This window comes from Burkholderia sp. AU19243, assembly GCF_018148075.1.
GTDB lineage: Bacteria > Pseudomonadota > Gammaproteobacteria > Burkholderiales > Burkholderiaceae > Burkholderia > Burkholderia latens_A.
Map to the genome: position 1 here is coordinate 1 of NZ_JAGSTV010000006.1, position 57,671 is coordinate 57,671.

Here is a 57,671-nt window from a genome sequence, read left to right on the forward strand (position 1 = left end):
GTGTAAGCGCAGTAATGCGTTCAGCTAACCGATACTAATTGCCCGTAAGGCTTGATCCTATAACAAGTCTGTTTCGCGCTACAGAGCGCGTCGGACGGTTGGATTCTCGTGTGTGATACACACAACCCAAAATTACTGCTTCTTCCCAGATTGGTTCTGTTGGCCACGCCAGCAGGACAACCCTCTTTGCCTGATGACCATAGCGAGTCGGTCCCACCCCTTCCCATCCCGAACAGGACCGTGAAACGACTCTACGCCGATGATAGTGCGGATTCCCGTGTGAAAGTAGGTAATCGTCAGGCTCCCCTCAAGCCAGAAACCCCCGCCCGAACAGGCGGGGGTTTTTGCATTTGCGGCGGCGGAAATGGCAGCGTGAGAGGCGCTGGCAGCCCGCGGGCGCCTGCGGGCCGCGCCACCGCAAGATCCATCATCAGTGCGGATCGCTTTACCGTCCCGACGGCAGGTCGGTCGATCCGGCTTTCACCAATGCTTCGCCAATTCCGATTGCCGTGGCACACGTCCCCTGCGACATCCCGAAACTGACCGCACATTGGGCAATGTGTCGCGGACTACATCCTTTCATGGTGTTGTGAACGAAAACGATGGCGGGCGTAAATGCGCTGTTTGAACGGAACTCCACGTTTCATCGTCCAAACCGTCGGCAAATAACACCGATTCGGAAGGGGTTTGCGCTACGGGCTGCCGCCGCCGGAGATCGTCATAAAAATCCACGCGCACAAAATCCGTTCACGGCATGCGGGCGAAAGCGGAACGTCAACCCTTCAAGGTAATATCGCTCTTTCATTCCGATCTTCGCCGTTCGTCTGTATCTGCTGGCGGTCGGCGCATCTTGCATCCTGTCTCCCGCACCGTTCATGACCGACAGCTCTGCCCAACGTGGTCGGACGACCGACTTCCTGCCGTATCTCGTTGCCGCCACGTTCTTCATGGAATATCTCGACACGACCGTGATCGCGACCGCGCTGCCGCAAATGGCGCGCTCGTTCGGCGTCGGACCGAACGCGCTCAGTCTCGGGATGACGGCCTACATGCTCGCGCTCGCGGTCTTCATCCCGATCAGTGGCTGGGTCGCAGATCGCTATGGGTCGAGGACGGTCTTCGCGACCGCCATCGTGGTCTTCACCGGCGCGTCGGTGTTGTGCGGCCTCTCCGAAGGCGTGATGACGTTCACGGCCGCACGCCTGCTCCAAGGCGTCGGCGGGGCGATGATGGTGCCGGTCGGACGGATGATCGTCGTGCGCAGCACCGACAAGGCAAAGCTGATGCGCGCGATCGCGACGATCACGTGGCCGGGCATCGTCGCACCGGTCGTCGGACCGCCGGTCGGCGGTTTCATCACGACCTACGCGTCATGGCGATGGATCTTCCTGTTGAACGTCCCGTTCGGTATTGCCGCACTCGTCTGCACGTGGCTGATCGTGCGCAACACGCGGGCCGACGAGCGGCGGCCGCTCGACTGGGGCGGCTTCGTGCTGGCCGGTGGGGCGCTGACGTGTCTGCTGCTCGGTACCGAAGCGGCCGGCCAGCAGGACGTCGACTTCGCGCGCGCCGGCATGTTGGTCGGCGCCAGCATGCTGTTCGGCATCGCCGCGTGGATCCACGCGCGCCGCTGCGCGCATCCGCTACTCGACTTCACGACACTGAACGTGCCGACGTTCTCGGTGACCGTGATCACCGGCTCGCTCACGCGGATCGCGATTAACGCGGTGCCGTATCTGCTGCCGCTGCTGTTCCAAATCGGCTTCGGGCTGTCGCCGTTCCAGTCGGGGCTGCTGCTGCTCGCGAGTGCGTTGGGCAACCTCGGAATGAAAGCCGGGACGTCGTGGATCCTCGACCGCTTCGGCTTCCGCCGCGTGGCGCTCGTCGACGTGACTATCGTCGGGCTCTTTACGATCGCATGCGGCTGGTTGACTGCTTCGACGCCACTCGCGATCACGCTGTTCGTCGTTTTCGTGTACGGGCTCACGAGGTCGATGCAGTTCACGACGCTCGCGACGTTGGCGTATGCGGATATTCCCGCCCAGCAGACGAGCGCGGCCAGCACGTTATGGAGTGCCGCGCAGCAGATGACGATCGGGATGGGAATCGCATTCGGCGCGTTGTCGTTGCGGCTCGCGGCATTGGTGCGCGGCGACGTCGCCGGCATGCACTACGTCCTAGACGATTTCCGCTGGGCGTTCGTCGCGGCAGGCGCGCTTGCGCTGGTGACATTGCCCGGCTATGCGCGATTGGCCTCCGATGCGGGTGACCGCTTGCGGGCGAATATCGCACGAGGATAGGGCGATACGCGACGTGCATTGAATGCGCGACAGGTGAGTACCCGTGTCGTCTGTGGCGCGCTTGGGGCGCCGGTCTGCTTGCTCCGCTGCGGTGTGGGCCGGCGCGACGGCAATCGCGATTCCGGACGCAAACGAGCAGATTGCGCTGCGCGTTGGACAACGACGTGCGGCGCGGTCGGTGCGAATCAAGTTGAATGCCGGAGTCCTAGGGCCCGAGGCGCGTGGGCACGACTGCCCGACTGCCGACGCCGCAAACCGCAAACCGCAAACCGCAAACCGCAAACCGCAAACCGCAAACCGCAAACCGCAAACCGCAAACCGCAAACCGCAAACCGCAAACCGCGAACCGCGAACCGCGAACCGCGAACCGCGAACCGCGAACCGCGAACCGCGAACCGCGAACCGCGAACCGCGAACCGCAAACCGCAAACCGCAAACCGCAAACCGCAAACCGCAAACCGCAAGCCGCAAGCCGCAAGCCGCAAGCGGCAAGCGGCAAGCGGCAGGTGGCGGGTGGCGGGTGGCAGGCGGCAGGCGGGAAGCCACAGGGCCAAAGGGCCAAAGAGCCAAAGAGCCAAAGAGCCAAAGAGCCAAAGAGCCGAAAGCCGAAAGCCGAAAGCCGAAAGCCGAAAGCCGAAAGCCGAAAGCCGAAAGCCGAAAGCCGAAAGCCGAAAGCCGAGCCGGCACCGCGCTCGCCTCGATTGCTGTCACTCGGCGTCGTGGAAGATGATGCCGACCGTGTGGCGGCGGCCGCTTCGAATCCTGCTCACACCATGGCGCAAGTTGACGCGATAGACACTTCGCGTTCCGTGCACGGGCCTGCCGTGCACCGCGAAGATCACTGCGTCGCCTTGCGTCAGCGGCACCACTTCCGCACGTGACTGCATCCGTGGACGCTGTTCCGTCAGCACGAACTCGCCACCCGTGAAATCGCGGCCGGGCGCCGACAGCAGGATCGCAACCTGGAGCGGGAACACGTGTTCCCCATAGAGGTCCTGATGAAGGCAGTTGTAGTCGTCGGCACCGTATTCCATGATCAATGGCGTGGGTCGCGTCTGTCCCGCTGCATGGCACCGGTCGAGGAACGACCAATGATCTTTCGGATAGCGGACGTCGGCTCCAAGCGCCTCGTTCCAGCGATTCGCGATCGGTGCGAGACGCGGATAGATCGTCGCGCGGAGTTCAGCGATGATCGCCGGCAGCGGATACGCGAAATACTTGTACTCGCCGCGTCCGAAGCCGTGCCGGGCCATGACCACGCGTGAACGGTACAGCGTATCCCGAGCATAGAGCGACGCGAGAGACTCGCACTCGCTTGCGGACAGCAGGCCCGGTACGCGCGCGCAGCCGTATCGGTCGAGCTCGCCCTCGACGGACGGCCAATCGATCGCATCGACCCTTCGCGCGACGTCCATCGATGCGGCGGCAGGTTGCAGGTCGGCAATTTTCACAGGTGTACCTCGGTTCGTCGGCGATAGGGCATCGTGAGGCCGCATGCAGCGGTACGGACGCGTTCCGCCCGCCATTCACGCAGCGATGAGCGTCGATGGATCCAGTCTAGTCCTGTGCGTCTGCCGGCGCGCTCCAGATCTTGCGCTTCAATTCGGAGATGAAATGGCGGGAGAGCTTGCGGCTCGGTGCGAATATGCAGAACGCGGTAAGACCGCGAAACGCGCGGGACCAGGAGCGAAGAAGCGGAGAAGCGGAGAAGCGGAGAAGCGGAGAAACAACACCCGTCCCATCGACCGCGGACGACCGGATTCACCGGCCGCCCGCCGTCCGCCGGATCAAGCCACCGACCGGAACAACCAGTAAAGCCCTGCCGCCAGCGCGATCGACGCCGGCAGTGTCAGCACCCAAGCCAGCACGAGGCTGCGCACCGTGCTCCATTGCAGCCCGGACCCGTTCGCCGCCATCGTGCCTGCGACGCCCGACGACAGCACATGCGTCGTCGACACCGGCAACCCGTACGCATCTGCCGCGCCGATCGTGAGCATCGCGACGAGTTCGGCAGATGCGCCCTGGCCGTACGTCAGATGCTGCTTGCCGATTTTCTCGCCGACGGTCACGACGATCCGCTTCCACCCGACCATCGTACCGAGACCGAGCGCGATCGCGACAGCGACCTTCACCCAGGTCGGGATGAACTTCGTCGCGTGATCGAGCTGCTTGCGATAGTTGTCGATCGCGAGCTTGTCGTCGGCGGCGAACGCGGGTTGCCCCGACTTCTCGATCAGGCGAATCGCTTCGGACACCAGATACATCGTGTTGCGCACGTTGTCGACGTCGCCCTGCGGCACGGCTGCCATCGAACCCGACGAGCCGACCGCGGCCGCCAGCGACGTGGAAAGCTGTTGAACGCCCGGCAGCACTGCGGGCGTCATCTGACGGTGCTGCACGAAGTGCTCGACGTCGGCACGCGGATTCGCCGACGGTGCGACGCCATTCGAGTATTTTGCGAAGGTCGCGGCGGCCTGATTCGCGACGGCGACGAACGTCTGCGATTCGGCCGGCGTGACGGCCTTGTTCAGTGCATACGCGGTCGGCACCGTGCCGATCAGGATCAGCATGATCAGTCCCATTCCCTTCTGTCCGTCGTTCGACCCGTGCGCGAACGACACGCCGGTGCACGTGAGGATCAGCAGGCAGCGGATCCAGAACGGCGGCGGCTGATCCTTCGGCGGCTCCTGGTACAGTTCCGGAATCCGCACGGCGGCTTTCAGCAGGAGCAGCAGCAGCGACGCGCACAGGAACCCGACGATCGGCGAGAACAGCAGCGACTTGCCGACGCCGAGCGCCTGAGCCCAGTCGACGCCGCTCGTGCCCGACGGGCCGTGCATCAGCTGGTTCATCAGCCCGACACCGATGATCGAGCCGATCAACGTATGAGAACTCGACGACGGCAATCCGAAATACCAGGTTGCAAGGTTCCATACGATCGCGGCAATCAGCAGCGCGAACACCATCGCGAAACCCGATCCGCTGCCGACCTGCAGGATCAGCTCGACCGGCAGCAACTGTAGGATGCCGAACGCGACGGCACCGCTCGAAACCATCACGCCGAGGAAGTTCCACATGCCGGACCAGATTACCGCGACGTTCGGCGTCAGCGAGTGCGTATAGATCACGGTCGCGACCGCATTCGCCGTGTCGTGGAAGCCGTTGACGAACTCGAATCCGAGCGCGATCAGCAGCGCGGCGCCGAGCATCAGATACGGGAACAGCGATCCTTCGCGGACGGGCGCCAAATCGGCGATCAGATGGGTGGCGATATAGACCGCGCCGATCGCGAGTACCAGCAGGAAGGCGGCATAGCCGACCTGCCGGCTGCGTTCGGTAGAGCCGGAATTGTTTGCGGCGGACTGGGCAGACTGATTCATGACGGCATCTCGTAAGGGAATCGCGTCCGATCCTAGCTTTCGCTAGCAGTCAGTTTGATGACAGTACGGACATCGAATCGTCGTCTTACGAATGTGAAAGCCGGGAGCCGAATCGTGGCGACGCGAGATGCCGTGGCGACGCGCGCCATTCCCCACATAGTGAGCACGTGCCGCCACCGGAACCCCATCGCGGACGCAGCACGCGAGCCGCCTAGCGAAGCATGCGCGGTGCGTGCCCCGTCGATTCGCGCGCCAACGTCACGAACGCGGCCAGATAGTCGATCGACGCGTCCGCCTCGCGGATGCCGAGAAAGATCTGTTTCGCGATGCCCTTCTTGCCGAGCCTGACCGGCACCACCGGCATCCGGTCCGCGTATTCGTCGGCGAGCCAGCGCGGTAGCGCGGCCACGCCGCGTCCGCTCGCCACCATCTGCAGCATGATGTCGGTCGTCTCGATCGACTTGTGGCGCCGCGGCACGATGCCGGCCGGCGTCAGGAACTGGTTGTAGATGTCGAGCCGGTCGGTCTCGACCGGGTAGGTGATCAGAATCTCGTCGGTCAGCTGCTGGGGCGTCACGTACTCGGCGTGCGCGAACCGATGCGCGTCGGCGACGACCAGCACCTGCTCGTAATCGAACACGGGATCGAAGCGCAGCCCCGGCCGGTTCAGCGGATCTGGCGTGACGAGCACGTCGACGTCATGACCCAGGAGCGCGCCGATGCCGCCGAATTGAAAGCGCTGCTTGACGTCCACATCGACGTCGGGCCAGCGGGAGAGGTAGGGCGACACGACCTTCAGCAGCCATTGGTAGCACGGATGGCACTCCATCCCGATGCGCAGGGTGCCGCGTTCGCCCTTCGCGTACTGCTTCATCCGCTCCTCTGCCAGCTCGAATTGTGGCAGCAGCCGGTTCGCGAGCTTAAGCAGATATTGGCCGCCCTGCGTGAGCCGCAGGCCGCGGCCTTCGCGGTCCCAAATCGGTGTGCCGAGCTGCTGCTCGAGCTTGCGGACCGTATGGCTGAGCGCCGATTGGGTGAGATGCAACGCGTTGGCGGCGGCCGTCAGCGAGCCCTGACGCTCGACTTCACGGATCACGGCGAGATGGAATCGTTCCAGCATGGCATTGAGTTACCGGGAGACAGATAAACGCATGAAGAAATCTAATGGATGAATGAAATAATGCCATTTTATTTCATGGGATGAAATCCCTATGATGGCTGCCGGATCGACTATTTCTACTGGATGGCAACTTCATGGTTACGACACACAATCTCGGTTTTCCGCGGATCGGCGCGAAGCGCGAACTCAAGTTCGGTCTCGAGCGCTACTGGAAGGGCGAGTCGTCGCGCGACGCGCTGAGGGCGCTTGGCGCGGAGTTGCGCCAGCGGCACTGGGCCCAGCAACGTGATCTCGATCTCGCGCCGCTCGGCGATTTCGCGTTCTACGACCACGTGCTCGACATGAGCTTCACGCTCGGTAACCTGCCAAAGCGCGTGCAAGGCTTCCATGGTGATTCGCTCGACAACTATTTCCGCGTCGCGCGCGGCCGTTCCGCCCAATCGGACGGCGAGCATGCGGCGTGCTGCGGCGGTGTAGCCGCCGGCGAAATGACCAAGTGGTTCGACACGAACTACCACTACATCGTCCCGGAATTCCACGCGGACACGAACTTCTCGCTCGATCCGTCGCGGCTGCTGCAGCAACTCGCCGAAGCGCAGGCGCTCGGCGTGGCCGTGAAGCCGGTCATCCTCGGCCCCGTCACGTATCTGTGGCTGGGCAAGGTGAAGGACGATTCCGACCGTCTCGCGCTGCTGCCGAAACTGCTGCCGGTATACGGTGCGCTGCTCGACACGCTGACCGCGCAGGGCGTCGAATGGGTGCAGATCGACGAGCCGATCCTCGTCACAGAACTCGATGCCGAGTGGCGGCACGCGCTGCGTATCGCGTACGACACGCTGGAGACGCGTCGGATCAAAGTGCTGCTCGCCACGTATTTCGGCCAGTTGCAGGACAATCTGTCGCTGGCGGCGTCGCTGCCCGTCGACGGCCTGCATATCGACGCGGTCAACGCGCGCGACGAGGTCGATGCGCTCGTGCGCGCATTGCCTGCCGATCGCGTGCTGTCGCTGGGCGTGATCAACGGGCGCAACATCTGGAAGACGGATCTGAACGCAGCGCTCGACTGGCTCGAACCGCTCGCAAAGCAACTGGGCGAGCGGCTGTGGCTCGCCCCGTCGTGCTCGCTGCTGCACGTGCCGGTCGATCTCGCGAGCGAGGCGCAGCTCGACGCGGAGATCCGTTCGTGGCTCGCGTTCGCGCTGCAGAAGCTCGACGAGCTGAAGGTGCTCGCGACCGCGCTGAACGCGGGCCGCGACGCGGTTGCCGACGCGCTCGCCGCGAATGCGGCCGCGATCGAGTCGCGCCGCCGCTCGCCGCGCGTGAACAATCCGGCGGTGAAGGCGGCGATCGCGCGCATCGACGCGCAGCTCGGCAGCCGTGCGAGCCCGTACCCGGAGCGGGCGCCGAAGCAGTCGGCGCGGCTGAACCTGCCGCACTTCCCGACGACGACGATCGGCTCGTTCCCGCAAACCGCCGAAATCCGCCACGCACGCAGCCAGTTCAAGGCCGGCGTGCTGAATGAAGCCGACTACCGCGCGGCGATGCGGGCCGAAATCGAACGCAGCGTGCGCGAACAGGAATCGCTCGGGCTCGACGTGCTCGTGCATGGCGAAGCGGAACGCAACGACATGGTCGAATACTTCGGCGAACAGCTCGACGGCTATGCGTTCAGCCAGTTCGGCTGGGTGCAGTCATACGGGTCGCGCTGCGTGAAGCCGCCGATCCTGTTCGGCGACATCAGCCGTCCGAACGCGATGACGGTCGAATGGATCACTTACGCGCAGTCGCTGACGAGCAAACCGATGAAGGGCATGCTGACCGGGCCGGTGACGATCCTGAACTGGTCGTTCGTGCGCGACGATCAGCCGCGCTCGGTATCGTGCTACCAGCTCGCACTCGCGATTCGCGAGGAAGTGCTCGATCTCGAGAAGGCCGGCGTGCGGGTGATTCAGATCGACGAGGCCGCGCTGCGCGAAGGGCTGCCGCTGCGTCGCGCGCAATGGGGCGCGTATCTGACGTGGGCGGTCGAGTCCTTCCGCATCGCCGCGAACGGCGTGCGGGACGACACGCAGATCCATACGCACATGTGCTATTCGGAGTTCAACGACATCATCGCGTCGATCGCCGACATGGACGCGGACGTGATCACGATCGAAACGTCGCGCTCGGACATGGAGCTGCTCGACGCGTTCGACAATTTCCGTTATCCGAACGAGATCGGGCCTGGCGTGTACGACATTCACTCCCCGAACATCCCGACGCAGGATCATATCGTCGGCCTGATGCAGAAGGCGGCCGAGCGGATTCCGGCGGAACGGCTGTGGGTGAATCCGGACTGCGGGCTGAAGACGCGCCAGTGGGCCGAGGTGATGCCGGCACTGACCAACATGGTCGCCGCCGCGAAGACGCTGCGCAATCAGATGCGATAACGCGGACGAAGCGCGCAGCCCGCCGCTGTCGATGACGGGAGCGCCAAGTCGCGGCGCTGCATGCGCGAGCCGCTTGTCGAGATGTTGCTTCGCGGATACGGTCGAGCTTGAGCGCTGTGCCGCAGGCACAATGCAAACGGGCAGGCGATGTCGCCTGCCCGTTGCGTGAGTTGCGTGGAATTACGCGGTGCGCGCGCCGCGCGGCAGTGCGTCGTCCTGCTGGCCGGGTGCGCCGGCATCGTCGATGCTGACGCGCCGCGAAATCAGCCACACGCACAGCGACGACAGCAGGGCGGCGCTCGTGTACTGGATCGCGAGCGGCCACCATTGCGGCGCCACGTTCTGTGCGATCAGCGTGGCGACGAGCGGCGTGAGGCCGCCGGCGAGCGCGCCGCACACCTGGTACGCGATCGAGATCGCGGTGTAGCGGATGCGCGCGATGAAGATGCCGCTGACGAAGCCCGCGACCACCGAGTAGTAGCCCGATTCGGCGAGCGTCGCGAGGCCGACGCCGACGGTGATCGACACCGGCGTGCCCATGTGCACGAGCGGCAGCATCACGAACGGTACGATCGCGGCCCATGCGCCGGTGATCAGCAGCACGCGCGTCGTGCCGAAGCGCTGTGCGAGGAACGCTGCGGCGAGCTGCACGACGAACTGCAACACGGCCACGATCGTCATGCAGTGCAGCACCATCGAGCGGTCGAGCGACAGGAACTGCGTTGCATAGCTGATCATGAAAATGTTGCTGAAGTACACGCCGGCGATCCCGTACACGTTCGCGCCGATCGCGAGCAGAAGCAGCGGCCAGTACTGGAGCGCCTCGCGCACGGGGTTTTGCGCGGTGTTGCCGCTCTTCTTCACTTCCTCGAACTCGGGCGATTCGGACACGCTCGCACGGATCACGAAGCCGACCGCCAGCAGCACCGCGCTCGCGAGGAACGGCACGCGCCAGCCCCAGCTCATCATGTCCTCCTTCGGCAGCGTGCTGATCGCGCCGAACGCGAGCATCGACAGGATCAGGCCGCTCGCGCTGCCGAGCTGCGCGAACGACGCGAAGAACGTGCGCTTGCCTGCGGGTGCATGCTCGCCCGCAAGCAGCACCGCGCCGCCCCACTCGCCGCCGACCGCGACGCCCTGCAGCACGCGCATCAGCACGAGCAGGATCGGCGCGATCACGCCGGCCTGCGCGTGGGTCGGCAGCAGTCCGATCGCGACGGTCGACACGGCCATCAGCATGAGCGTCGCAAGCAGCGAACGCTTGCGGCCGAAGCGGTCGCCGAGATAGCCGAACATCACGCCGCCGAGCGGCCGCGCGAAGAAGCCGACCGCGAACGAGCCGAACGACGCGAGCAGGCTGATGAAGCGGTTTTCGCCGGGGAAGAACAGCGGGCCGAACACGATGGCCGCGGCGGTCGCGTAGCTATAGAAGTCGTACCACTCGATCGTGGTGCCGACGAACGATGCGAGCGCCGCCCGCTTCGGTTGTTTGACGGAAGTCCCCATCTGCTGTGTGCTCCTCTGGAATCCTCTGATTGGAATAGTCGGGTGGCGGCGCTCAGTCGCGGTACGCGACGCCCGGCAGCACGCACAGCAGCTCGTACGCGAGGTTCGCGCCGAGCAGCGCCGTGGTGCCGAACGGGTCGTACGGTGGCGCGACTTCGACGAGATCGCAGCCGACGATGTTCAACCCCTTCGCGCCCCGGATGATCTCGAGCGCCTGCGGCACCGTGAGCCCGGCGATCTCCGGCGTGCCGGTGCCCGGTGCGTACGCCGGGTCGATGCCGTCGATGTCGAAGCTGATGTAGACGGGCGTGTCGCCGATGCGCGCGCGCACTTCCTCCATCAGCGGCGCGAGCGACTTGTTCCAGCATTCCTCGGCCTGGACCACGCGGAAGCCCTGCTCGCGGCACCAGTCGAAATCTTCCGCGGCGTAGCCGGTGCCGCGCAGGCCGATCTGCGTGACCTTGTCGCCGTGCAGCAGCCCTTCTTCGACCGCGCGGCGGAACGGCGTGCCGTGCGCAATCTTTTCGCCCATCATCGTATCGTTGACGTCGGCGTGTGCATCGACGTGGATCAATGCAACCTTGCCATGCTTGCGATGAATCGCGCGCAGGATCGGGAGCGCGATCGTGTGGTCGCCGCCGAGCGTGACCGGCTTGCAGTTGTGCTCGAGGATCGCGTCGTACGCGGCTTCGATGCGCGCGATCGAATCGTGCAGGTTGTACGGATTGATCGCGACGTCGCCGATGTCGGCGACTTGCAGCGAATCGAACGGCGCGGCGCGCGTGGCCATGTTGTACGGGCGCAGCAGCACGGATTCGGTGCGGATTTGGCGCGGACCGAAGCGCGCACCGGTGCGGTTGGAGGTGCCGAGATCGAACGGCACGCCGACGAAGCACGCGTCGAGCCCGGCGGCGCTCGGCACGTGCGGCAGGCGCATCATCGTCGCGATGCCGCCGCTGCGCGGCATTTCATTGCCGCCGAGCGGCTGGAAATGGGTGTGGTCGTTCATGGGATGCCTCTTCCGATGTGGGGTTGCCGTATCATTCGACGCGGTCTGGCGCATAGTTTTACGCGTCCGGCCGGAAAGAAGAATGCGAAGATATCGACGTAAACATCGATTTTCATCGATGTATGGAAGGGGAATAGCGTGCTCGGGAATTTGTCGACCCTTGATCTGCGGTTGATCCGCGTGTTTCTCGCGGTCACGGACGCGGGCGGCGTGTCGGCCGCGCAGGCGATGCTGAACGTCGGCCAGTCGACGATCAGCGCGCAGCTGTCGTCGCTCGAGACGCGGCTCGGCTACCGGCTTTGCGAGCGCGGCCGCAGCGGTTTCCGGCTTACGCCGAAAGGCGAGCGGTTCCACGCGATGAGCCGCAAGCTGCTCGCCGCGCTCGACGAATTCGGGATGGCCGCGCGGCACATGGACCGCCAGCTGGTCGGCACGCTGAACATCGGCCTGATCGGTCATACGCCCGTCAGCCAGAACGCCCGGATCGCCGAGGCGATCGCGGCGTTCCGTACGCGCGACGAAGCCGTGCGCTTCTCGATCTCGGTGCGCGCGCCCGGCGATCTCGAGGAAAAGCTGCTGAGCAACGAGATTCAGATCGCGGTCGGCTACTTCTGGCACCGCGTGCCGACGCTGCACTACACGCCGCTGTTCATCGAGCAGCAGGTCGCGTACTGCGGGCGCGGCCATCCGCTGTTCGAGCGCGCCGGCGGGTTGACGCCGGCCGACGTCGCCGGATTCGAATGGGCGTGGCGGTCGTACCCGCTGCCGGAGGCGCAGATGTCGACGACGCCCGATCGTGTGACCGCGACCGCCGACAACATGGAAGCGGTTGCGCTGCTGATCCTGTCCGGCCATCACCTCGGTTATCTGCCACAGCACTTCGCGGCGCCTTACGTCGCGCAGGGGCTGCTTGCACCGCTCAATCCCGAGCGGCTGCACTACGAAGTCACGTTCCACATGGTCGTCGCGCGCGACGGGCGCGGGGATCCGGTCGTCGAGGCGTTTCTCGAGGATCTCGAGCGCGCGCATCAGTCGCCTGACGTGGTCTGAGCCACGCGAAGTCGTGAGGGGCCGGGCGGACGACGCAACGCCGGTCACGCGGCAACGCGAAAGAGCGCCGCGCGCCAGCCGGCACGGCCCGCATCACGGCACCGGCAAGCCCGCGTCATGCTTCACTTCCCGCAGCGACAGCGCCGATTCGATCGACGTGACGCCCGGCAACATCCGCAGCGACTCGCGCAGGAACGTGCCGTAATCGTCGAGATCGCGCGCGACCACCTGCAGCAGATAGTCGGCCGTGCCCGCGACGTTGTGGCACGCGAGAATCCGCTCGATGCCGAGCACTTCCCGCTCGAACCGGTCGGCGACCTTGCGGTCGTGGGTCGCGAACCGCACCAGCACGAATGCGACGACGCCGAACCCGAGCGCCTGCCGCGACAGTTGTGCGCGGTAGCGCTCGATATAGCCGTCGTTTTCGAGACGCTTGAGGCGCCGCGCACACGGCGTTTCGGACAGGCCGACCGACTCGGCGAGGCGCGCAATCGGCAGGCGGCCGTCGCGCTGCACAGCAGCGAGAATCGCGCGATCGGTTTTGTCTAGCTCGATCATTTTGGAGGATTCCTTGTTCCAGTGAACGTATTGTGGCGGATTCCGCTACAAGCGGGCAATCCGGAGCGAAAGATGGCCAATAATCCCTCCGCCTTCAGCGGCAACATATCGCCATTGAAGGACGGGGGCAGACCATGATTTCCACGCATTTGCTGTTGATTTATCTCGCCGCGCTCGCGGCCATTTACGCGGTGCCGGGCCCCGACATGGCGCTTGTGCTGCAGACCAGCATCGGCCGCGGCGTGCGGCCCGGGATCGCGGCGGCGGCAGGCCTGTCGCTGTCGCGCACGGTGCACGTGACGCTGTCCGCTTGCGGCGTTGCGGCATTGATCCGCAGCGCGCCGTGGCTGTACGAGGCGATCCGCTACGGCGGCGCGCTGTATCTCGCTTACGTTGCGATCCAGGTATTCCGCTCGCCCGTGTTCGCGCTCGCAGACGGCGACGCGGCTGCTGCGGCGGAACTGCGGCAGTCGTTCTTCAAGGGGTTGCTGACGAACCTGCTGAACCCGAAGGCGCTGCTGTTCTGCTCGGTGTTGCTGCCGCAATTCGTGCGGCCCGAGGCCGGGCCGGTCGTATGGCAGATGTTCGAGCTCGGTGCGATGCTGATCGCGGCCGGCGTGTGTTTCGACATTGCATGCGTATTCGGCGCGTCGCGCATCGCGGCATGGATGCGCGCGCATCCGCTCGCGCAGACGGTGCAGCGCTGGACGTTCTCGGCGGCGCTGATCGGCTTCGCGCTGCGCCTGTCGATGGACTGAGCCGCTGCGTCGTCGCATCGCTACCGTGCGTTCCGCGGCCGGCTGCCCCACGCGGTGCGCCGCCAAGCTTTGCGCTTGCGCAATGCCGGTATGTGCGCACTTCGCGGTACCGCCCTGCACGGGCGCAAATCGTCTGACTGTTCTAAACTTCCTTTAACTTCGCGCCGTCGCAACGCGCCGTCGCAACGCGCCGTCGCAACGCGCCGTCGCGAACCGACTGACCGAACGGAACCGTCTTCCACCGCCCCTGTCCGATTTCCTGGCTGTTCCGTGCAACGCGGTACCAAGGAGGGTCTGAACATGGCAAGGCATCTTCAAGCCGACCGTGAACCCCGAATCGTCGCCGAGTCCAAGTGTCTCGGTCAGTGCGATCCGGCAGAACGCATCCACGTCACGATCATGTTGCGGCGGCAGGAAGAAGGGCAACTCGATGCATTGGTCCACCAGCTCGCGAGCGGCGATGCGAATGCGAAGCCGCTGTCGCGAGACGCATTCGCGCAGCGTTTCTCCGCCAATCCCGACGACATTCGCAAGACCGAGGACTTCGCGCGCCGGCACCGGCTGACCGTCGATCGCGTCGACCCGGTCGAGAGCGTCGTCGTGCTGTCGGGCACGATCGCGCAGTTCGAGGCCGCGTTCAGCGTGAAGCTCGAGCGTTTCGAGCATCGCGCGATCGGTCAGTATCGCGGCCGTTCGGGCCCGATCGCGCTGCCGGACGAACTCGGCGATGCGGTTACGGCCGTGCTCGGTCTCGACAGCCGGCCTCAGGCAAGGCCGCACTTCCGCCTGCGTCCGCCGTTCAAACCTGCGCGCGGTGCGTCCGCCGTCACGTTCACGCCGCCGCAGCTTGCATCGCTGTACGGGTTTCCTGCTGGCGACGGCGCCGGGCAATGCATCGCGATCGTCGAGCTTGGCGGCGGCTATCGCGCGGCCGATATCGACCAGTATTTCCGCGGGCTCGGCATCGCCAGCCCGCCGACGCTCGTCGACGTGAACGTCGGCACCGGCCGCAATGCACCGACCGGCGAACCGAACGGCCCGGACGGCGAAGTCGCGCTCGACATCGAGATCGCCGGCGCGATCGCGCCGGCCGCGAAGATCGCGGTGTACTTCGCTCCAAACAGCGACGCGGGCTTCATCCAGGCCGTCAACGCCGCCGTCACCGACAAGACCAACCGGCCTTCCGTGATCTCCATCAGCTGGGGCGGCCCGGAAGCGATCTGGCAGGCACAGTCGGCCCACGCATTCAATCGCGTGCTGCAGGCGGCCGCCGCGCAGGGCATCACGGTGTGTGCGGCGTCGGGCGACAGCGGCTCGGGCGACGGGCTGCAGGACGGCGCGGATCACGTCGATTTTCCTGCGTCGAGCCCGTACGTGCTCGGCTGCGGCGGCACGCAGCTCGACGCGCTGCCGGGGCAGGGCATCCGCAGCGAAGTCACGTGGAACGACGAGGCGGGCGGCGGCGGCGCGGGCGGCGGCGGCGTCAGTTCGCTGTTCGACGTACCGGCGTGGCAGCAAGGGCTGAAGGTCACGCTCGCCGACGGTACCACCACGCCGCTCGCGAAGCGTGGCGTGCCCGACGTTGCCGGCGATGCATCGCCGCAAACGGGCTATGAGGTGTCGGTCGCCGGCACGCCGACGGTGATGGGCGGTACGAGCGCGGTTGCACCGTTGTGGGCCGCGCTGATCGCGCGAATCAATGCATCGGCAGGTGTATCGGCGGGCTGGATCAACCCGGTGCTGTACAAGAATCCCGGCGCGCTGCGCGACATCACGAAAGGCTCGAACGGCACCTATGCGGCCGCGGCCGGCTGGGACGCGTGCACGGGCCTCGGCAGCCCCGACGGCGCGAAACTCGCGGCGCTCTTCGCGCGCAAGCCGTCGAGCTGACGCGCCGGTATTCACCTTCACTTTCGACGCGGGTGTCCTGCCCGCGTCTTTTTTCACATCCAGGAGCAGCACGATGGGCATCGATTCCGCATCTTCCGGCGGCGTGTATCCGCTGCATCACGGCGACCACAATTCGCATGGCGTGCCGCCGACCATCAATCCGGTCGCGCTGAGCCACGGCCGCGACGTGCCGTTCTTCGATCCGGTCGCGTACGGCAACGGCCCCGACGACTCGGTCACCGATACGACGGAGGCGGCTGCGATCACGCACCACACGATCCTGATCGACGGCAAGCGCATCGCGTACACGGCGACGGTCGGCCATCTCGTGACGGTCGATCCGAGCAGTTCGCAACCGTCCGCGAAGATCTTCTACGTCGCGTTTACGGCCGACGGCGCGCGGGAGGAAACGCGGCCCGTCACGTTCTTCTACAACGGCGGGCCCGGATCGTCGTCGGTGTTCGTGCTGCTCGGCTCATTCGCGCCGAAGCGCATCAAGACGTCGATGCCGGGATTCACGCCGCCCGCGCCGTACCAGATTGAAGACAACCCGGACAGCATGATCGATCACAGCGACCTGGTGTTCATCAATCCGGTCGGCACCGGCTATTCCGCGGCCGTCGCGCCGAACAAGAACCGCGATTTCTGGGGCGTCGACCAGGATGCGAATTCGCTGAAGCAGTTCATCAAGCGCTACCTGACGAAGAACAACCGCTGGAATTCGCCGAAATACCTGTTCGGCGAATCGTACGGCACCGCGCGCAGCTGCGTGCTCGCGTACAAGCTGCACGAAGACGGCGTCGACCTGAACGGCGTCACGCTGCAGTCGTCGATCCTCGACTACCGGCAGGCCGGCAATCCGGTCGGCGCGCTGCCGACGGCGGCAGCCGACGCGTGGTATCACAAGAAGCTCGGCATCAAGCCGGCGCCGGCCAATCTCGGCGCGTTCGTCGAGGAAGTCGCGCAGTTCGCGCGCACCGACTACCTGAGCGCGTTGCGCAACGTCCCGCATGCGGACCCGGCCGTCGTGCAGAAGCTGTCCGACTATACGGGCATCGATACGGCGACGCTGCAGACGTGGGGGCTCGACATCGCAGGCTACGACGCGCGCGGCAATTCGCTGTTCCTGACGACGCTGCTGCATGCGCAGGGGCTCGCGCTCGGCTCGTACGACGGCCGCGTGACCGGGATTTCGTCCGGCATCGCCGGCAAGATCGATCCGAATTCCGGCGGCAACGACCCAACGATGACCGCGGTGACGGGCGTCTATACGGCAATGTGGAACAGCTATCTGAACGAGCAGCTGAAGTTCACGTCGAACTCCGCGTTCACGGACCTGAACGACCAGGCGTTCCAGAATTGGGACTTCAGCCACATCGATCCGACCGGCGAGCAGCAGGGCATCGATGCGAAGGGGAACGTAATCCTCTATACCGCTGGCGATCTCGCCGCGGTGATGGCGCTGAACGTCGATCTGAAGGTGTTGTCGGCGAACGGGCTGTACGATTTCGTCACGCCGTTCTACCAGACCGTGATCGACTTGCAGCAGATGCCGCTCGAGGACCGGAAGGTGCGGCAGAACCTGTCCGCGCGCTTCTATCCGTCGGGGCACATGGTGTATCTGGACGGGGGGTCGCGCACCGCGCTCAAGCGCGATCTTGCGGCGATGTACGACGCGACGGTCAGCGACACGGGCGCGCGGATGCGGATCCGCGCGCTGCAGGCGAAGAAAACGGGCGGGCACGCGTAGCGCCGCCCGTCGGGCACGCGCCGCGCGCAACCGTTCCGGCTCGCGCGGCGCCGCCGGTGCCGTCGGCGCGATTCTCGCGCTGCGGCGGCCGGGTTACGCGGCCGGCCAGTCGAACGGCGTGTACGGCAGCGCGCGCTTGTGGCGCGAGCCGTCGTAGAAGCGCAGCACCGTTTCGTACACGTTGTCGGCGACCGTCTTGCCTTCGAGGAAATCGTCGATCTCGTCGTAGGTGACGCCGTACGCGTGCTCGTCGGGGCGCAGCGGACGCAACTCCTCGAGGTCGGCCGTCGGCACCTTCATCACGATCAGTTCGTCGCCGCCGAGCGCGCGGGCGATCGCACGCACGCGGCGCTTGCTCAAGCCGGCGAGCGGCAGCACGTCGGCGCCGCCGTCGCCGAACTTGGTGAAAAAGCCCATCAGCGATTCGGCTGCGTGATCGGTGCCGATCACGATGCCGCGCCGTGCACCGGCTACCGCGTACTGCGCGATCATGCGCTCGCGCGCCTTGATGTTGCCGTGCACGAAGTCCTGTTGCGCCGGGTTCTCGAATGCGTGACCGGACGCGATCAGCGACGCGAGCATCGCGTCGGCGGCGGGCTTCACGTCGACCGTGAACGTCTCGTCGGCGCGCACGAACGCGAGCGCACGCTGCGCGTCGGCTTCATCGTTCTGCACGCCGTTCGGCAAACGCATTGCAATGAAGCGTGCGTCATAGCCCTCGGCACGCAGTTGCTCGACCGCGAGTTGCGCGAGCCGGCCGGCCGTCGACGAATCGACGCCGCCGCTGATGCCGAGCACGTAGGTCCGCAGGCCGGTCGAACGAAGATACTGCGCGAGGAAATCGACGCGGCGCTTGATTTCGGCGTCGACGTCGAATTGCGGGGCGACGTGCAGTTCGGCAATGATCGCGCGTTGGCGGCTGGCGTAATCGGCGGATGTCATGGGGGTGGTTCCGGAACGAAATGCGAGGCGCCCATCATAAGCGCAATCGCGGCCGGGCACCGCGCCCCGCATGCGATCCGGCGGCCGCGCGTTGCATCGGCGACACGCAGTGCATCGTCATGGTGCAACGGCGGCGGCGCGATCGCGGTCGCGGGCGGCGAACTCACCGCCGTGCGAGCACGACCCCTGCCAGCGCGAGCGCGAAGCCGGCCAGTTGGATGGTCGCGAGCGTCTCGCCGAACAGCCAGTAACCCTGCAGCGCGGCGAGCGGCGGCGCGAGAAACAGCAACGACGTCGCGCGCGCGGCGTTGCCGCGCCGAAGCATCCACATCAGCATCGTGACCGCGCCGCCGGACAGGAACACGACGCCCCACACGAGCGAAATCCACAGTGCCGGCGCGCCGATCCAGCGCGCTTCGTGCAGCAGTGCGACGAACACGGCCGCGACGATCGCCGCGCCGAGATTCTGCACGGCGACGGCCGTGCGCAGGTCGTTCTGCGCGAGCCTGCCCTTCTGGTACAGCGAGCCTGCGGTGATCGACCCGACCGACAGCACCGATACGGTCACGACGAACCACGCAGGCGCGGCGCCCGGAGGCGGCGCGACGCCGCCCGAGACCTTCGGCGCAAGCACGAGCGCGACGCCGGCCAGCCCGAGCGCCATGCCGAGCCAGCCGCGTGCGGGCAGCCGCTCGTTGAACAGCGGAACGGCGAGCACGGCGGTCGCGAGCGGCTGCAGCGCGCCGAGCAGCGCCATCACGCCGGCGTTCAGCCCCTGCGCGACCGCCCAGTAGCTCGCGCCGAGATAAATGCCTTGCAGCAGCGCGCCGGCGATCAGATGGCGCGGCCATTCTCGGCGGGCCGGCCACGGTGCGCGCGCGGCGAGTGCCACCACGCCGAACAGCGCGGCCGTACCCGCGAAACGCGCAAGCAGGAAGAGGTTGGGATCGGCGTAGGGCTTGATGGCCCGCGCGACAATGAAGCCGGTGGACCACAGCGCGACGAAAGCCGCGGCGACGAGCGAGTTGAGCATGCAGAGCGGGCCGCGATGCGACCGGACGAATCGTGGAGTCGATCAGTATCGGGCGAAGCGGTGCCGCCGTCTTGTCGGATTCTGCACTCGCGCGCGGCGCAGGGCGGCGGTACGCATCTGCTCCACGCGCGGTGTGTGCTTTTGCTGCTATCGCAGAGGTCGAACGCGATGCGCGGCAGGTGCGCGACGTGCCGGCCGAGCGAGCCGGCTGCGGGCTCCAGCGCGGCGCGCTTGACGAACGCAGATCAGTCGAGCGAGAACGTGTCGAGCGGCTGGTTCGCGCGCGCATCGGTCGCGAAGCGTGCGGCGAGTCGCTCGTACAACCGGCGCGCCTCGTCGAGCGTCAGGTCGATCCAGTACGGATCGCCGGCGCCGTCGTTGAGCCGTTCCGGCGAAAACTGGATTTCGATCACACTGCCTTTGCGATACATTGCGCGTCCCTTGATGGTCTGTCGTTCGGCGAAACGCAAAGTGTAGCAATCGCTGCCGCACCGATTCGCGCGCATCGGGCAATACTGAATTTCGCTTTCGGAAGCGCGCGGGCCGCCGGCCGCGCCGCGTCAAATGGCGGTCAAACGGCCGTAATACAATGACCGGCTTACCCATAACAGTCACCTCGGGCGCATCGCGATGCTGGCGGAACAACGTCATCAATACATTCTGTCGGAGCTCGGCCGATCGGGCGCGCTGTCCGTGGCCGAACTCGTGCGCTCGCTCGACGTGTCGCGCGAGACCGTGCGGCGCGACCTGAACGCGCTCGCGGCGCGCGGCCTGCTCGTGATGACGCACGGCGGTGCGCTCGCGGCGGACCGGCGCGAGCCGAGCCTGTCCGAGCGTGAAGCGGCGCACGCCGACGCGAAGCGCGTAATTGGCCGGCGCGCGGCCGAATTCGTTCCCGACGACGCGTCGGTGCTGATCGACTCCGGCAGCACGCCGCATGCGGTCGCGCTCGCACTGACCGACCGGCACCGGCTGTCGGTCTACACGAACGACTGGCGCACCGCGTTCGTGCTCGCGCGGCGCAATGGCAATCGCGTGACGCTGCTCGGCGGCGAACTGTCCGACGACGAGGACGCGACGTTCGGGCTCGATACGATCCAGCAGCTCGCGCAATATCACGTCGATTTCGCGTTCGTCGGTGCGGGCGGCATTACCGGCGACGGCGACTGCACCGACTATTCGCGGCTTGCCGCCGAAGTGCGCAGCCGGATGATCGCGGCGGCCGGCACGGCGGTCATCGTCGCCGATCATTCGAAATTCGGCCGCGTCACGCCCGTGCGGATCAACGGCACGTCGGCCGCCCGCTACCTCGTCACCGAGCGCACGCCGGACAAGGCCGTGCGCCGCGCGCTGAGCGGCCGCGGCATCGAGCTGGTGGTGTGCGACTGACGCGCAGGCGACACACAAGGTTCATCGAACGGTCATCGCGCTGGAAAAACCGCTGTCGACACTGACCCATTCACGTCGATCGGCCACGCGCCAGGAGCACTGAATGACCGTCAGCGTACGCAGCTATCTTTCCCCGACCCTCGTGCTGCTTGCCTTCGACTGGGCAGCCGCGCGCTCGCGCGACGACTTCCTCGGCTTTGCGATCCGCCGCACGCCCGGTTTCTGGTCGGCGGACGGCAAGACCCGCGCGCCGAACAGCTGGCTGCCGAACCGGCTCACGTTCGACGGCCCGGCCGCCGGCACGCAGGGCGACGCGCCGACCGACCAGGCGCCGATTCAGAAATTCATGTGGTGGGACGCGCGCATCGATCCGCAGGACCGCGGTGCGTCGTTCCGCTATCACGTCTTCCCCGTCGTCGGTACGCCGGAGCGTCTGCAGCTGCTCGATGCGCAAGCCGGCGTATGCGACGTCGTGCTGCCCGCGCACGTCGTCGACGGCATCGGCACGTGGTTCAACCGCGCGGTGGTGAGCTCGCAGGCGTTCGCGAAGCAGGTCGCGGTGCTGGGTCTCGCGCCGGACGCGGCGCCGAGCGCGGACGAGGCGCTGAAGCTGCGCACGTGGCTCGCGAACGACATGGAGCAGGTGTTCTCCGAAATGCTCGATCCGGCGTCGCGCGCGGTATCGGCCGTCTATCACCTCACGGACACGCTGTGGGCGCTTCCGGCGTTCGAAGCGTTCGGGCGCACGCACGGCGCGGCGGCGCTCGCGATCGTCTACGACGCGCATACGACCGGGCGCAAGGGCAAGCCGCTGCTGCCTTCGCCGAACCAGCCGGCGGTCGACGCGCTGCAAGGCCTCGCGACGCTGGCGCCGCGCGATCGGACGCACATCATGCACGACAAGTTCATCGTGACCGACGCGCGCGCGAGCGGCGCGTCCGCGCCGACGCCCGCGCGCGTGCTGACCGGCTCCGCGAACTTCACGACCGAAGGGCTGACGGAGCAGGCCAACGTGCTGCACGCGTTCGATTCGCCGGCGCTTGCCGCGCTGTACAACGCGCGCGCCCGGGCGCTGGCCGCGAATCCGCCGATCGCGGCGACGGCGAAGTTGTCGCCGGGATGGTCCGAGCCGCTGACGATCGGCAGCGCGCAGGTGCGCGTCGCGTTTTCGCCGGAGCCGGCCGGGCAGCGCACGGAGATTGATACGATCGTCGCCGCGATCGAGGCCGCTCGGCATTCGGTGTCGTTCTGCCTGTTCATGCCGACCGATGCGGCGCTGCGCGACGCGTGCTTCGCCGCGGGCGACCGCGGGTTGATGATGTTCGGGCTGGTGAACCGCATCAACGTCGGCAGTGCGACGAAGGCCGATGCCGAGCGCCGCGACGGCGAGCCGCTCGATGCGGCGACGCTCGCGAACCTGGAGCTTTACCATCGCCGCCGCGACCGACGCGACGTGATCGATGCCGCGTATTTTTCGCCGGCGACGGTGCCGCAGGGCTTCGAGCCGGAGCTGCGCCTGTTTCCGGGCGAACCGGCGCCGGCCTATCCGCCGGTCGTGATCCATCACAAGTTCATCGTGATCGATGCGGAAGGCGCAAATCCGATCGTCTATACGGGCTCGGCGAACATGAGCCGCAACTCCGAGCAATACAACGACGAAAACCTGCTCGAGATCCGCGATGCGCGGATCGCGGCGATCTATCTCGCCGAATTCCTGCGGCTTTACGAACATTACCGTGCGCGGGCGCTGTCGATCGAAACCAGGCGGCGCGGCGGCGGTGCATCGCGGCAACTCGCGCTTGCACCGGATTCGAGCTGGGCGAAGAAGTACTACGTGGCGGGAAGCCCGGAGGAGAAGGCGCGGATCGCACTGGCGTCGAGCGTGCCGGCGGAGCCGACTGCCGAGCCGGTCCGGCGTCGCGTGGCCTGAACGAGTGCGGCACGCGCGCACCGCCCATGCCGGGTGCACGCGGTGCGCTGCCGCTGGAAACGTGTGCCGGACCGCGAGTGCGCCGCTCGCCCGCCGGCCTTTCGCTGCAGCGGTCCGGGGCGCTTACGCGCAGACGTAGCGCAGCACGGTATCGGCGATCGTCTCGCGATGCCGCGCACGCAGCCGCGGCGCCGACGGATCGCGACCGAATGCGGCGCCGAACGTGTAGCGGTTCGACACGCGATGGAAGCAGAACGAGCTGATCAGCAGGTGCAGGTCGAACGCGTCGATGTCCTTGCGGAACACGCCGCTCGCCGCGCCGCGCTCGAGGAGTTCCTCGAGCGTCTTGATGATGCTGACGTTGCGGTTCTTGAACGACTTCAGCTGTTCGAGATACTTCGCGCCGTGGATGTTCTCGATCGACACGAGGCGCACGAAGTCGCGGTGCTTGTCGTGGTAGTCGAACGTGAATTCGACGAGCCGGCGCATGCCTTCGCGCGGCTCCATGTCGCCGACGTGCAGCTCCTGCTCGAGCTCGCGGATGTCGCCGTACACCTTCTCCAGCACGGCCTCGTACAAGCCTTCCTTGCTTTCGAAGTAGTAGTAGAGCATCCGCTTCGTCGTGTTGGTGCGCTCGGCGATTGCGTCGACGCGCGCGCCGGCGAGGCCCATCGCGGAAAATTCCTGCGTGGCGACGTCGAGGATGTTGCGCTTCGTTTGCTCGGGATCGTATTTGCGCCGCGCATCGGTCGCAAGCGCGCGGCTTTCGGACGTGGCAGCCTTGCTTCCAGCTTTCATGTGACTTTGTTGTGGGTTGGCGGCGGCATGGAGAAACCATTCTAGCATGCGGGAAATCCACGCCCGGCCGACCTGCCGCTCTAATCGGCCGCGCGATTTGCGCCGTTGCCGCCGTCGTTCAGCGCCGATACGACGCGAGCGCGTCGCGGGCCTGGTACGCGGTGTAAGTGAGCTGCGCGGCGGCGAGGCCGGCAAGCCCGAACGTGCGTGTGAGCCCGAACGCGGCGAAGCCTTGCGGCACGGGTTGCTCGCCGGCCAGCGCGGCGGCGAGCGCTTCGCCGGCTACGGTGGTCGGTGCCATCCCGTGACCGCCGAACGCGATAGCATGCCATACGCCGTCGGCATCGCGGCCGATCTGCGGCATCTTGTGCCGCGCATAGCTCATCAGTCCGCCCCACGCGTAGTCGACCTTCACGCCGTCGAGCTGCGGGTACACGCGCAGCAGGTCGCGCCGCAGCAGCCGCGCGATCGCGTCGGGGCCGCGGTCGAGCACCGAGATCCGGCCGCCCCAAAGAATGCGCGTGTCCTTCAGCGGACGGTAATAGTCGAACGCGAAGCGCGTGTCGTAGATCGCATACGGCGCGTCGATCGCATCGGGCAGGCGCGTGCCGAGCGGCTCGGTCGCGATCACGTAGGTCGCGATCGGCAGCACCGCGCGCTCGATGCGCGGCGACACGCCGCGCGCATAGCCGCCGCCGGCGAACACGACGTCCTTCGCGCGTACCGTGCCGTGCGCGGTGCGCACGTCGTAGCCGGCGCCTTTGCGCGCGATGCCGAGCGCGGCCGAGCTTTCGTACACGCGGGCACCGCCGCGCGATGCGGCGGCCGCGACGCCAAGCACGTATTTGAGCGGATGAAAGTGGAAAGCGTTCGGCTCGAACAGGCCGCCGTAGTAACGCTGCGTCTTCAGCCGCGCGCGCAGCGCGTCGGTCGCGACCGGCTCCCAGTCGACGTCGAATTCCTGCTTCATCAGCGTGCGCACGCCGTCGAGTCGCGACGAATCGTCGAACCAGTTCGCGAGCATCACGCCTTCGTCGACGATGTCGCAGTCGATTCCGTAGCGGGCGATCCGCGCACGGATCAGGTCGACCGCATCGACCGTCAAGCGGTACAGCCGCCGGCCTTCGTCGCGGCCGAGCGTGCGCAGCAGGTCGGCGTTGTCGAGGCTGTAGCCGCCGAACACGAAGCCGCCGTTGCGGCCGGACGCGCCGAAGCCGACCCGCTCGCCGTCGAGCACGACGACGTCGCGCACGCCGCGCTCGACGAGGCCCAGCGCCGTGCACAGGCCGGCGAGGCCGCCGCCGACGATGCAGACCTGCGTGTCGACGGCGCCGGCTAGCTGCGGATACGGCTGACGGGTAACGGTGGCTTCGTAGAAGTTCTGCATGCGGGTTCGGTGGCTCGTAACGGCGCGAAAAACGGACGGCGCGCGTCGATCTTGCCTGAACGCGCGCGCCGCGTCGAATCGGGTTTCAGCGCAGCGGCCGCCGCGCTCGAGCGGCGGCCCGCGTCCTGCCGGGCTCAGGCCCCCGGCGTCGGGTTGACCGGGGCGGCGACGTAGGCCGGATAGCCTGCGGCGGTCTTGCCTGTGGCGTCGTGCGTCGCATTGCGGTCGATCCACGGCGCGATCTCCATGTCTTCGTAACGCACCAGCCGGCATTTGCGCACCAGCGCGTAGCCAAGCCAGATCACCAGGAAGAACGGCAGGCCGATGTAGGTGGCGGCGATGCCGGCCCAGTCGATTTTGTCGGCGAGGAACGCCTGGTAGTCCTGGCCGAGCGCGACGATCGCGCACAGCACGAACGCGAACAACGGGCCGAACGGGAACCACTTCGAGCGGTACGGCAGCTGGTCGAGCCGGTAACCCTGTTTCAGGAAGCCCTTGCGGAAGCGATAGTGGCTGACCGCAATGCCGAGCCACGTGATGAACCCGGCCATCCCCGACGTATTCAGCAGCCACAGGTACACCGTCTTGTCGCCGTACAGCGACGTGAGGAAGCACAGCGCGCCGACGGCAGTCGTCGCGTAGAGCGCGTTGCGCGGCACGCCGCCGGGCGACAGCTTCGCGAACACTTTCGGCGCGCGACCCTCGACCGCGAGGTTGTAGAGCATCCGCGTGGACGCATACATGCCCGAGTTGCCGGCCGACAGTACGGCCGTCAGGATCACCGCGTTCATCACGCCGGCCGCAAACGCGAAGCCCGCGTGGCGGAACACAAGCGTGAACGGACTCACGCCGATGTCGGTGACGTCGCTTTTCAGCAGACTCGGGTCGGTGTACGGAATCAGCACGCCGATCACGAAGATCGCGAACACGTAGAACAGCAGGATCCGCCAGAAGATCTGGCTGACCGCGCGGGGGATCGTCGTGCGCGGATTCTCCGATTCGCCGGCCGCGACGCCGATCATTTCGGTGCCCTGGAACGAGAAGCCGGCGATCATCGCGACGCCGAGCATGGTTGCCCAGCCGCCCGCGAACGGCGCGTCGCCGATCGTGAAGTTGCCCCAGCCCGCGCTCGGGCCGCCCTGCATGATCCCGAAGATCATCAGCAGGCCGACACCGACGAACGCGAGCACCGTCAGCACCTTGATCAGCGCGAACCAGTATTCGGCCTCGCCGAAGCCGCGCACCGACAGCGCGTTGAGCGCAAAGATCATCACGAGGAAGAGCGCGCTCCACCAGACGCCCGGCACATGCGGAAACCAGTAGTTCATCACCAGCTGCGCGGCGACGAGTTCGACTGCGAGCGTCACCGCCCAGTTGTACCAGTAGTTCCAGCCGAGCGCGAAGCCGAAGCCTTCGTCGACGAATTTTGCGCCGTAGGTCGCGAACGATCCCGACACCGGCATGAACGCGGCCATTTCACCGAGGCTCGTCATCAGGAAGTAGACCATCAGGCCGATCAGCATGTACGCGAGCATCGCGCCGCCGGGGCCTGCCTGCGAGATCGACGCGCCGGACGCGACGAACAGGCCCGTGCCGATCGAGCCGCCGATCGCGATCATCCGCAGATGGCGCGCCTGCAGGCTGCGGTGGAGAGACGGCTTCGCGGGCGGCGAGCCGGACGGATGGGGCGAGTCGGGGCGGGCATCTGAATGCATGGCGGGTGCTGGGCGCTGTCTCCGGAATTGTTCTTTGGCTGCGAAGGGCGACGCAGGGCCGGCCGCCGGCCTGGCAGCGACGCTGCTTCGCGCGCTTCGATCCGGCTCTCGCCGGGCCGCGGCGCGCGTTGCCTTCGCCTGTCGTCCGGCCGCCGTTCGGCAGCCGTCGGCGCGCCGGGTGCGCTGCACCTCGACGCCGCCCCGATTGTGGGTTCCGGCCGCGCGTGCGGCAACCGATATTTCTGCACAGGGTGATGCAGGTTTGTCATCAACCGGCGGTTCGCCACGGACGGCTGAGCGGCCCCTTCGCGTGCTTTGGACGGGTCCAGCGGCCGCGCCGAAACCGGCGGTGTCGCGATGCCCGGTTGTTGCGTTTTAGGAATGAAGTCGTGAGTTAATATCAATAGCGGCCGGACTTGTGGGCACCGACAATGTGTCTCATGGATCGTGCCTCGCGAGGCTGGGGCGCGCCGGCCGGCTGCGGTTCCGGCGGCGCCGCGCGGTGCGCCGGCCTGCGTCGCGGACGCATCCGCTTGCACAGGGCGCGCGAACGCGCTCCAATCGAATCACGCGGGCGGCGCTGCCGCCGCACCGATCAATCTGTCCCTGAAGAGGAAGTGATGCAATTCAACGACATTCTTGCTGCGCTCGACATCGATCTCGCCCAGTGGAAAGGCAATGCGCTGACCGCGCGTTCGCCGCTCGACGGCGCGACGCTCGCGACGCTGGCGGTCGATTCGCCCGCCGACGCCGAGCGCAAGATCGACGCCGCGCACGACGCATTCCTCAAGTGGCGCACGGTGCCGGCGCCGGTGCGCGGCGAACTCGTGCGCGTGTTCGGCAACGTGCTGCGCGAGCACAAGGCGGAGCTTGGCCGCCTCGTCACGCTCGAAGCGGGCAAGATCACGTCGGAAGGCCTTGGCGAAGTGCAGGAAATGATCGACATCTGCGATTTCGCGGTTGGCCTGTCGCGCCAGCTGTACGGCCTGACGATCGCGTCCGAGCGCCCTGGCCACCGGATGATGGAGACGTGGCACCCGATCGGCGTGTGCGGCGTGATCTCGGCGTTCAACTTCCCGGTCGCGGTGTGGGCGTGGAACGCGGCGCTCGCGTTCGTGTGCGGCGACCCGGTCGTGTGGAAGCCGTCGGAAAAGACTCCGCTCACGGCAATCGCGTGCCATCAGCTGCTCGCCAAGGCGTTGCGCGAATTCGACAAGACGCATCCGGGCGTCGCGCCGGAAGGCCTGCATCAGCTGGTGCTCGGCATGCGCGACGTCGGCGAGGTGCTGACGTCGTCGAAGAAGGTGCCGGTCATCAGCGCGACCGGCAGCGTGCGGATGGGCCAGGAAGTCGCGAAGGTGCTGAGCCAGCGTCTCGCGCGCGGCATCCTCGAGCTCGGCGGTAACAACGGGATGATCGTCGCTCCGAGCGCCGACCTCGATCTCGTCGTGCGCGCCGTCACGTTTGCGGCAGTCGGCACGGCAGGCCAACGCTGCACGACGTTGCGCCGCCTGATCGTTCATCGCAGCATCGTCGATCAATTGCTGCCGCGCATCGAGAAGGCCTATGCGTCGGTGAAGGTCGGCAGCCCGCTCGAGGAAGGCACGCTCGTCGGCCCGCTGGTCGACCGCGCGTCGTTCGACGCGATGCAGAAGGCGCTCGCCGACGCGCGCGAGCAGGGCGGCGAAGTGAAGGGCGGCGAACGCGTCGATGTCGGTCATGCGGATGCTTACTACGTGCGTCCGGCCATCGTGCGGATGCCGAAGCAGTCGGCGGTGGTCGAGCGCGAGACGTTTGCGCCGATCCTCTACGTGATGGTGTACGACGACTTCGAAGACGCGATTGCCGTGCACAACGCGGTGCCGCAAGGGTTGTCGTCGGCGATTTTCACGAACGACATGCGCGAGGCCGAGCAGTTCATGTCGGCGGCGGGCAGCGACTGCGGGATCGTCAACGTGAACATCGGCACGAGCGGCGCGGAAATCGGCGGTGCATTCGGCGGCGAGAAGGAAACGGGCGGCGGCCGCGAGTCCGGTTCGGACGCGTGGAAGGCGTATATGCGCCGTGCGACGAATACGATCAACTACAGCCGGCAGTTGCCGCTGGCGCAGGGGGTGAAGTTCGACGTGTGATGGTGCGCGCCCTGCCGGGCGCGTCGCGCGTCGAATGACACGGGCCGGTTGCCGCGATGCGGTAACCGGCCCGTGTCGTTTCAGGCAATGAGCGGCGCGATGCGACGCCGGATCGCAAGCGCGCTCGCCCGGTCACGCGCTCACGATTCCTGCCGTGGGGCGCCGTCGCCCGACGGCATGTTCTGCACAACCAGCATCTGCGGCGTCGACAACGTGATCTTCGCCGCGCGCAACTGCTTCAGGATTTCGAACAGCAGGTCGCTCTTCGTCGAGCTGGCGATCCGCGGGCTCGACACGTAGCCGGTCACGCTGAGCGTGATGCCGTCCGGCGCGAGCTGGCTGAACGTGACCGACGGCGCCGGCTTGTCGAGAATCGCCGGATGTTCGCGGTACGCGTCGAGCAGCAGGTCGCGCACCTGCTCCGGGTCGGTGTTCAGCGGGAACGTCAGCATCAGCGTCGCGACGCCCTGCGTGCTGTTGCCCATCGTCACGTTGCGCACGTTCTGCGAGATCAGCTGCGAGTTCGGCACGATCACGGTCGAGCGGTCGCTGAGCTGGATCTCGGTCGCGCGCACGTTGATCCGGCGAATGTCGCCTTCGACGCCCGCGATGCTGACCATGTCGCCGACCTTCACCGGCCGCTCGGTCAGCAGGATCAATCCCGATACGAAGTTCTTCACGATCTCCTGCAGGCCGAAGCCGATACCGACCGACAGCGCACTGACGATCCACGCGAGATTGCTCCACTTGACGCCAAGCAGGCCCAGCGTCATCAGCACGAGCAGCACGTACCCGACGTTGGTGAACAGCGTGATGAGCGACACGCGCATGCCGGCGTCCATGCCGAGCGCCGGCATGAACTCGCCGTCGAGCCAGCGGCGCACCGAGCGCAGCAGGTAGAAGCCGATCGCGAAGCCGATTACGGCGTTCATGATCCGGTCGGGCATGATGTTCAGGCTCTGCAGCCGCTGCCCGCCGACCATCGCGACCGCGCTGTCGAGCAGGTCGCTCGGCGTCGTGCCGAAGCCGCCCGTCAGCAGCGCAATGGCCGCGACCAGCATGAGCAGGCTCGTGCCGAGGCCGGACACGACCGTGTGCGCCTGGTCCAGATGCCGGTCGTCAAGCGCGAACAGGTGCTTGATCTGCTTGCCCGTCGACAGGTTCACGGAGAACAGGCTTTCGCTCGCGTCGCGCGTCAGCTGCGTCAGGATGTAGACGCTGCACAGCACGATCTCGAACCATACGAGCTCGTACGTGATGAAGCGCGCGACCGTGATGTAGCCGATCAGCAGCGCGACCAGCGACACGACGATCGCGACCGTGACGCCGGCGTGGATCAGCCCCGCGAGCGTCGAACGGTCCTCGGGCGCCTCGCCGGACGCGGCAAGCGCGCTGCGCACGCGATTCGCGCGCAGGATCGACGCACCGACGGTCAGCGCGACGACCAGCGATACGATGCCGCGGCCAAACAGCGTGACGGACAGGCTCGTGTCGACGATCCGGTTGATCGATTCGATCGTGCCCGATATCAGCAGCAGCGCGGCCAGCACGCCCGGGAACGGCTTCATCGCGAGCGCGACGGGATCGGCGAGCGCGGGCAGCCGCCATGACGGATGTTTCGTGCAGAGCAGCGCACGGCCGAGGCCGGCGATCAGCGCGCACGTCACCGCGAGCTTCGCGAATTGGTCCCACAGATCCGTCATCGACGGCGTGAGCTCGTAGTGGCGCGCCAGCGCGAGGTAGAGGATCTGGACGGCGACCGCGGTGGCCAGCAGTGTCGCCAGCGCGGTCGACAGCGCGAGCGCGCTGCGTCGCAGCCGCGTTGGCGGCAGCCGGTTCAGGCACACCCACGCGAGCCCGCGTTCGACGATGCGGCGTCCGCCGAGCCACGCGGCGAGCGCGGCGATCAGCAGCAGCGTCGTGATCGCGCGCTGGCCCGGCGTCCACGACGAACGCAGCATGTCGCGCAGTTCGTCGTTGAAGTCCTCGAGCCGCCGGACGTCGTCAGGCGACAGATGGAACAGCGGCAGCCAGAACTGTGCGCCGAAGATGCTGCCCGAGCGGAACGCGAGCTGGTTCCTCAGCAAGCTGCGGTGCAGCTTCGCGAACTGATCGTTCAGGTTCGACAGGTTCGTCTTCTGGTCGGCTACCTGTTTCAGCGCGGCATCGATCTGCGCCTTGCGCGCGTTCAGCGCCGCCCGCTGCTGCGCGACCGCAGGCGTTTCGGGCGACGCCCCCGGCGCCGGCGGCGGCCCGAGCACGTCGAGCTGCGCCTGCACCTGCGTGCGCTGCGGAACGAGCTGGCTCTGCAGCTTGTCGACGTCGGCGCTCAGTTCCTGCGTCGCGTCGCCGAGCTCGTCGAGCTCCTTGCTGTTGGTCGCGGTCGACGTCTGCTGCTTGATGCGGTCCTGTTGCACCTGCATCTGCTTGAGCTGCGCGAGTGCGTCGCTCAGCGAAATGGCCGGCACGGGGACGCCGACGCCGCTCGCGCCCGGCGCGGACGCGGGAGAGGGGAACGCGGACGCGGTCGCAATCGCCGCGAACTGCAGCAGTGCGATCAACGCGATCCGTCGTGCGTACGTGGAGAGTCGTTGCATGGACATGGAATGCTTACGTTTTGCCGACGATGCCGGATGCCGAAAGGCATCCGGAAGCCGGGAGTTGGCCCGGTAGCATGTTACCGGGGTGCGGCGGCGCGAGGCGTGCCAATTCGGGCTCGGGCGGGGCGCGAGCGGGACGTGCGGATGGTGGTCGGCACGCGGCCCGCGAGCCCATGCAGAGGCCGCCGCGGCGGTTGGCCGGGCGGTCGCGCGACCTCAATTCCCGACGCCGGCATGAACGACGAGCCCGACAGACAGTTACGCAATTTACATCTCGTTCCGCGCGAAAACGCGGTGCCGGAACCGGTTCACGTCGCGACGCTGCCCGTGCGGCGTGCCGGTACAATGCAGCGAATCATCCGACGGCGGCCTGCCGGCGCGCTGTACAACAACACACGACACGATCAGGAGACACGACCAAGATGGTCTCAACGGACAGCATTCCCGAGGCAGCTGCCTCGTCTTCCTCCATCGACCCCGGCTCGATCTCGGCACGCCTCGACCGCCTGCCGCCCACCCGCAGCGTCTGGAAGCTCGTCGTGCTGCTGAGCCTCGGCTTCTTCTTCGAACTGTACGATCTGCTGTATAGCGGCTACGTCGCGCCCGGGCTCGTGAAAAGCGGGATCCTGTCTGCGACCACGCACGGGTTGTTCGGCACCACGGGCGTCGCGAGCTTCATCGCCGCGCTGTTCTCCGGCCTCTTCATCGGCACGATCGCATGCGGCTTCCTCGCGGACCGCTTCGGCCGCCGCGCGATCTTCACGTGGTCGCTGCTGTGGTACACGGCCGCCAACGTCGTGATGGCGTTCCAGGACACGGCGGGCGGTCTGAACTTCTGGCGTTTCGTCGTCGGCCTCGGGCTCGGGGTCGAGATGGTCACGATCGGCACGTACATCTCCGAACTCGTGCCGAAGCAGATACGCGGCCGCGCGTTCGCGTGCGAGCAGGCGGTCGGCTTCGTCGCGGTGCCGGTGGTCGCGTTCCTCGCGTACCTGCTCGTGCCGCACGCGCCGTTCGGCGTCGACGGCTGGCGCTGGGTCGTGCTGATCGGCGCGCACGGCGCGCTGTTCGTGTGGTGGATTCGCCGCGAACTGCCGGAGAGCCCGCGCTGGCTCGCGCAACAGGGCCGCGTCGATGAAGCCGACCGCATCATGCGCGCGCTCGAGGCGAAGGTCGAAGCCGAATACGGCCGGCCGCTACCGCCGCCCGCGCCGGCGGAACCGGTGCCGCCGCGCGGCAGTTTCCGCGACATGTGGGTGCCGCCGTATCGCAGCCGCACGATCATGATGACGATCTTCAACGTGTTCCAGACGGTCGGCTTCTACGGCTTCGCGAACTGGGTGCCGACGCTGCTGATCAAACAGGGCATCACGATCACGTCGAGCCTCATGTATTCGAGCGTGATTGCGCTCGCCGCGCCGCTCGGCCCGCTAATCGGCCTCGTGATCGCCGACCGCTTCGAGCGCAAGTCGGTGATCGTCGCGATGGCGGCGGCGATCGTGGTGTGCGGGCTGTTGTTCAGCCAGACGACGATCGGCGCGTTCCTGATCGTGCTCGGCATCGGTCTCACGCTTGCGAGCAACATCATGTCGTACAGCTTCCACGCGTACCAGGCCGAACTTTTCCCCACTTCGATCCGCGCGCGCGCGGTGGGCTTCGTCTACTCGTGGAGCCGGTTCTCGGCGATCTTCTCGTCGTTCGTCATCGCGGCCGTGCTGAAAGGCTTCGGCACGTTTGGCGTGTTTGCGTTCATCGCGGGCGCGATGGTCATCGTGATGGCAGCGATCGGGTTCATGGGGCCGCGCACGAAAGGCATCGCGCTCGAAACCATTTCGAAGTAGGCAACGGAGGGGGCGCGCATCTCGAGTGCGCGCGCACACGTGGCCGGAAATCGCGAACACGTCAGCCTGCGCTGCACCCGCGACGCAACCCGCAACGAGTTGAAACAAAGCGTGACCAAGCGCAAAATCCCCGCAAAACCGGGGGTTCGGCCCTGCGGATCCGTGTTCGCCCGAGTAGAATGAAAGACCTGACGACTCATTAGCCGCCATCGTGCCGGACGCGTTCATGCGCGCACGGCCCCACCGCGAAGAGGCGTCGGCGCCGGATGCCCAGCGTGTGTCCGGCGTGTCGATGGCTTGCGCGGAAGACGTGCCGCCGCCGCGTGCGGCGGCCGGTTCGGCCGATGGCCTCGATCGCATGACACTTTCCGACCTCGCGCGGCGTTTGTCCACACCGCGCCGCCGTACCCTCGCAGCCGCATCGATGTGGCTCGCTGCCGCTGTCCCGATTTCCATGCTCGTCGAGCAGCCGGCGTCGGCCGCGTCCGACGCGCCGGCGTCAGTTGCTACGCCATCCTCAGCAATGGCTTCGTCCGCCCATCCCGGTTCCGCCGCGCATTCGGCTTCGTCCGCGCATGCGTCGCCGGCAGCGACACCATCGTCAACCGCCTCCGCCGCACCTCACCACGCCGCGCCCGCGAGCGACGCATCGGCGCTCGCCGCGTCCGCTGCATCGCCGGCTTCTGCGGCATCGCCCGCATCGGCCGCGTCCGGCATGCCCGCGAGCGAATCCGAGGCCGCCGCACCGACGCCGCCGCGCCTGCATCCGCCGTTGTCGGCCGACGAGGCGAAAGACGCGACCGCACGCGCGATCGACATGCGCAAGCGCTTCCCGCAGGAAGTCACACGGCGCCTGAACGTGCCCGCGAGCGAACAACGTGCGTACGGCGAGCGGCTTCAGAAGGCGCTCGACGATGCGAACCTCGGCGACCTCGCAGGCGAATACGTCGCGATGGTCGATCGCGCGCCGAACGTGCAGGCACTGTTCATCTACTTCCGTGCGACGCCGAAGAATGAATGGCTGATGATCGGCGCGTCGCCGGTCGGCACCGGCTGGCCCGGACAGTACGATCACTTCCTGACGCCGCTGGGCGTGTTCCATCATTCGCCCGATCACATGGACTTTCGTGCGGAAGGCACGACCAACGACAACGGCATTCGCGGCTACGGGCAGCGCGACATGCGGATCTACGACTTCGGCTGGGTGGACGGCGAGCGTGGCTGGGGCAAGGGCGGCAAGTCGCCGATGCGCTTCCAGATGCATGCCACCGATCCGGACCGCCTCGAGCCGCTGCTAGGCATCCGGCACTCGAAGGGGTGCGTGCGGATTCCCGCATCTCTGAACACGTTCCTCGACCGTCACGGCATCCTCGACGACGACTACCAGGCGCGCGTCGAGGCGGGCAAGTCGCTGTGGGTGCTGCGCCATGATCGCGACATCACGCCGATTGCCGGCCGCTATCTGGTCGTCATCGACAGCGAACGCAAGACGCGGCCCGCATGGTCGCCGGCGCCGGGCCGCCACGCATGGTCGAAATTGCCGAAGAACGGCGACACGGCGGACTGACGAATGGCCGGCATTGCTGCCGGCCCGATTCAAGCGTGTCGGCGAGGCCGTTCATTCAGTGTGCGTAGCCGTGGGCCCTCTAGCGTGCGATGCACCGCCCGTGCGCGTTGCGATTCCTTCGGATCGGCCGCATGAAGCGCCATCGCGCTGCCGCGATCAGCGGAAAATCTTCAGCCAGTCGAACAGCCCGACATGCGGCCGCCGCCTCGGCACCGGCGCGGGCGCGCTGCGCGGCCGGAAGTCCGGCGAGAACTGCGCATGCGGATCGATTGCGCGTGCACGCAGCGCCGCATCGTAGAACGACCCGACGATCGGCAGCGCGCTGTGCGCGCCCGCGCCCCAGTAGTCGCTGCGCAGCGTCACGCTGCCGTCGTCGAAGCCGACCCACGCGCCGGCCACCAGTTGCGGATGCATCAGGATGAACCAGCCGTCCGTGTTGTCCTGGGTCGTGCCGGTCTTGCCTGCCACGTCGATGCGGATCCCGTAGCGCGACCGAATGTCGGCACCGGTCCCGTAGTCGACGACGCTGCGCATCGTGTCGACGAGCGTCTGCGCCGCCGTCTCCGGCAGCGCGCGTTCTGGCGGCGCGCTGCCGAACGCGGCGAGCACCTTGCCATCGCGATCCTCGATGCGCGTGATCATCTGCGGCGCGACGTACACGCCGCGGTTCGCGATCGTCCCGTACGCGGACACCATTTCCTTCAGCGTGACCGGGCTCGTGCCGAGCGCGAGCGACGGCACCGCGTCGAGCGGGCTGTCGCGCACGCCCATCGCGCGCGCGAGCTGCGCGACCTTCGCCGCGCCTTCGCGCTGCATCACCTGTGCGGTGATGCGGTTGCGTGACAGCGCGAGTCCGTCGCGCAGCGTCATCGGCGCGTCCGTCGGCGGCTCGGCGTCGGTCGGGCGCCACACCGCATGCGTGCCGATCGGGATCGCGACCGGGCGATCGACGAACGTATCGCCCGGACGCATGCCGTCCGCGAACGCGGCGCCGTAGACGAACGGCTTGAACGTCGAGCCGGGCTGGCGCCGCGCCTGCACGACATGGTCGAACGGCTCGCTGCCGAAGTCGGGGCTGCCGACCCACGCGCGGATCGCGCCGTTGCGCGGATCGATCGCGACGAAGCCGGCCTGGACCTGCGTCTTGCGCTCGCACAGCGCACGCATGAACGCGCGATTCGCGCCGAGCTGCTTCAGCGCTGCCGTATCGGCGAGCCCCGCGTCGCGCGCGGCGCGATAATCGGGCGTCTGCCGAATGAAGCCGCGGAACAGGTCGTTGCGCAGCCCGCAGCCGGACGGGCCGCGCCACGCGCTGTCGGCGATCGCCTGCAGGCGGTCGGTCTGCTGCACGAGCGCTTGCGTCGCCATGTCCTGCAAGCGCGCATCGAGCGTCGTGCGCACGACGAGGCCGTCGGAATAGAGATCGTAGTTGTTGCGGTCGGCCCACGCGATCAGCCACTTGCGCAGCTGTACCGCGAAATGCGGCGCGGGGCCGGGCTGCGCTGTCTGCGGTTCGAAGTCGACGCGCAGCGGCCGCCGCTGCAGTTGCGCGAGTTGCCGCGGCGACAGCATGCCCATTGCGGCCATCCGGCCGAGCACGATGTTGCGGCGCTGAACCGCGCGTTCCGGATTCAGCACCGGGTTGTAGTAGCTGTTGCCCTTCAGCATCCCGACGAGCGTCGCGCTTTCGACGACGTCGAGATCGTCGGCCGATTTGCCGAAATAGGTGCGCGCGGCCATTTCGACGCCGTACGCGTTGTAGAGGAACGGGACGGTGTTCAGGTAGGTCTCGAGAATTTCGTCCTTGCTGTAGACGATCTCGATCTTGAATGCGGTGATCAGCTCCTTCAGCTTGCGCGTGAGCGTGGGCGCGCGCCCGACTTCGTCCGGGTACAGGTTGCGCGCGAGCTGCTGCGTGATCGTCGAGCCGCCCTGACGGCTGCCAGAAAACGTATGCAGCCCCGCCGCGAGGGTGCGGCGCCAGTCGATCCCGTGGTGTGCGTAGAAGCGATGATCCTCGGTCGCGATCAGCGCGTCGACCATGTGCGGCGAGATCTGCTTGAGCGGCACCCATTCGCGGTTCACCGGTCGGAACTCGGCGATCAGCTGGCCGTCGGCCGACAGCACGCGCGCCGGGCGGTCGATGCGCGCCTTGCGGATGTCGCCGATGCTCGGCGTGAACGGAACGAACGCGAGCAGCACGAGCACGCCCAGCAGCGGGATCGCGCCGGCGGTCAGCGCGATCCCGCGGCGTGTCGGGTGGCGCACGCGCTGCCACGCGCCGGCACCCAGCGCGCGAGCGCCGTCACGGCAGCGAACCGACAGATTGCGAAGAAACGGCACGAAGCGAGTCACGGCGGCGGGAGCCCGAGCGGAAAAGGCGCGATCCTAGCAAACCGGCCGGCAGCGGCTGTGACGAAAAGGCCGGTTTTCTTGCAAGATTTACAGACGATTACGTTTGTTGCCTGCGGCCAATCTTTGCGTGTACGTGCGCGCGGCGATTCGCCGGATCAGCGGCCCGCAGCCGCTTCGCCGATCACGTGTGCGAGCCGCTGCGCGGCCGCCTCCATCAGCGCGCGCTCGAACCCGCCGAAACCGAGCACGAGGCCGCTGCGTTCGGTGCCCGGTGCGAACATCGGCGATACGGCCCGCACCGCGACACCGGCCAGCGCCGCGCGCGCGACCACGTCGACATCGTCGAGCCGTTGCGCGAGCCACAGTACGACGTGCATGCCCTGGTTGCCCGGCTGGAGCCACGCGAGCTCGCGCGGCAGTCGCGCGTGCAGCGTGTCGATCAGCAGCGCGCGCTGTTCCGCGTAGACGCCTCGCACGCGGCGGATGTGGCGGTCGAGGTGACCTTCGGCGATGAACGCGGCGAGCACGTGCTGATCGGCCGTCGGCGCGTGGCGATCCATCAGCACGCGCGCGCCGCAAAACGCCGGAACGAGGCTGTCGGGCGTGATCACGTAGCCGAGCCGAAGCGACGGGAACAGGATCTTGCTGAAGGTGCCGAGATAGACGACGCGATCCGGATCGAGCCCTTGCAGCGACGGAAACGGATGGCCTTCGTAACGCAGCTCGCTGTCGTAATCGTCTTCGACGACCCAGGCGCGATGCGTGCGCGCCCACCCGAGCAGCGCATTGCGCCGCGCCATGCTCATCGGCATGCCGAGCGGGTACTGGTGCGACGGCGTGACGAATGCCGCGCGTGCGTCGGGTGCGGCGCGGATGCCGGCTTCGACGTCGATGCCGTCCGCGTCGACCGGCACGCGCACCATCGCATCGCACCGCCCGGTGCTGTCGAGCAGCGCGGTGATGCCGCGATACGCGGGATTCTCGACCCACGCGCGATCGCCCGCGCCGAGCAGCACCTGAGTCGCGAGATGCAGCCCCTGCTGCGTGCCGCTCGTGATCACGACCTGAGCGGCACTGCAGCGAACCGAACGCGACCGGCGCACGTGGTCGGCGATCGCTTCGCGCAGCGGCAATGCGCCCTGGGGATCCGAATAGCCGGACGGCGCGCCGTCGCCGCGGGCGCGCAAGCGGTTGCCGAGGCGGCGCCAGATGTCGTCGGGCGCGGTGGGGCCGGCCGGCACCGAGACCGCGAACGGCGCGGCCGGCAATGGGCGAAATTCGCGGGCGATCCGCGCGAACGTCGCGGCCGGCTCGGGCAAGCCGGTGGGCGCGCCGTGAGCGGTGCGCAGATGCGCCGCAGACGGCTCGCCGGGGGGCGCAGGCTTCGCCAGCGCGTTCGCGACCCGCGTGCCGGCGCCGCCGCGCGATTCGAGAAACCCTTCGGCGACAAGCTGCGCATACGCATCGACGACGGTTCCGCGCGCGACTTGCAGCGACGCCGCGAGCAGCCGCGTGGACGGCAGCAGGTCGCCGGGCCTCACGTCGCCGCGGCGCACCGCGTTGCGCAACGCCTGCGCGAGTTGACGGCTCAGATCGCCGGCCGCGCGGTCGAGCGTGCCGAGCGACGGGATTTCGACGATCCGGGCGGTTCTGGCCATGATTCTGGTCTGCTGAAATTGTTCGAGACTGGCTCTACAGAATAAACCAGATAACGCTCACAATCGGCGCATGCCGTGCCCGTTTCCGCCAGAACCCTGTCCGACCGTGGAGCCGCCATGTATGTCCCCGCCGATTTCGCCGAATCCCGTCCCGACGCGCTGCGCGAGCTGATCGTGCAGCACCCGTTCGGCAGCCTGGTCACGCATGGGAAGAGCGGCCTCGACGCGAACCATCTTCCGTTCGAGCTGGTGTCCGGCGATGGCGGCGCCGGCGAGTTGCATGCGCACGTCGCGCGGGCGAATCCGGTGTGGCAGGAGGTCGCGAACGGCGACGAGGTGCTTGTCATTTTCCGCGGTGGCGACGCCTACGTTTCGCCGAACTGGTATCCGAGCAAACACGTCACGCATCGGCACGTGCCGACCTGGAACTACATGGTCGTGCACGCGCACGGCCGCATCACGGTGCGCGACGACGAGAAGTTCGTGCGGGGCGTGGTTGCGCGGCTGACGCGCACGCACGAGGCGTCGCAACCGTTGCCGTGGAAGATGGCCGACGCGCCGAAGGACTATCTCGATGCGATGCTGCAGTCGATCGTCGGGCTGCAGATCGAGATCACGCGGCTCGTCGGCAAGCGCAAGCTCGGGCAGAACAGGACGGTCGACGATATGCGCGGTGCGGCCGATGCGCTGATCGCGGAGGGGCATCTCGCGATCGGTGAAGCGATGCTGGCGGAGGCCGACGCAAAGCGCTAGCGAGCGACGCACGGCGTGGGGGCGGCGAGGTCAAGCGACGGCGCGGAGCCGGGCGGGGCCGTAACGCGGAATTCGCCGCGCGTTGACGCGTCGCGGCGAAATTGCCCGTGTCGGGGTGGGTGTGTATCGTGCAGTGGCGTACTTGCCGTGACGGAACACGCGCAGGCGATGCGCGCCGCTTGAACCCCCTTTTCATCCCGCACTATGACCCTGCTCAAGCCTCTATTCGAGAAATGGAAGGCGCAATCGCCTTCCGGGAAACTTTACACATCGGGCAATGCCGCGTTGACGCTCGTCATGGGCGCCCTCGTCGCGATTCCGTGGACGGAGCAACGCACGCTGACGTTGGTGATGGCGGTTCCGTTGGTACTGTTCATGGCCGGATTCTTGATCTGGTTCGTGCCGAAACTGCTTGCATTCAGCCGGTCGCAGATCGGGACGATGCCGATCGTCGTTGTGAGCACGCTGCTTGCACCAATCTGCTTGGGAGTCTCAAGGCAGTTCGTCGGCATGGTTGTGCGACTGCCCCCGCAGTCATTCGACGTGACGGTGGCACTGTTCGCGGTTCTTTTCATTCCCATCGGATGGGGCGTCGTTGTCAGTGCCATTCTGCTGTTCGTGTGCTCCGTGTCGATTCTGGGCGTGATGACGACGTCATCTTTTCGTCCATTCCTGCGCATCTTCGCAGTGAATCCGACCGGCTGGCTTGCATGTACGCTCGGACGCGTGGCAGCGGCCGAACGCGCGATCGGCAACCACGCGGCGGGTGCATTCGTGTTCGGCATCGTCATCCTGCTGTTGTCCGCCGGTTATGCCTCTGCTGTAGCGAATCCCGCTGTCGGCCGACTGGCCGCGTACGCGCTCGACTTCTCTTATGCGGACGAGTACCCGGGCATTCGATCCGGTGAGCGCATTCGTCTGCTCGACAACGGCCTTGTCGCGCACGCGGAGCGGCGAGGACTCGAGGTGACATTCGACGTGAACGAGTACGCGTCGCGCCCAAAGGCGAAGTGAGCCGCACCGAACAGCACGTGCCGACCTGCTACTGCGTCCGCGTCGTCCCCGCCTGCGCCAGCGCGCCGCGAATCGCCGCCTCGGTCTTGTCATACCCGCCTTCGCCATACCGCGTGTAGACGACTTTCCCGTTCGCGTCGATCAGATACAGCGTGGGCCAGTACTGATTCCCGTACGCGCGCCACGTGTCGTAGCGGTTATCCTGCGCGACCGGATACCGGATGTCGAAACGCTTGATCGCGTCGGCAACGTTCTTCGCATCGCGCTCGAACGGATACTCGGGCGTATGCACGCCGACCACGACGAGCCCCTGGTCGCGATACTTCCGGTACCAGTCGTTCACGTACGGAATCGTATGAATGCAGTTGATGCACGAGTACGTCCAGAAATCGACCAGCACGACCTTGCCGCGCAACTGGTCCAGCTTGAGCGGCGCGCTGTTGTGCCAGCGCTCGATGCCGGTGAAATCGGGCGCCTGCGTGCCGGCGAGCGACGCGGTCATGCCGGGGTCGTCGCGGGTGCCGGCGAACGCGGCGAGCCCCGCCGTGGCGGCGAGGGCGATCACGAAGGCGGCGGTCTTGAATCGGGGCAGCATGGCGGTTCTCCGGGTAGGGCGGCCGTCGCGCGGGTGCGTCGGCCGGACAGGTTTCGACAGCCCCCATTGGGCCGCGCCGACGTATCTGCGATGTGTCCGGCCGGTCGCGCATGTGCAATGTTGTGTGTCGTCGTGGCGGCGCGATACATTGCGATACAAATGCGCGCCCGCGGTGCGGTATAACAGCGGACATCGCCAGGCGAACCCTCACGACACCGACACCGATTCATGGACAAAATCGACCACGTACTGATCGTCGACGACGATCGCGCGATCCGCGAACTGATCGCGGATTACCTCGAGAAGAACGGCATGCGCGTGTCGGTCGCCGCGAACGGCCGCGAGATGCGCAACGTGCTCGACGACGGCGCGCCCGACCTGATCGTGCTCGACCTGATGCTGCCCGGCGAGGACGGGCTCACGCTGTGCCGGGATCTGCGCGCCGGCAAGTTCCGCACGGTGCCGGTGCTGATGCTGACCGCGCGCGGCGAGGAAACCGACCGCATCATCGGCCTCGAAATGGGCGCCGACGACTATCTCGCGAAGCCGTTCGCGGTGCGAGAGCTGCTCGCGCGGATCCGCTCGGTGCTGCGGCGCGCGCGGATGCTGCCGCCCGGCATGCAGGTGACGGAGACGGCCGCGATGCTCGCGTTCGGCGAATGGCGTCTCGACACGACGGGGCGCCATCTGCTCGACGCCGAAGGCACGCTGGTCGCGCTGAGCGGCGCCGAATACCGGCTGCTGCGCGTGTTCGTCGACAACCCGCAACGCGTACTGACCCGCGATCAGCTGCTCAACCTTACGCAGGGCCGGCAGTCCGATCCGTTCGACCGGTCGATCGACCTGCTCGTGAGCCGGCTGCGCCAGCGGCTGCGCGACGGCGCGCGCGAGCCGCGCTACATCAAGACGCTGCGAAACGAGGGTTACGTGTTCTCGTCGGCGGTGACGTCGGTGGAAGGCGACGCATGAACGCGCGCACGCTGTGGCACTGGCCGCGCTCGCTGTTCACCCGGCTCGCGCTGATCCTGTGCGTCGGCCTCGTGCTCGCGCAGACGCTCTCGTTCTGGCTCACCGTGATGGAGCGCGACCAGGCAACGACCAACCTGATGATGGGCTACATCGAGCGCGAGGTCGCGAGCTCGGTCGCGCTGCTCGACCATCTTCCGCCGGACCAGCGCGCCGCATGGCTGCCGCGTCTCGCGCGGCGCAGCTACGCATTCATCCTCGGCCCCGGCGAGACGGGAACGCCGCCGGAGGCAAGACTGTCGGCGCGCGTCGAGCGCTCGATTTCGGACGGCATCGGTGGCGACTATCCGCTGACCGCGAACGCGATGCCGGGCGATAGCGAGCATCTGCAAGTACATCTGCGCCTGACCGACGGCTCGCCGCTGACGATCGACATCCATCCGATGTCGACGGTGCCGCTGTCGGGGTGGCTGCCTTACGTGCTCGCGCTGCAACTGGCGGTGCTGGCCGCGTGCTGCTGGATCGCGGTGCGGCTCGCGACGCGGCCGCTGAACCAGCTCGCGCAGGCGGCCGACGCGCTCGGCCCCGACCTGAAGGGCGAACGCCTGCGCGAGGACGGGCCGTCCGAAGTCGCGCGCGCCGCGCGGGCGTTCAATGCGATGCAGGACCGCATCGCGCAGTACATGGCGGAACGCATGCAGATCCTTGCGTCGATCTCGCACGACTTGCAGACGCCGATCACGCGGATGCGGTTGCGCGTCGACGTGATGGACGACGACGCGCAGGGGGCGAAGCTGCGCCAGGACCTGATCGAGATGGAGCATCTGGTGAAGGAAGGCGTCGCATATGCGCGCACGCTGCACGGCACGGAAGAGGCCGCGCGTCGCATCGACCTCGATGCGCTGCTCGACAGCATCGTGTGCGACTACACGGATGCGGGGCAGGATGTCGCGCTGCACGGCGGCGGCCCGCTCGCGCTCGTCACGCGGCCGAAGGCGCTGCGCCGGATCGTCGGCAATCTCGTCGACAACGCGCTGAAGTTCGCGGGCGCGGCCGAGATCGACGTGCAGCCGGCGCCCGGCGGCGGCGCCGTCATCGCGGTGCTCGACCGCGGGCCCGGCATTCCGGACGATCAACTCGACGCGGTGTTCGAGCCGTTCCGGCGCGTCGAGACGTCACGCAATCGCGAGACGGGCGGCACCGGGCTCGGCCTCGCGATCGCACGACAACTTGCGCTCGCGATGGGCGGCACGCTCACGCTGCGCAACCGGCCGGATGGCGGCGGCCTGGAAGCGCGGTTGACGCTCGCGAATGCGGCGTGATGCGGTGGCGCGGCGCAGCGGGGTGACGCGGCAGGCTGGCGCCGCGTGATGCCGCGCGACGCTGCGGTGCGCGGCGAGATCGTGCATGTCGACGCCGCCGGGCGCGATCGTCAATGCCGGATATCTGACCAGAGCCGTGCGTGGGACGCGGTGTGGAGAAGGCGGCGATGCGTCAGCACCGCCCGGTGCGCAGCGCGACGGCCCAGTCGTCGCGCCCGCGCGATGCCGCGGTGGCGGCGGCCGTGTGCCAGTCGTACTCGACCGCGTGAAACGCCGCGTGCCACCCGGCCCGCGTGCGCGACACCATCGCATAGCGCGCATGCGGCGAACCGGTTTCGATCCGGTGCGGATGCGGCTGATCGTCGGCGTACGCCTGCAGCCCGACGCTGCCCGGGTTGACGATGAGCCGGCCGTCGTCGAGCTTCGCGATGCGGGGCACGTGCGTGTGCCCGCACAGGATCAGCGATGCCGGCACGTCGCCGGCGCGCTGCGCGATTTCATCGGGCGTCGCCGCGCGGCAGCCTTCCGGTGTGACCGTTTCGAGGAAATAGACGAGGTCGCTCGCGGGCGTGCCGTGCACGAGCAGCACGTCGTCGCCGAGCGTCACGCGCTCGGGCAGCGCGGCGATCCATGCGCGATGCTCGTCGCGCAGCGTGTCGTGCGCCCAGCGATCGGACGGACCCATCGTGTCGCGATCCCCGGTCAGCAGTTGTCGCTCGTGATTGCCCTTGATGGTTGGCAGGTCGAGCGCAATCAGGCGCTCGGCCGTTTCGGCCGGCTGGAGCGCCCCCGACACGATGTCGCCGAGATTGACGATCACGTCGGCGCCGCGGCGGCGCACGTCGTCGAGCACCGCGTCGAGCGCGGCGAGGTTGCCGTGGATGTCGGATAGCGCGGCGATTTTCATGACGAAGCAGTCGATGCGGGGAACGGCGATTGTCGCCAATTCGGCGTGGATCGTCCAATCGCGTCGACGGCGGCGTGCACGCATCGCACGGCCACCCGCGTCCGTTTGCCGGCCGGCGCGTCAGTCGGTCGCGATGCGCGCGTACATCGCGAAATCGCGCGGCACGCCGCGCACCATCCTGTATGCACGCAGCAAGCCTTCGTACCGGTAGCCGCATTTCTCGAGTACGCGCGCGGAGCCGGCATTGGTCGTCAGCACGACGCCTTGCACGCGCACGAAGCCTTCGGCTGCGAATGCCCACGCTGTGACGCTCGCGCAGAGCGCGCTTGCGATGCCGCACCCCCAGTACGGCGGCGCGAGATCGTATGCAATTTCGGCGGAGCGATTAATCGTCGATATCGTATGCAGCCCGATCGTGCCGGCCAGCGCGCCGGATGCGTCGTCGACGATCGCGAGACGGCGGATCGAGTCCGGATGAGGCGATTCGATGTTGGCGAACAACGGCAGCAGATCGCGGCGGGAACGCAGGTTCCAGCTCGTGTGGCGCACGACGTCCGGATTCGACAGATACGCGAACCACTTGTCGAGATCCGCGCGGTCGAGCTGGCGGAGCGACAGGCCGGGGAAGCCGGAGCGGGGCGGCGCATCGACTTTCATCGCGTGTCAGTCGCGAACGATGTGTTGTGCGTGCCGATCCGGCCTACGCCGCATGGCGTCGATACAGCGCGAGCGAACCGGCCAGCACGAGCAGCATCGCGCCGCAGGTGCGCTCGAGCCACAGCGCGCCCGCGCGCTTCAGCACCCGCACCGCGCGTGCGCCGAGCAGCGCGTAGCCGAACATCACCGCACCGTCGAGCAGCGCGAACGTCACGGCGAGCGCGACGTATTGCGGTGCGAGCGCCGCAGCCGGATCGAGGAACTGCGGCAGGAACGCGGAGAAAAACAGGTAGCCCTTCGGATTCGTCGCCGCGGTCAGGAAGCTCTTGGCGAAGATGGACGCGTTGCGCTCCGGCGCCTCGGTGCCGTGCGCGGTGGCGACGTCGAGCGTGCCCTTCGACGTGAGCAGCCGGACGCCGACGTACGCGAGATAGGCGGCGCCGAGCCACTTCACGACCGAGAACCAGAACGCCGATGCGATCAGCAGCGCGCCGAGGCCGAGCGCGACCGCGACGATCAGCACGAAGTCGGACAGCATCGCGCCGGCGAAGCCGTAGGCCGCGCGGCGAACGCCGTAGCGCGAGCCATTGGTCAGCGCGAGCAATACGGTCGGGCCGGGCGTTGCGATTCCGACGAACGCGACGGCGGCGAAAATCAGCAAGGTTGTGTGATGCATGCCGGCGGCTCCCGTGCAAGGCGGTGCTCGATTATCTGGCGCGCGTCGCCGCGCTGTACAGCGTCTTGCGCGACGCGACGAATTGTCTCGAAATCAGCAAGAAGCTGTTTTCATTATTACGCTATCGAACGGAACCGGTTCCATCTACCATGGCGGCCACGGCGGGCATGCTCGCCGCGACGTCGCGCGCGTATCGCACGTGCGCGTTCCCGCGTGCGGCCGCCGCCGGCCCGGCAACATCGAACACCGAAACGCCGGCGGATCTCGCCGACCGCACGTGCTACTCGCATAGAACAACGGGCTCGTCGCCCGGAGACGCTAAAAAACCATGAACAAGCAACTGATCGCAGCACCGCTGCTGCTCTCGCTCGCGGGTCTCGCATCCGCGCAAAGCTCCGTCACGCTGTACGGGATCGTCGACGCGGGCGTGACCTACCGCAGCAACGAACGGGTCGGCTCGACGGGCGCGTACACCGGCCATTCGAACGTCGGCCTGACTACCGGCAACCTGTCCGGCAGCCGCTGGGGCATCAAGGGTTCGGAAGATCTCGGTGGCGGAATGCGCGCGCTGTTCGTGCTCGAGAACGGCTTCGACATCACCAACGGCACGTCGGGCCAGGGCGGCCGCCAGTTCGGCCGCCAGGCGTTCGTCGGCGTCGGCAGCAATCGCTACGGGACAGTCACGCTCGGCCGCCAGTACACGTCGCTCGACGACTTCGTAAGCCCGGTCGGGCCGTCGTCGTTCATCGGCGGCTTCGGCGCGCATCCCGGCGACATCGACGATCTCGACCAGACCGCACGCGTCGACAGCTCGATCAAGTTCACGAGCGCGAACTATGCGGGCTTCACGTTCGGCGCGCTGTACGGCTTCGGCGGCCAACCAGGCAGCATGAAGCGGCGCAATACGTGGAGCGTCGGCGCGGCGTACGCGTCCGGGCCGCTGCGCGTCGGCGTCGGCTACGAGCGCTCGGACAACAGCAAGACGGGCGCGGCCGATCCGGCGGCGGGCAAGTGGCAAAGCACCGACGACGGCCTGTTCAACTCGTCGATCAACGAAGGCTATGCGAGCGCGCAGTCGCAGCAAATCGTCGCGACCGGCGCGACTTACGACTTCGGTGCGGCAGTGGTCGGCGTGAACTACAGCAACGTGCAGTACCGCGGCGGCCCGCAGTCGCTGTTCAACGGCCATGCGACCTTCAACGTCGCGGGCGTGTTCACGCGCTGGAACGTGCGGCCGCAGACGCAACTGTTCGCCGGCTACAGCTACACGCGCGGCAGTGACGTCGACGGCATCGACAACCGCGCGCAGTATCACAACGTCACGCTGGGCGCGGCCTACGACCTGTCGAAGCGCACCAGCGTGTACCTGCTCGGGGCGTACCAGCACGCGTCGGGCACGACGCTCGACGCGCTCGGCCGGCCGGTGGCCGCGACCGCGTCGGTGTCGGACAAGGCGAACGGCCATTCGTCCGATTCGCGCTCGCAGGCGATCGTGAGCGTCGGGATGCGTCAGAAGTTCTGACGCGCGCGATCGGTCGCAGGTGCGCACGGCGGGCAGCGTACCGACGACCCGCAGCCGACGGATGCATCTGGCGTGCGGGCAGCGCGCGAGGGCTGTCGCGATGCGCGGCCCGACTCCGTCGACAGCCGGTGCGGTACGGCGCTCGATCGCGCACGCCCGCCTGACATGGCCGCACGCGCAGCCCGCATGCGGCCTTCTCGTTCTATCGTCGGCTATTCGGTGCTTCGCCGGTCGGCCCGCGGCTTCGTCGTTCTTGGCCGTTGCTCTGTTGACGGCATTCCGCCGCGCATCGCTCTATTTCACTTCTTCATGATCGTGCGGCAATGCGGCATGCATCGTGCGCGTCGCATCGGGCCATGCCTCTGCGCCGGATTATTTTTTCTCTTTCATTTTAATTTCGATTTGTAATCATTGGCCTCGATTTGGATGCGCTGGAAATTCGATATGTGCGCATCAGCAATAATTACCAACGCCAATTCGATAATTCGCAAAAAATTCCTGTTTTTATGAGTCGCATCGGCCTCGTGCGACGGCGATAGATGCTCGTAGAAGCGGAGTGATGGACCGCCGGTTGGCCCGTGCCGGGCGGTAAAGCAATGTAATGTGAATTTCACCGCGCAATTGAACACGACTTTGCAGAAATCACCAATATTTCATGCGCGGCGAATTAAAGTGTCGAGAAACGATCGTCCGGGAGCATCATTCATGGTATCGAAACAAATGCGCGCGGCATTGCTTGGAATGTGCATGGCAATGCTGGCGGCGCTGACTCCCGCGCAAGCGCAGTACACGACGGACTGGCTCGCGAACACGTTCGGCACGCTCGCTGCGCACGTCGGCAACGGTGCGCGCTCGTTGTGGGTGGCGCCCGAAGGCGTGATCTACACGTCGTCGCGCTGGGACGAAAACGCGGGCGGCGTCGCGATCTACCAGAACGGGCAGACGCTCGGCACGATCGGCATCCACGACGAATTCCAGGGCGGCGCGATCACCGGCAACGCGAACTCGCTGTTCGTCGCGCTCGGCTACAACCGCACGTTCGGCAGCGGCTCGGTCGGCCGCTACAACCGCAGCACGAACCAGCGCGATCTGCGCATCCCCGTCAGCACATGGACGGGCATCCAGTACGCGGACGTGATCACCGGCCTCGCGACGGCCGGCAACCTGCTGTACGCGAGCGACTTCTACGGCAACCGCGTGCGCGTGTACACGACGGACGGCGTGTGGCAGCGAGACATCAGCGTATCGGGGCCGGGCGCGCTCGCGCTGGATGCGGCCGGCAACCTGTGGGTTGCGCGCAAGAGCGCGGGCGTCGTCGCGCAGTTCAGCCCGACCGGCGCGGCGATGAGCACGATCCAGATGGCGGCTCGCGCGCGGCCCGCGTCGCTGTATTTCGACGCGCCGACGGGGCAGCTGCTGGTAGGCGACGAAGGCCCCGACATGAACATCAAGATCTACGCGCTCATCGGCGTGCCGCTGCAGGTCGGGACGTTCGGCGTGCAAGGCGGATATCTCGACACGACGACGGGGATCAAGGGGCAGGTCGGCGACAAGCGCTTCACCCGCGTCGCGGGCATCGGCAAGGATGCGGCCGGCAACCTGTACGTGCTGAACAATGCGTGGGGCGGCGGCTGGGATCTCGGGCGCAACGGCAGCACCGATCTTCATTCGTACAGCCCGACGGGGGTGCTGCAATGGAAGCTGCAGGCGCTGAACTTCGAGGCGGCCGCCGCGCCCGATCCGGTCACCGACGGCGCGTTCTTCTACAGCGGCAACACCGTGTATACCGGCACCGCGGGCGGCACGTTCGTCGCGAACACGGTCGATCCGTTCACCTATCCGAAGGACCCGCGCCTCGACATGAACGATTACCAGCGCGGCCAGCATTTCGGCCAGCTCGCGCTGGTGAACGGTACGCGGATGCTTGTCGCGACCGGACAGAACCCCGGCAACTACAACATCTACCACTTCAACAGCGCGAGCGGTTACATCGCGATTCCGGACGGCTCGATCCCCGGCAAGCCGTTCAACACGACGCTGCAGGTGACGGCCGGCTTCTCGCTCGACGACAACGGCGACGTATGGGCCGGACTTGATCGCACCAACAACATCTCGCATTATCCGATGACGGGTTTCGACGCGACCGGGAAACCGACGTGGGGCAAGCCGGTGCAGATTCAGATTCCGCGCAGCGTGCTGCCGCTCACGCGAATCATCTACCAGGCCGACAGCGACACGATGATCCTCGCGCAGGGCATCTCGGGCAGTTGGGACTGGACCGCGATGAACGGACACATCGAGGTGTATCGCGGCTGGAAAGCCGGCAACACGACCACGCCGAACGTCGCGATCGATTTGACGAGCGCGAACCCGAAATCGATGGCGGCGGCCGGCCACTATCTGTTCGTCGGCTACGTGCACACGGTGCCGAACGTCGACGTGTTCGATCTGAATACCGGCAGCCTCGTGACCACGCTGACGAACTCGAACACGTCGGCGATGGACGTCGGCAACGACGTCGATTCGATGTACGGCATTCGTGCCTATCGACGCTCGACCGGCGAATACGTGATCACGAAAGACAATTACAACGGGTCGAGCCTCGTCGTGTATCGCTGGCGTCCGTGATCGCGTATGCGCGCGTCGCAACCGCCGGTCAGAACGACACGGTCGTCGTCAGCGTGACGAGCCGCGGCTCGCCGACCGCGACGATCAGGTTGCTGTTGCTCGACGGATAGTAGGTCTTGTCGAGCAGGTTCTTCACGTTGAGCTGGATGCGCGTCGGGAACTTGCCGATCGTCGTCTCGTAGGCCGCGAACGCATCGACGGTCACGTAGCCGGGCAGCGTGAAGCTGTTCGCGGTGTCGCCGGGCCGCGCGCCGACGAGCCGCGCGCCGCCGCCGAAACGCCAGTGGCCGGGCAGGTTCGCGATCGCGGTGTCGAACACCGCGAACAGGCTGCCGGTGTGACGCGCGACGTTGACGAGCGATGTGTTGCTGTCTCGATCGTTCGCGTTCGTGTATGCATAGCTGCCGATCAGGCTCAGGTGCCGCGTGATCTGTCCGGCGACATCGAGTTCGATCCCGCGCGAGCGTGCGGTGCCGATCGTCGACGTGACGTCGCCGACGGTGACGGCCACGTTGCGCTTGTCGATCTGGTAGGCCGCAAGCGTGCCGGTGATGCCGGGCTTCACGCTGAACTTCAGACCGGCCTCGAGCACGCGGCCGAATTCCGGCGCGAGCGGCGCCGCGACATTCGATGCGACGTTCGGCTTGAACGAGCGGCTCACGTTCGCATACGCGGTCAGCGACGGCGTGAGCGCATACGCGAGCCCGAACTGCGGCAGCCATACGTTTCCGTGCGAGCGGTCGGCGAACACGAACGGGCGGCCCATTCCCGATTCCTGCTGCCAGTCCTCCCAGCGCAGCCCGCCGACCGCGGTGAGCCGGTCGGTGATCTTCACCGAATCCTGCACGATCATCGAATACGCATGGACCTTCGAAAGCGAATCGCTTTGCTTCGCGCTCACCGTGCCGCCGGGCGCGAGCAGGCCGTACACGGGATCGTACAGATTGAAGCCTTTCGTCGCCGCGCCGCGGATCGTGTCGCCGCGATAACTGCGCTGCCGCTCGTATTCGCCGCCGATGTACAGCGCGTGGCTCATTCCCGCGAGGGTCACGTTGCCAAGCAGGCCGAGCGTCGCGATCTGGTCTGAATCGTTGCGCCCGAGGTTGGCATCGGATGAGCGCGACAGCGCGCCGGTCGTGCTGTTGAATGCGGTGGCGCGCGTGATGTACTGGTCGTACCGGTCGCGGCCCCAGCCATAGGTCGCGCGCACGCGCCACGCGTCGGAGAAGCGGTGCTCGACGCGGGCCCGCAGCGTTTCCTGGATTCCGCTGCTTTGCGCCCACGCTTCCTCGTAGCGGCGATAGCGCAGCGCATCGTCGGGACGGCCGCCTGCGAGCACGGTGCCGCGATCGAACGGTGTGGTGTAGTCGACGTATTGGTAACTGACGTCGATCGACGTGTTCGCGTCGTGCCACGACAGCGCGGGCGCGATCAGCGCGTTGCGCTCGCGGCCGAAGCTGCGCCAGTAGCGGCTCGTGTCGTAATCGCCGGTGAGCCGGAATGCGAGCGTGCCGCCCGCGACCTGCCCGGGCTTGCCGAGCGGGCCGGTCAGGTCGAACTGCGCGCCGCTGCCGCCGTGGCTCGTGCGTGAGGCCGAAATCGAGCCGCCGAACGTATCCTCCGGCTTGCGCGTGACGAGATTGATCACGCCGCCCGGATCCTGCATCCCGTACAGCAGCGACGCGGGGCCCTTCAGCACCTCGACGCGGTCGATCGTCGCCAGATAGCTGTGCAGAACCGGCGTGCGTACGCCATCGACGAGCACGGAGCCGTCGTTGTTCGAACCGAAACCGCGCTTGATGAACGCGTCGCGTGTGCCGCCGAGCGTATTGGTCTGCGTGACGCCGCTGATGTTGCCGAGCACGTCGTCGAGCGAGCGCGCCTGCTGGTCCTGCATCACGCTGCTGCTGACCACGGCGACCGATTGCGGAATCTCCTTCAGCGGGCGATCGTCGCCGCCGGCGATGCTGCTGGTGCGAGGTTGGTAGCCGACGGTCGGATCGGCGAGAGCCGCTGCGCTGACGCTGATCGCCGGCAATTCGCGTTCGGGCGGCACGGGCGCCGACGAAGGGGCGGCCGCTGCCGCGGCGGGAGGTTCGGTATCCGCATGCGCGCCGGTCGCGACGCAAAGGGTGATCAGGGCAGGCAGGCTCGCGCGCCACGGGCGCAAGGTCCGCGCATGGCGGGACGGTCGACGGGATGACATGAATCGATGGATGAAGGCGTGCCAAGGACGAGGGCGCGGGCCGCAGCACTCGACTGCGTCACCACGACAGGGTGCGCATGATATAGGTAATGAGAATCGTTTGCAATTGTAAAGATGAGCGTTCCGGCCGGAGCAGCAATCGCGCGGGAGCGATGACGTCGAATCGGGGGGCAACCGGTGATTTGACGCATGCCATCGCACGGTCTTCAACGTCGCGTGGACGTGATGCGACGGCATGTCCGCTGAGGCCGGAAAGGGTGCGCGCGGCCGACGAGCAGTCTGGCGTTCGTGCCGGCGTTGCGGCTAGCGTGTGCGTTCCACGCCGGGCGGGGGATAGAGCGGCGCGTAGCAGCTGCCGCCCGTGAACACCATCACGTGACGAATGGGGTGCGCCGCTGCCCGCCGCGCGAGCCGCCTACAGATCGAGCACCAGCAGGCCGGTTCGCGACCGAGAGCAACACGGCATGAACTGGTCGCCGACCGCCCGTTCCGCTTCCGTCAGATACGAATCGCGATGATCGGGCTCGCCTTCGAGCACGCGGGTCACGCAAGTGCCGCACACGCCTTGCTCGCACGACGTCAGCACGTCGATCCCGTTGGCTGCGAGCGCCGTGATGACCGTGCAGTCGGCCGGGACGTCGATCACCTTGCCGCTGCTCGCGATCTTGACCTGGAACGCGCGGTCGGCGCTAGTCGATGCCGCCGCGCCGCCGAAGAATTCGTAGTGCAGGCGCGCTTCGGGCCAGTCGCGCTCGCGCGCGGCGTTCAGTACTGCATCCATGAAGCCGCGTGGCCCGCACACGTACAGATGCGTGCCCGCAGGCACGCCGGCAAGCACGGCAGCCAGATCGAAGCGTTGCGCGGGATCGCCGTCGTCGACGTGGAGGCGCGCGCGATCGCGAAACCCGGCCGCTTCGAGCCGCTCGACGAAGGCCATGCGCGCCATCGAACGCGCGCAGTAGTGCATGTCGAACGGCATGCCCGATGAAAACAGCCGTTCCGCCATGCTCAGTATCGGCGTGACGCCGATCCCGCCCGCAAGCAATAGATGGTGCGGTGCGTCGGGCGCGAGCGGAAACTGATTGCGCGGCATGCCGATCCGCACGATGTCGCCTTGCCGGACCGCGTCGTGAATCGCGCGCGATCCGCCGCGGCCGTCGGCCTCGCGCAGCACGGCGATCTGGTAGCGATCGCATTGATCGGGGTGATTGCACAGCGAGTACTGGCGCACGAAGCCGCCCGGCAGATGCACGTCGATATGGGCGCCGGCGTCGAAGCGCGGCAACGGCGAGCCGTCGTCGCTGACGAATTCGAAGCCGCAGATATCGTGCGCTTCCTGCCACTTGCGGGCGACGCGCACCGTCAATGTCGCGTCGTTCATCACGCCTCCCCGACCTGTGCGACCGGAATCACGGGACGTTGCTGGCGCGCAGTGTTTTCGGCGGCGAGCAGCCGGTCGATTACCTTGCGCGACAGCACGCCGCCGGCGTCGATGTTCAGCTTCAGCAACTGGCGGTCCGGCCATTGTTCGAGGTTCCGTTGCTGGCGCTCGAGCATCTCGAGATCCTCCGCGAAGATCTTGCCCTGGCCTGCGCGGATCTCGGCGGTCAGCGCGTGATCGTCGGGCCGGAAGTTGCGCGCCATCCCCCAGAAATACCAGATCGACGTGTCGGTCTCGGGCGTGATGAAGTCGACGACGATCGACGACGCTTTCTTGTTCGCGGGCGCATCGTAGCCGCCGTGGCCCGCGTGCGCGACACCGACTTCGATCATCACGTGGCTCGGCGGCGTGAAGCGGCAGATCTGCCAGCGATCGACCGGCACGTCGTCGGCGAGGCCGTTGCCGCGCAGCGCCATCCGCCAGAACGGCGGCGGCATCACGTTTTGCATGAAGCGACTCGTGACGACTTCGTCGCCGTGGCTCGTCGTCTTCGGCGGCGCTTCGTCGATTTCCTTCTGGCCGATGCTCGTCGCATGCACGTACGTCTCGTGCGTGAGGTCCATCAGGTTGTCGATCATCAGCCGGTAGTCGCAGCGGATGTGATACAGGCCGCCGCCGTGCGCCCAGGCCGGATCCTCCGCCCACGCGAGCGGCGGCAGTTTGGCCGGATCGGCTTCAGATGCGTCGCCCGGCCACACCCAGACGAAGCCGTACCGCTCGACCGCCGGAAAGCTGCGGATCGCCGGAAAACCGCCGACGCGCTGGCCCGGCATGCCGGCCGTCTTGCCGTTGCAACCCATTTCGAGCCCGTGATAGCCGCACACGAGCACGCCGTCGCGCACGAACCCGAGCGACAGCGGCGCGCCGCGGTGCGGGCAGAAATCCTCGAGCGCGGCAACCTGGCCGTCCGCCGCCCGGTAGAACACGATCGATTCGTTGCAGATCTTGCGGCCCAGCGGCTTGCCTTCGATTTCGTCGGGTGTGCACGCCACATACCAAGCGTTCTTGAGAAACACGTGTCGTCTCCTTTGGGGCGGTACCGCCGGGGCGCGGCCCGTTCTTCATTCCGTGTACTGAATGTGATTCAGTGTACTTACCGAGGGCGGCCCGGGCAAGGCGGGCGGTATACTGGTTTTCCCGGGAACTGGCGCGACGCAGCGCCATGCCGCCGGCGCCCCGCCCGCCTATCTGATCGACTCATTCATGGAAAAAACGAATCCCGCCAACCTGCCGGCTTTCCCGATCGATCTGTACGACGAGCCCGGACATCTGATCCGCCGTGCGCACCAGATCGCGGTCGCGATGTTCTACGAGAAGTTCGGCCGGGACGTGACGCCGGTGCAGTATGCGGTGCTGCGGATGCTTTACGAGTCTCCGGGGCTTGACCAGGTGACGCTCGCGCAACGCGTGGCGCTCGACACGTCGACGACCGCCGATCTCGCGGTGCGGCTGGAGGCGAAAGGGCTGATCGTCCGCGAGGTGCTGCCGCGGCGGCAGCGGCGCCTGCTGCTGACGCCGGCGGGCGCCGAATTGCTCGCGCACCTGATGCCGTCGGTGGCGGAACTGCGCGCGGGGCTGTTCGACGGGATGGGCGAGGACGATTCGCAGGAATTGATGCGCCTGTTGCGCAAGTTCGTCCATTTGAACAACGAGCAGAGCCGCGCGCCGCTGCGCGTCGCCGAGGATTCGTAGCGGTCGAACTGTCCTGCGACCCGGCGACCCGGCGACCCGGCGACCCGGCGACCCCGCGACCCCGCGCGCGGCGGCGGCAGCGAGGCCGAGAGCGGCGCGCTGCGGCTGCCGCCGCCGTTACCTGTGTGACGCTTCGCCTTCGAGCCGCCGCACCGCTTCGGTCACTTCGTTCCTGAAGCGCACCAGCGCCGCCTGCTCCGGCGCGGGCGGCTGCACGGCCGCCCACAGCATGTCGATCAGCTGCGTGGCCGTCGTTTCCGTATCGAGCTTGCGGTGCCCGAGAATCGCATCCCACAGCACGTGCTCGATCGGCCCGAACACCATCGAGCGAAGCAGGCTCAGTGGCATGTCGCGGCGCACCTGCCCCGCGGCCTGGCCACGTGCGAGCACGTCCATCAGCGGCGCCGTGTAGCGGCGCTGCAGCGCGGTGAGTTCGTCGCTCAACGCGTGCTGCTTCGCGCGGCCCTCCGACAGGACCAGCGCACACAGCCCCGTGCCGTTCACCAGCATCAGCCGCAGGTGCGTGCGCACGATGAACGCGAACTGCTGCTGCACCGGCGCGTCCACCGGCATCCCGTGTTCGAACGCGGCGATGATTTCGTCGTACCAGTCGGCGATCACACGCGCGCACAGCTCGCGCTTGCCGCGGAAATAGCTGAACACCGTCGCCTCCGATACACCGACGCGCTGCGCGATCTCGGCGGCCGTCGCATGCTCGTAGCCCTTTTCGGCGAACACTTCACGACCGGCGCGCAGGATGTCCTGCACGCGCTGCTGGGACTTGCGCCCGGCGGGTGCGCGCGACGGGTCGGCGCGGTCGGCTTTGGCGGTGGCGGTCATGGTGTCGGCGGTAGCGGCTGTCATGTCGCCATGATATCTGAGTGTCACTCAAAAAACTATTGACGCCGAACCGGGCGAGGCGCGAAACTGTGCAAAATTTCCGCTGCATTGGCTTAATGAATCGACGCATTGATCCGATTTGAGCGAAACTCAGAAATCGGTGCGTGCAACCCACTTTCCGAAGACGGAGGAGACATGATCAACCTGCCCGGCGTGCAATTCATGCTCGGTGAAGACATCGAGATGCTGCGCGACGCCGTCGCGACGTTTGCGGCGAAGGAAATCACGCCGCGCGCGGCGGAGGTCGACCGCACCGACCAGTTCCCGATGGATCTGTGGAAGAAGTTCGGCGACCTCGGCGTGCTCGGGATGACCGTCTCGGAGGAATACGGCGGCGCGAACATGGGCTACACGGCCCACATGGTCGCGATGGAGGAGATTTCGCGCGCGTCGGCATCGATCGGCCTGTCGTACGGCGCGCACTCGAACCTGTGCGTGAACCAGATCCACCGCAACGGCACCGACGCGCAAAAGCGGAAATACCTGCCGAAGCTCGTGTCGGGCGAACACATCGGCGCGCTCGCGATGAGCGAGCCGAACGCGGGCTCCGACGTCGTCAGCATGAAGTTGCGCGCGGACAAGCGCGGCGACCGCTACGTGCTCAACGGCACGAAGATGTGGATCACCAACGGCCCTGACTGCGACACGCTCGTCGTCTACGCGAAGACGGATCTCGACGCGGGCCCGCGCGGCATCACCGCGTTCATCGTCGAGAAGGGGATGAAGGGCTTCTCGGTCGCGCAAAAGCTCGACAAGCTGGGCATGCGCGGATCGCACACGGGCGAACTCGTGTTCCAGGACGTCGAGGTGCCGGAAGAGAATATCCTCGGCCAGCTCAACGGCGGCGTGAAGGTGCTGATGAGCGGGCTCGACTACGAACGCGCGGTGCTGTCCGGCGGCCCGACGGGCATCATGGCCGCGTGTCTCGACGCGGTGGTCCCGTATATCCACGACCGCAAGCAGTTCGGCCAGGCGATCGGCGAATTCCAGCTGATCCAGGGCAAGGTCGCCGACATGTACACCACGTTCCAGGCATGCCGCGCGTATCTGTACGCGGTCGGCCGCCATCTGGACTCCGCGGGCAGCGACCATATTCGCCAGGTGCGCAAGGACTGCGCGGGCGTGATCCTCTACACGGCCGAGAAGGCGACGTGGATGGCCGGCGAGGCGATCCAGATCCTCGGCGGCAACGGCTACATCAACGAATACCCGGTCGGACGTCTGTGGCGCGATGCGAAGCTGTACGAGATCGGCGCGGGCACGAGCGAGATTCGCCGGATGCTGATCGGCCGCGA

General features: G+C 66.9%; 42 protein-coding genes, 1 rRNA gene and 1 pseudogene (1 of these 44 running past the window's edge). 21 read left to right on the top strand and 23 right to left on the bottom strand.

Annotated elements, in window-relative coordinates; all coding sequences use genetic code 11:
• Positions 1–189: 189 nt before the first annotated feature.
• Together rrf and KDW55_RS13215 are read left to right on the top strand one after the other, a co-directional pair.
• Positions 190–302, top strand: a 5S ribosomal RNA gene (gene rrf, locus KDW55_RS13210).
• Between the two features lie 573 nt (positions 303–875).
• On the top strand, positions 876–2,300 hold the full coding sequence (locus KDW55_RS13215) for an MFS transporter (RefSeq protein ID WP_212160445.1): 1,425 nt from the start codon (positions 876–878) through the stop codon (positions 2,298–2,300).
• A 707-nt stretch (positions 2,301–3,007) separates the two neighbouring features.
• Here KDW55_RS13215 and KDW55_RS13220 read toward each other — a convergent pair.
• The 3 genes from KDW55_RS13220 to KDW55_RS13230 all read right to left on the bottom strand — a co-directional run bounded on the left by KDW55_RS13220 (position 3,008) and on the right by KDW55_RS13230 (position 6,800).
• Positions 3,008–3,751 carry a 2OG-Fe(II) oxygenase gene (locus tag KDW55_RS13220; protein ID WP_349252600.1) on the bottom strand — a complete coding sequence of 248 codons (744 nt, stop codon included), beginning with the start codon at positions 3,749–3,751 and terminating at the stop codon, positions 3,008–3,010.
• Positions 3,752–4,087: 336 nt separating this feature from the next.
• Positions 4,088–5,680 (bottom strand): inorganic phosphate transporter, encoded by a 1,593-nt coding sequence (locus KDW55_RS13225; RefSeq protein WP_040138717.1) that lies wholly within the window; start codon positions 5,678–5,680, stop codon positions 4,088–4,090.
• A gap of 211 nt (positions 5,681–5,891) precedes the next feature.
• Positions 5,892–6,800: a LysR family transcriptional regulator gene (locus KDW55_RS13230; RefSeq protein WP_059548544.1), complete on the bottom strand. Its 909-nt coding sequence runs from the start codon at positions 6,798–6,800 to the stop codon at positions 5,892–5,894.
• 134 nt (positions 6,801–6,934) lie between these two features.
• Here KDW55_RS13230 and metE point away from each other — a divergent pair, with 134 nt between their 5' ends.
• Positions 6,935–9,229: a 5-methyltetrahydropteroyltriglutamate--homocysteine S-methyltransferase gene (metE, locus tag KDW55_RS13235; protein WP_069243346.1), complete on the top strand. Its 2,295-nt coding sequence runs from the start codon at positions 6,935–6,937 to the stop codon at positions 9,227–9,229.
• Between the two features lie 180 nt (positions 9,230–9,409).
• On the opposite strand, the gene KDW55_RS13240 is transcribed toward metE, so the two are convergent.
• A complete protein-coding gene (locus tag KDW55_RS13240) occupies positions 9,410–10,735 on the bottom strand; it encodes an MFS transporter (RefSeq protein ID WP_069243345.1) in 1,326 nt (441 codons plus the stop codon).
• Positions 10,736–10,787: 52 nt separating this feature from the next.
• Positions 10,788–11,744, bottom strand: coding sequence for an agmatinase (gene speB, locus KDW55_RS13245; RefSeq protein WP_059548546.1), 957 nt, complete (start codon positions 11,742–11,744; stop codon positions 10,788–10,790).
• Positions 11,745–11,882: 138 nt separating this feature from the next.
• Between speB and KDW55_RS13250 the strand changes: the two genes are divergently transcribed.
• Positions 11,883–12,794, top strand: a complete 912-nt coding sequence (locus tag KDW55_RS13250; RefSeq protein WP_040138712.1) for a LysR family transcriptional regulator — start codon at positions 11,883–11,885, stop codon at positions 12,792–12,794.
• A 93-nt stretch (positions 12,795–12,887) separates the two neighbouring features.
• Here KDW55_RS13250 and KDW55_RS13255 read toward each other — a convergent pair whose 3' ends face one another.
• Positions 12,888–13,352 carry an Lrp/AsnC family transcriptional regulator gene (locus KDW55_RS13255; protein WP_040138711.1) on the bottom strand — a complete coding sequence of 155 codons (465 nt, stop codon included), beginning with the start codon at positions 13,350–13,352 and terminating at the stop codon, positions 12,888–12,890.
• A 134-nt stretch (positions 13,353–13,486) separates the two neighbouring features.
• Here KDW55_RS13255 and KDW55_RS13260 point away from each other — a divergent pair, with 134 nt between their 5' ends.
• The 3 genes from KDW55_RS13260 to KDW55_RS13270 all read left to right on the top strand — a co-directional run bounded on the left by KDW55_RS13260 (position 13,487) and on the right by KDW55_RS13270 (position 17,750).
• The gene (locus tag KDW55_RS13260; protein ID WP_059548550.1) at positions 13,487–14,110 is read left to right on the top strand and encodes a LysE family translocator; all 624 of its coding nucleotides are present in this window, start codon (positions 13,487–13,489) and stop codon (positions 14,108–14,110) included.
• Between the two features lie 300 nt (positions 14,111–14,410).
• Positions 14,411–16,000, top strand: coding sequence for a S53 family peptidase (locus KDW55_RS13265; RefSeq protein ID WP_212160439.1), 1,590 nt, complete (start codon positions 14,411–14,413; stop codon positions 15,998–16,000).
• Between the two features lie 73 nt (positions 16,001–16,073).
• On the top strand, positions 16,074–17,750 hold the full coding sequence (locus tag KDW55_RS13270; RefSeq protein WP_040138708.1) for a peptidase S1: 1,677 nt from the start codon (positions 16,074–16,076) through the stop codon (positions 17,748–17,750).
• Between the two features lie 93 nt (positions 17,751–17,843).
• Here KDW55_RS13270 and nadE read toward each other — a convergent pair whose 3' ends face one another.
• The 3 genes from nadE to KDW55_RS13285 all read right to left on the bottom strand — a co-directional run bounded on the left by nadE (position 17,844) and on the right by KDW55_RS13285 (position 20,156).
• Positions 17,844–18,692 (bottom strand): ammonia-dependent NAD(+) synthetase, encoded by an 849-nt coding sequence (nadE, locus tag KDW55_RS13275; protein ID WP_040138707.1) that lies wholly within the window; start codon positions 18,690–18,692, stop codon positions 17,844–17,846.
• A 163-nt stretch (positions 18,693–18,855) separates the two neighbouring features.
• A complete protein-coding gene (locus KDW55_RS13280) occupies positions 18,856–19,725 on the bottom strand; it encodes a DMT family transporter (RefSeq protein ID WP_040138706.1) in 870 nt (289 codons plus the stop codon).
• Positions 19,726–19,970: 245 nt separating this feature from the next.
• The gene (locus KDW55_RS13285) at positions 19,971–20,156 is read right to left on the bottom strand and encodes a hypothetical protein (protein WP_040140824.1); all 186 of its coding nucleotides are present in this window, start codon (positions 20,154–20,156) and stop codon (positions 19,971–19,973) included.
• A gap of 199 nt (positions 20,157–20,355) precedes the next feature.
• On the opposite strand from KDW55_RS13285, the gene KDW55_RS13290 reads away from it, so the two are divergent.
• A complete protein-coding gene (locus tag KDW55_RS13290; RefSeq protein ID WP_209825361.1) occupies positions 20,356–21,114 on the top strand; it encodes a DeoR/GlpR family DNA-binding transcription regulator in 759 nt (252 codons plus the stop codon).
• Positions 21,115–21,217: 103 nt separating this feature from the next.
• A complete protein-coding gene (locus tag KDW55_RS13295) occupies positions 21,218–23,044 on the top strand; it encodes a phospholipase D-like domain-containing protein (RefSeq protein ID WP_212160438.1) in 1,827 nt (608 codons plus the stop codon).
• Positions 23,045–23,167: 123 nt separating this feature from the next.
• Here KDW55_RS13295 and KDW55_RS13300 read toward each other — a convergent pair whose 3' ends face one another.
• The 3 genes from KDW55_RS13300 to KDW55_RS13310 all read right to left on the bottom strand — a co-directional run bounded on the left by KDW55_RS13300 (position 23,168) and on the right by KDW55_RS13310 (position 26,944).
• The gene (locus KDW55_RS13300; RefSeq protein WP_040138704.1) at positions 23,168–23,842 is read right to left on the bottom strand and encodes a TetR family transcriptional regulator; all 675 of its coding nucleotides are present in this window, start codon (positions 23,840–23,842) and stop codon (positions 23,168–23,170) included.
• A 118-nt stretch (positions 23,843–23,960) separates the two neighbouring features.
• Positions 23,961–25,229: an FAD-binding oxidoreductase gene (locus KDW55_RS13305; RefSeq protein WP_040138703.1), complete on the bottom strand. Its 1,269-nt coding sequence runs from the start codon at positions 25,227–25,229 to the stop codon at positions 23,961–23,963.
• Between the two features lie 134 nt (positions 25,230–25,363).
• Complete coding sequence (locus tag KDW55_RS13310) at positions 25,364–26,944, bottom strand: amino acid permease (RefSeq protein ID WP_212160437.1); 1,581 nt, start codon at positions 26,942–26,944, stop codon at positions 25,364–25,366.
• 620 nt (positions 26,945–27,564) lie between these two features.
• Between KDW55_RS13310 and KDW55_RS13315 the strand changes: the two genes are divergently transcribed.
• Positions 27,565–29,076 (top strand): aldehyde dehydrogenase family protein, encoded by a 1,512-nt coding sequence (locus KDW55_RS13315; RefSeq protein WP_040138701.1) that lies wholly within the window; start codon positions 27,565–27,567, stop codon positions 29,074–29,076.
• A 140-nt stretch (positions 29,077–29,216) separates the two neighbouring features.
• Here the strand turns inward: KDW55_RS13315 and KDW55_RS13320 are convergent, their stop codons facing one another.
• Complete coding sequence (locus KDW55_RS13320) at positions 29,217–31,679, bottom strand: DUF3772 domain-containing protein (RefSeq protein WP_040138700.1); 2,463 nt, start codon at positions 31,677–31,679, stop codon at positions 29,217–29,219.
• Between the two features lie 419 nt (positions 31,680–32,098).
• On the opposite strand from KDW55_RS13320, the gene KDW55_RS13325 reads away from it, so the two are divergent.
• Together KDW55_RS13325 and KDW55_RS13330 are read left to right on the top strand one after the other, a co-directional pair.
• A complete protein-coding gene (locus KDW55_RS13325; RefSeq protein ID WP_040138699.1) occupies positions 32,099–33,517 on the top strand; it encodes an MFS transporter in 1,419 nt (472 codons plus the stop codon).
• A 275-nt stretch (positions 33,518–33,792) separates the two neighbouring features.
• Positions 33,793–35,084 (top strand): annotated as a pseudogene (locus KDW55_RS13330) (hypothetical protein).
• Positions 35,085–35,240: 156 nt separating this feature from the next.
• On the opposite strand, the gene KDW55_RS13335 reads toward KDW55_RS13330, so the two are convergent.
• On the bottom strand, positions 35,241–37,439 hold the full coding sequence (locus tag KDW55_RS13335; protein WP_212160435.1) for a transglycosylase domain-containing protein: 2,199 nt from the start codon (positions 37,437–37,439) through the stop codon (positions 35,241–35,243).
• 155 nt (positions 37,440–37,594) lie between these two features.
• Positions 37,595–39,097 (bottom strand): PLP-dependent aminotransferase family protein, encoded by a 1,503-nt coding sequence (locus KDW55_RS13340; RefSeq protein ID WP_212160434.1) that lies wholly within the window; start codon positions 39,095–39,097, stop codon positions 37,595–37,597.
• 117 nt (positions 39,098–39,214) lie between these two features.
• Here KDW55_RS13340 and KDW55_RS13345 point away from each other — a divergent pair, with 117 nt between their 5' ends.
• Both KDW55_RS13345 and KDW55_RS13350 read left to right on the top strand, forming a co-directional pair.
• Positions 39,215–39,850: an FMN-binding negative transcriptional regulator gene (locus tag KDW55_RS13345; protein ID WP_212160433.1), complete on the top strand. Its 636-nt coding sequence runs from the start codon at positions 39,215–39,217 to the stop codon at positions 39,848–39,850.
• A 204-nt stretch (positions 39,851–40,054) separates the two neighbouring features.
• On the top strand, positions 40,055–40,864 hold the full coding sequence (locus KDW55_RS13350; protein ID WP_212160432.1) for a hypothetical protein: 810 nt from the start codon (positions 40,055–40,057) through the stop codon (positions 40,862–40,864).
• 28 nt (positions 40,865–40,892) lie between these two features.
• On the opposite strand, the gene KDW55_RS13355 is transcribed toward KDW55_RS13350, so the two are convergent.
• Complete coding sequence (locus KDW55_RS13355) at positions 40,893–41,459, bottom strand: thioredoxin family protein (RefSeq protein WP_212197972.1); 567 nt, start codon at positions 41,457–41,459, stop codon at positions 40,893–40,895.
• Positions 41,460–41,687: 228 nt separating this feature from the next.
• Here KDW55_RS13355 and KDW55_RS13360 point away from each other — a divergent pair, with 228 nt between their 5' ends.
• Together KDW55_RS13360 and KDW55_RS13365 are read left to right on the top strand one after the other, a co-directional pair.
• Positions 41,688–42,428 carry a response regulator gene (locus tag KDW55_RS13360; protein ID WP_059548575.1) on the top strand — a complete coding sequence of 247 codons (741 nt, stop codon included), beginning with the start codon at positions 41,688–41,690 and terminating at the stop codon, positions 42,426–42,428.
• Entirely contained in the window at positions 42,425–43,747 is a 1,323-nt protein-coding gene (locus KDW55_RS13365; protein ID WP_209821967.1) for an ATP-binding protein, read from the top strand. Before KDW55_RS13360 ends, KDW55_RS13365 begins: the two co-directional genes overlap by 4 nt.
• 172 nt (positions 43,748–43,919) lie before the next feature.
• Here KDW55_RS13365 and KDW55_RS13370 read toward each other — a convergent pair whose 3' ends face one another.
• From KDW55_RS13370 to KDW55_RS13380, 3 genes are all read right to left on the bottom strand, one after another.
• Positions 43,920–44,654 carry a metallophosphoesterase family protein gene (locus KDW55_RS13370; protein WP_212160430.1) on the bottom strand — a complete coding sequence of 245 codons (735 nt, stop codon included), beginning with the start codon at positions 44,652–44,654 and terminating at the stop codon, positions 43,920–43,922.
• 120 nt (positions 44,655–44,774) lie between these two features.
• Complete coding sequence (locus KDW55_RS13375) at positions 44,775–45,311, bottom strand: GNAT family N-acetyltransferase (RefSeq protein WP_040138690.1); 537 nt, start codon at positions 45,309–45,311, stop codon at positions 44,775–44,777.
• Between the two features lie 43 nt (positions 45,312–45,354).
• Positions 45,355–45,987 (bottom strand): LysE family translocator, encoded by a 633-nt coding sequence (locus tag KDW55_RS13380; RefSeq protein ID WP_040138689.1) that lies wholly within the window; start codon positions 45,985–45,987, stop codon positions 45,355–45,357.
• Between the two features lie 23 nt (positions 45,988–46,010).
• Between KDW55_RS13380 and KDW55_RS13385 the strand changes: the two genes are divergently transcribed.
• The 3 genes from KDW55_RS13385 to KDW55_RS13395 all read left to right on the top strand — a co-directional run bounded on the left by KDW55_RS13385 (position 46,011) and on the right by KDW55_RS13395 (position 50,137).
• Positions 46,011–46,319: a hypothetical protein gene (locus KDW55_RS13385; RefSeq protein WP_212149776.1), complete on the top strand. Its 309-nt coding sequence runs from the start codon at positions 46,011–46,013 to the stop codon at positions 46,317–46,319.
• On the top strand, positions 46,316–47,509 hold the full coding sequence (locus KDW55_RS13390; RefSeq protein ID WP_069243333.1) for a porin: 1,194 nt from the start codon (positions 46,316–46,318) through the stop codon (positions 47,507–47,509). Before KDW55_RS13385 ends, KDW55_RS13390 begins: the two co-directional genes overlap by 4 nt.
• Before the next feature lie 705 nt (positions 47,510–48,214).
• Positions 48,215–50,137 (top strand): SMP-30/gluconolactonase/LRE family protein, encoded by a 1,923-nt coding sequence (locus KDW55_RS13395; protein WP_212160428.1) that lies wholly within the window; start codon positions 48,215–48,217, stop codon positions 50,135–50,137.
• Positions 50,138–50,165: 28 nt separating this feature from the next.
• Here the strand turns inward: KDW55_RS13395 and KDW55_RS13400 are convergent, their stop codons facing one another.
• The 3 genes from KDW55_RS13400 to KDW55_RS13410 form a co-directional block, all read right to left on the bottom strand.
• Complete coding sequence (locus KDW55_RS13400) at positions 50,166–52,343, bottom strand: TonB-dependent siderophore receptor (protein ID WP_209825371.1); 2,178 nt, start codon at positions 52,341–52,343, stop codon at positions 50,166–50,168.
• A gap of 415 nt (positions 52,344–52,758) precedes the next feature.
• Positions 52,759–53,724: a PDR/VanB family oxidoreductase gene (locus tag KDW55_RS13405; protein ID WP_212160427.1), complete on the bottom strand. Its 966-nt coding sequence runs from the start codon at positions 53,722–53,724 to the stop codon at positions 52,759–52,761.
• On the bottom strand, positions 53,724–54,800 hold the full coding sequence (locus tag KDW55_RS13410; RefSeq protein WP_212160426.1) for an aromatic ring-hydroxylating dioxygenase subunit alpha: 1,077 nt from the start codon (positions 54,798–54,800) through the stop codon (positions 53,724–53,726). Before KDW55_RS13410 ends, KDW55_RS13405 begins: the two co-directional genes overlap by 1 nt.
• A 187-nt stretch (positions 54,801–54,987) precedes the next feature.
• Between KDW55_RS13410 and KDW55_RS13415 the strand changes: the two genes are divergently transcribed.
• Positions 54,988–55,476: a MarR family winged helix-turn-helix transcriptional regulator gene (locus KDW55_RS13415; RefSeq protein WP_212160425.1), complete on the top strand. Its 489-nt coding sequence runs from the start codon at positions 54,988–54,990 to the stop codon at positions 55,474–55,476.
• Between the two features lie 117 nt (positions 55,477–55,593).
• Here the strand turns inward: KDW55_RS13415 and KDW55_RS13420 are convergent, their stop codons facing one another.
• On the bottom strand, positions 55,594–56,340 hold the full coding sequence (locus KDW55_RS13420) for a TetR/AcrR family transcriptional regulator (protein ID WP_040138681.1): 747 nt from the start codon (positions 56,338–56,340) through the stop codon (positions 55,594–55,596).
• A 171-nt stretch (positions 56,341–56,511) separates the two neighbouring features.
• Between KDW55_RS13420 and KDW55_RS13425 the strand changes: the two genes are divergently transcribed.
• On the top strand, positions 56,512–57,671 hold the 5' portion of the coding sequence (locus tag KDW55_RS13425) for an isovaleryl-CoA dehydrogenase (RefSeq protein ID WP_040138680.1). It continues 22 nt past the right edge of the window; the window shows 1,160 of its 1,182 coding nt (coding positions 1–1,160); it begins with the start codon at positions 56,512–56,514; its stop codon lies off the right edge, out of view.

Coding starts and splice junctions, on each gene's coding strand:
- KDW55_RS13300 (WP_040138704.1), bottom strand. CDS start 23,842: ATGAAAGCTGGAAGCAAGGCTGCCACGTCCGAAAGCCGCGCGCTTGCG.
- KDW55_RS13390 (WP_069243333.1), top strand. CDS start 46,316: ATGAACAAGCAACTGATCGCAGCACCGCTGCTGCTCTCGCTCGCGGGT.
- KDW55_RS13355 (WP_212197972.1), bottom strand. CDS start 41,459: ATGCTGCCCCGATTCAAGACCGCCGCCTTCGTGATCGCCCTCGCCGCC.
- KDW55_RS13395 (WP_212160428.1), top strand. CDS start 48,215: ATGGTATCGAAACAAATGCGCGCGGCATTGCTTGGAATGTGCATGGCA.
- KDW55_RS13415 (WP_212160425.1), top strand. CDS start 54,988: ATGGAAAAAACGAATCCCGCCAACCTGCCGGCTTTCCCGATCGATCTG.
- nadE (WP_040138707.1), bottom strand. CDS start 18,692: ATGACATCCGCCGATTACGCCAGCCGCCAACGCGCGATCATTGCCGAA.
- KDW55_RS13380 (WP_040138689.1), bottom strand. CDS start 45,987: ATGCATCACACAACCTTGCTGATTTTCGCCGCCGTCGCGTTCGTCGGA.
- KDW55_RS13295 (WP_212160438.1), top strand. CDS start 21,218: ATGACCGTCAGCGTACGCAGCTATCTTTCCCCGACCCTCGTGCTGCTT.
- KDW55_RS13375 (WP_040138690.1), bottom strand. CDS start 45,311: ATGAAAGTCGATGCGCCGCCCCGCTCCGGCTTCCCCGGCCTGTCGCTC.
- KDW55_RS13270 (WP_040138708.1), top strand. CDS start 16,074: ATGGGCATCGATTCCGCATCTTCCGGCGGCGTGTATCCGCTGCATCAC.
- speB (WP_059548546.1), bottom strand. CDS start 11,744: ATGAACGACCACACCCATTTCCAGCCGCTCGGCGGCAATGAAATGCCG.
- KDW55_RS13325 (WP_040138699.1), top strand. CDS start 32,099: ATGGTCTCAACGGACAGCATTCCCGAGGCAGCTGCCTCGTCTTCCTCC.
- KDW55_RS13280 (WP_040138706.1), bottom strand. CDS start 19,725: ATGCTCAACTCGCTCGTCGCCGCGGCTTTCGTCGCGCTGTGGTCCACC.
- KDW55_RS13310 (WP_212160437.1), bottom strand. CDS start 26,944: ATGCATTCAGATGCCCGCCCCGACTCGCCCCATCCGTCCGGCTCGCCG.
- KDW55_RS13420 (WP_040138681.1), bottom strand. CDS start 56,340: ATGACAGCCGCTACCGCCGACACCATGACCGCCACCGCCAAAGCCGAC.
- KDW55_RS13215 (WP_212160445.1), top strand. CDS start 876: ATGACCGACAGCTCTGCCCAACGTGGTCGGACGACCGACTTCCTGCCG.
- KDW55_RS13315 (WP_040138701.1), top strand. CDS start 27,565: ATGCAATTCAACGACATTCTTGCTGCGCTCGACATCGATCTCGCCCAG.
- KDW55_RS13285 (WP_040140824.1), bottom strand. CDS start 20,156: ATGTATCGCAAAGGCAGTGTGATCGAAATCCAGTTTTCGCCGGAACGG.
- KDW55_RS13260 (WP_059548550.1), top strand. CDS start 13,487: ATGATTTCCACGCATTTGCTGTTGATTTATCTCGCCGCGCTCGCGGCC.
- KDW55_RS13320 (WP_040138700.1), bottom strand. CDS start 31,679: ATGTCCATGCAACGACTCTCCACGTACGCACGACGGATCGCGTTGATC.
- KDW55_RS13345 (WP_212160433.1), top strand. CDS start 39,215: ATGTATGTCCCCGCCGATTTCGCCGAATCCCGTCCCGACGCGCTGCGC.
- KDW55_RS13290 (WP_209825361.1), top strand. CDS start 20,356: ATGCTGGCGGAACAACGTCATCAATACATTCTGTCGGAGCTCGGCCGA.
- KDW55_RS13305 (WP_040138703.1), bottom strand. CDS start 25,229: ATGCAGAACTTCTACGAAGCCACCGTTACCCGTCAGCCGTATCCGCAG.
- KDW55_RS13225 (WP_040138717.1), bottom strand. CDS start 5,680: ATGAATCAGTCTGCCCAGTCCGCCGCAAACAATTCCGGCTCTACCGAA.
- KDW55_RS13370 (WP_212160430.1), bottom strand. CDS start 44,654: ATGAAAATCGCCGCGCTATCCGACATCCACGGCAACCTCGCCGCGCTC.
- KDW55_RS13365 (WP_209821967.1), top strand. CDS start 42,425: ATGAACGCGCGCACGCTGTGGCACTGGCCGCGCTCGCTGTTCACCCGG.
- KDW55_RS13265 (WP_212160439.1), top strand. CDS start 14,411: ATGGCAAGGCATCTTCAAGCCGACCGTGAACCCCGAATCGTCGCCGAG.
- KDW55_RS13350 (WP_212160432.1), top strand. CDS start 40,055: ATGACCCTGCTCAAGCCTCTATTCGAGAAATGGAAGGCGCAATCGCCT.
- KDW55_RS13230 (WP_059548544.1), bottom strand. CDS start 6,800: ATGCTGGAACGATTCCATCTCGCCGTGATCCGTGAAGTCGAGCGTCAG.
- KDW55_RS13400 (WP_209825371.1), bottom strand. CDS start 52,343: ATGTCATCCCGTCGACCGTCCCGCCATGCGCGGACCTTGCGCCCGTGG.
- metE (WP_069243346.1), top strand. CDS start 6,935: ATGGTTACGACACACAATCTCGGTTTTCCGCGGATCGGCGCGAAGCGC.
- KDW55_RS13405 (WP_212160427.1), bottom strand. CDS start 53,724: ATGAACGACGCGACATTGACGGTGCGCGTCGCCCGCAAGTGGCAGGAA.
- KDW55_RS13340 (WP_212160434.1), bottom strand. CDS start 39,097: ATGGCCAGAACCGCCCGGATCGTCGAAATCCCGTCGCTCGGCACGCTC.
- KDW55_RS13240 (WP_069243345.1), bottom strand. CDS start 10,735: ATGGGGACTTCCGTCAAACAACCGAAGCGGGCGGCGCTCGCATCGTTC.
- KDW55_RS13360 (WP_059548575.1), top strand. CDS start 41,688: ATGGACAAAATCGACCACGTACTGATCGTCGACGACGATCGCGCGATC.
- KDW55_RS13255 (WP_040138711.1), bottom strand. CDS start 13,352: ATGATCGAGCTAGACAAAACCGATCGCGCGATTCTCGCTGCTGTGCAG.